At 66.4% G+C, this 55,232-nt stretch carries 47 protein-coding genes, 1 tRNA gene and 6 pseudogenes; 45 read left to right on the top strand and 9 right to left on the bottom strand.

The features are described from left to right. The first annotated feature begins 226 nt into the window (after nucleotides 1–226). Nucleotides 227–1,258, top strand: coding sequence for an aldo/keto reductase (locus AB0J78_RS32505; RefSeq protein ID WP_363795748.1), 1,032 nt, complete (start codon nucleotides 227–229; stop codon nucleotides 1,256–1,258). 192 nt (nucleotides 1,259–1,450) lie between these two features. On the opposite strand, the gene AB0J78_RS32500 is transcribed toward AB0J78_RS32505, so the two are convergent. Further along, complete coding sequence (locus AB0J78_RS32500) at nucleotides 1,451–2,461, bottom strand: lipase (protein WP_363795746.1); 1,011 nt, start codon at nucleotides 2,459–2,461, stop codon at nucleotides 1,451–1,453. A gap of 95 nt (nucleotides 2,462–2,556) precedes the next feature. Continuing rightward, complete coding sequence (locus tag AB0J78_RS32495; RefSeq protein ID WP_363795744.1) at nucleotides 2,557–3,402, bottom strand: SAM-dependent methyltransferase; 846 nt, start codon at nucleotides 3,400–3,402, stop codon at nucleotides 2,557–2,559. A gap of 261 nt (nucleotides 3,403–3,663) precedes the next feature. Between AB0J78_RS32495 and AB0J78_RS32490 the strand changes: the two genes are divergently transcribed. Both AB0J78_RS32490 and AB0J78_RS32485 read left to right on the top strand, forming a co-directional pair. Next, nucleotides 3,664–4,623, top strand: coding sequence for a hypothetical protein (locus AB0J78_RS32490; RefSeq protein WP_363795742.1), 960 nt, complete (start codon nucleotides 3,664–3,666; stop codon nucleotides 4,621–4,623). A 103-nt stretch (nucleotides 4,624–4,726) separates the two neighbouring features. Beyond that, nucleotides 4,727–4,800: transfer RNA gene (locus AB0J78_RS32485), tRNA-Pro, on the top strand. Nucleotides 4,801–4,839: 39 nt separating this feature from the next. Here the strand turns inward: AB0J78_RS32485 and AB0J78_RS32480 are convergent. After that, a complete protein-coding gene (locus tag AB0J78_RS32480) occupies nucleotides 4,840–6,093 on the bottom strand; it encodes a site-specific integrase (protein WP_363795740.1) in 1,254 nt (417 codons plus the stop codon). Continuing rightward, nucleotides 6,090–6,308, bottom strand: a complete 219-nt coding sequence (locus tag AB0J78_RS32475; protein WP_363795738.1) for a helix-turn-helix domain-containing protein — start codon at nucleotides 6,306–6,308, stop codon at nucleotides 6,090–6,092. Before AB0J78_RS32475 ends, AB0J78_RS32480 begins: the two co-directional genes overlap by 4 nt. Before the next feature lie 877 nt (nucleotides 6,309–7,185). On the opposite strand from AB0J78_RS32475, the pseudogene AB0J78_RS32470 reads away from it, so the two are divergent. The 3 genes and pseudogenes from AB0J78_RS32470 to AB0J78_RS32460 all read left to right on the top strand — a co-directional run. Beyond that, nucleotides 7,186–7,569: pseudogene (locus AB0J78_RS32470) on the top strand (recombinase family protein); the annotation flags it as partial. Between the two features lie 296 nt (nucleotides 7,570–7,865). Further along, nucleotides 7,866–8,012, top strand: a pseudogene (locus tag AB0J78_RS32465) (recombinase); the annotation flags it as partial. Nucleotides 8,013–8,047: 35 nt separating this feature from the next. After that, nucleotides 8,048–8,350, top strand: a complete 303-nt coding sequence (locus AB0J78_RS32460; RefSeq protein ID WP_363795736.1) for a zinc ribbon domain-containing protein — start codon at nucleotides 8,048–8,050, stop codon at nucleotides 8,348–8,350. A gap of 274 nt (nucleotides 8,351–8,624) precedes the next feature. Here AB0J78_RS32460 and AB0J78_RS32455 read toward each other — a convergent pair. Continuing rightward, nucleotides 8,625–9,125: pseudogene (locus tag AB0J78_RS32455) on the bottom strand (integrase core domain-containing protein); the annotation flags it as partial. Nucleotides 9,126–9,345: 220 nt separating this feature from the next. On the opposite strand from AB0J78_RS32455, the gene AB0J78_RS32450 reads away from it, so the two are divergent. The 14 genes and pseudogenes from AB0J78_RS32450 to AB0J78_RS32385 form a co-directional block, all read left to right on the top strand. Continuing rightward, a complete protein-coding gene (locus AB0J78_RS32450; RefSeq protein WP_363795734.1) occupies nucleotides 9,346–10,086 on the top strand; it encodes a FadR/GntR family transcriptional regulator in 741 nt (246 codons plus the stop codon). Between the two features lie 571 nt (nucleotides 10,087–10,657). Then, nucleotides 10,658–11,998, top strand: a complete 1,341-nt coding sequence (locus AB0J78_RS32445) for an MFS transporter (protein WP_363795732.1) — start codon at nucleotides 10,658–10,660, stop codon at nucleotides 11,996–11,998. A 70-nt stretch (nucleotides 11,999–12,068) separates the two neighbouring features. Continuing rightward, complete coding sequence (locus AB0J78_RS32440; protein WP_363795730.1) at nucleotides 12,069–13,289, top strand: CoA transferase; 1,221 nt, start codon at nucleotides 12,069–12,071, stop codon at nucleotides 13,287–13,289. Further along, a complete protein-coding gene (locus tag AB0J78_RS32435) occupies nucleotides 13,282–14,076 on the top strand; it encodes an enoyl-CoA hydratase-related protein (protein ID WP_363795728.1) in 795 nt (264 codons plus the stop codon). The genes AB0J78_RS32440 and AB0J78_RS32435 overlap by 8 nt, the downstream gene beginning before the upstream one ends. Further along, on the top strand, nucleotides 14,073–15,290 hold the full coding sequence (locus AB0J78_RS32430; protein WP_363795726.1) for an acyl-CoA dehydrogenase family protein: 1,218 nt from the start codon (nucleotides 14,073–14,075) through the stop codon (nucleotides 15,288–15,290). Before AB0J78_RS32435 ends, AB0J78_RS32430 begins: the two co-directional genes overlap by 4 nt. Beyond that, nucleotides 15,290–16,042, top strand: a complete 753-nt coding sequence (locus tag AB0J78_RS32425; RefSeq protein WP_363795724.1) for a 3-oxoacyl-ACP reductase family protein — start codon at nucleotides 15,290–15,292, stop codon at nucleotides 16,040–16,042. The genes AB0J78_RS32430 and AB0J78_RS32425 overlap by 1 nt, the downstream gene beginning before the upstream one ends. Before the next feature lie 31 nt (nucleotides 16,043–16,073). Next, the gene (locus AB0J78_RS32420) at nucleotides 16,074–16,952 is read left to right on the top strand and encodes a 3-hydroxyacyl-CoA dehydrogenase family protein (RefSeq protein WP_363795722.1); all 879 of its coding nucleotides are present in this window, start codon (nucleotides 16,074–16,076) and stop codon (nucleotides 16,950–16,952) included. 10 nt (nucleotides 16,953–16,962) lie between these two features. After that, nucleotides 16,963–17,829 carry a 3-hydroxyacyl-CoA dehydrogenase family protein gene (locus tag AB0J78_RS32415; protein ID WP_363795720.1) on the top strand — a complete coding sequence of 289 codons (867 nt, stop codon included), beginning with the start codon at nucleotides 16,963–16,965 and terminating at the stop codon, nucleotides 17,827–17,829. Next, nucleotides 17,826–18,605, top strand: a complete 780-nt coding sequence (locus AB0J78_RS32410; RefSeq protein WP_363795718.1) for an enoyl-CoA hydratase-related protein — start codon at nucleotides 17,826–17,828, stop codon at nucleotides 18,603–18,605. The genes AB0J78_RS32415 and AB0J78_RS32410 overlap by 4 nt, the downstream gene beginning before the upstream one ends. Further along, a complete protein-coding gene (locus AB0J78_RS32405; protein ID WP_363795716.1) occupies nucleotides 18,602–19,567 on the top strand; it encodes an acyl-CoA dehydrogenase in 966 nt (321 codons plus the stop codon). The genes AB0J78_RS32410 and AB0J78_RS32405 overlap by 4 nt, the downstream gene beginning before the upstream one ends. After that, entirely contained in the window at nucleotides 19,564–21,231 is a 1,668-nt protein-coding gene (locus tag AB0J78_RS32400; RefSeq protein WP_363795714.1) for an AMP-binding protein, read from the top strand. Before AB0J78_RS32405 ends, AB0J78_RS32400 begins: the two co-directional genes overlap by 4 nt. 10 nt (nucleotides 21,232–21,241) lie before the next feature. Next, nucleotides 21,242–22,384: a CaiB/BaiF CoA-transferase family protein gene (locus tag AB0J78_RS32395; RefSeq protein ID WP_363795712.1), complete on the top strand. Its 1,143-nt coding sequence runs from the start codon at nucleotides 21,242–21,244 to the stop codon at nucleotides 22,382–22,384. A 62-nt stretch (nucleotides 22,385–22,446) separates the two neighbouring features. Beyond that, nucleotides 22,447–23,430 (top strand): NADPH:quinone oxidoreductase family protein, encoded by a 984-nt coding sequence (locus AB0J78_RS32390; RefSeq protein WP_363795710.1) that lies wholly within the window; start codon nucleotides 22,447–22,449, stop codon nucleotides 23,428–23,430. A 212-nt stretch (nucleotides 23,431–23,642) separates the two neighbouring features. Then, nucleotides 23,643–23,786: pseudogene (locus AB0J78_RS32385) on the top strand (IS110 family transposase); the annotation flags it as partial. Here AB0J78_RS32385 and AB0J78_RS32380 read toward each other — a convergent pair. Beyond that, nucleotides 23,765–24,189 (bottom strand): annotated as a pseudogene (locus AB0J78_RS32380) (IS30 family transposase); the annotation flags it as partial. The pseudogenes AB0J78_RS32385 and AB0J78_RS32380 overlap by 22 nt on opposite strands. A 158-nt stretch (nucleotides 24,190–24,347) precedes the next feature. On the opposite strand from AB0J78_RS32380, the gene AB0J78_RS32375 reads away from it, so the two are divergent. The 12 genes from AB0J78_RS32375 (at nucleotide 24,348) to AB0J78_RS32320 (ending at nucleotide 35,740) form a co-directional block, all read left to right on the top strand. Further along, nucleotides 24,348–25,010 carry an EthD domain-containing protein gene (locus AB0J78_RS32375; RefSeq protein WP_363795708.1) on the top strand — a complete coding sequence of 221 codons (663 nt, stop codon included), beginning with the start codon at nucleotides 24,348–24,350 and terminating at the stop codon, nucleotides 25,008–25,010. Nucleotides 25,011–25,449: 439 nt separating this feature from the next. Next, nucleotides 25,450–25,875 carry a cupin domain-containing protein gene (locus AB0J78_RS32370; protein ID WP_363795706.1) on the top strand — a complete coding sequence of 142 codons (426 nt, stop codon included), beginning with the start codon at nucleotides 25,450–25,452 and terminating at the stop codon, nucleotides 25,873–25,875. A gap of 66 nt (nucleotides 25,876–25,941) precedes the next feature. Continuing rightward, nucleotides 25,942–27,156 carry an acyl-CoA dehydrogenase family protein gene (locus tag AB0J78_RS32365; protein ID WP_363795704.1) on the top strand — a complete coding sequence of 405 codons (1,215 nt, stop codon included), beginning with the start codon at nucleotides 25,942–25,944 and terminating at the stop codon, nucleotides 27,154–27,156. Between the two features lie 18 nt (nucleotides 27,157–27,174). Beyond that, nucleotides 27,175–28,029 carry a fumarylacetoacetate hydrolase family protein gene (locus tag AB0J78_RS32360; protein ID WP_363795702.1) on the top strand — a complete coding sequence of 285 codons (855 nt, stop codon included), beginning with the start codon at nucleotides 27,175–27,177 and terminating at the stop codon, nucleotides 28,027–28,029. A gap of 375 nt (nucleotides 28,030–28,404) precedes the next feature. After that, a complete protein-coding gene (locus AB0J78_RS32355) occupies nucleotides 28,405–29,712 on the top strand; it encodes an MFS transporter (protein ID WP_363795700.1) in 1,308 nt (435 codons plus the stop codon). A 177-nt stretch (nucleotides 29,713–29,889) separates the two neighbouring features. After that, nucleotides 29,890–31,704, top strand: coding sequence for an acetyl-CoA carboxylase biotin carboxylase subunit (locus AB0J78_RS32350; RefSeq protein ID WP_363795698.1), 1,815 nt, complete (start codon nucleotides 29,890–29,892; stop codon nucleotides 31,702–31,704). After that, complete coding sequence (locus tag AB0J78_RS32345; protein WP_363795696.1) at nucleotides 31,701–32,450, top strand: SDR family NAD(P)-dependent oxidoreductase; 750 nt, start codon at nucleotides 31,701–31,703, stop codon at nucleotides 32,448–32,450. The genes AB0J78_RS32350 and AB0J78_RS32345 overlap by 4 nt, the downstream gene beginning before the upstream one ends. Beyond that, nucleotides 32,450–33,331, top strand: coding sequence for a CoA ester lyase (locus AB0J78_RS32340; protein ID WP_363795694.1), 882 nt, complete (start codon nucleotides 32,450–32,452; stop codon nucleotides 33,329–33,331). Before AB0J78_RS32345 ends, AB0J78_RS32340 begins: the two co-directional genes overlap by 1 nt. 2 nt (nucleotides 33,332–33,333) lie before the next feature. Beyond that, nucleotides 33,334–33,798, top strand: coding sequence for a MaoC family dehydratase (locus tag AB0J78_RS32335; RefSeq protein WP_363795692.1), 465 nt, complete (start codon nucleotides 33,334–33,336; stop codon nucleotides 33,796–33,798). Then, complete coding sequence (locus tag AB0J78_RS32330) at nucleotides 33,795–34,277, top strand: MaoC/PaaZ C-terminal domain-containing protein (RefSeq protein WP_363795690.1); 483 nt, start codon at nucleotides 33,795–33,797, stop codon at nucleotides 34,275–34,277. The genes AB0J78_RS32335 and AB0J78_RS32330 overlap by 4 nt, the downstream gene beginning before the upstream one ends. Next, nucleotides 34,267–35,001, top strand: a complete 735-nt coding sequence (locus AB0J78_RS32325; protein ID WP_363795688.1) for an SDR family oxidoreductase — start codon at nucleotides 34,267–34,269, stop codon at nucleotides 34,999–35,001. The genes AB0J78_RS32330 and AB0J78_RS32325 overlap by 11 nt, the downstream gene beginning before the upstream one ends. Before the next feature lie 109 nt (nucleotides 35,002–35,110). Further along, on the top strand, nucleotides 35,111–35,740 hold the full coding sequence (locus AB0J78_RS32320) for a TetR/AcrR family transcriptional regulator (RefSeq protein WP_363795686.1): 630 nt from the start codon (nucleotides 35,111–35,113) through the stop codon (nucleotides 35,738–35,740). Nucleotides 35,741–35,814: 74 nt separating this feature from the next. On the opposite strand, the gene AB0J78_RS32315 is transcribed toward AB0J78_RS32320, so the two are convergent. Continuing rightward, nucleotides 35,815–36,933, bottom strand: coding sequence for an alkene reductase (locus AB0J78_RS32315; protein ID WP_363795684.1), 1,119 nt, complete (start codon nucleotides 36,931–36,933; stop codon nucleotides 35,815–35,817). A gap of 34 nt (nucleotides 36,934–36,967) precedes the next feature. Then, nucleotides 36,968–38,530, bottom strand: coding sequence for an acyl-CoA carboxylase subunit beta (locus tag AB0J78_RS32310; RefSeq protein WP_363795682.1), 1,563 nt, complete (start codon nucleotides 38,528–38,530; stop codon nucleotides 36,968–36,970). A 145-nt stretch (nucleotides 38,531–38,675) separates the two neighbouring features. Here AB0J78_RS32310 and AB0J78_RS32305 point away from each other — a divergent pair, with 145 nt between their 5' ends. The 6 genes from AB0J78_RS32305 to AB0J78_RS32280 all read left to right on the top strand — a co-directional run bounded on the left by AB0J78_RS32305 (nucleotide 38,676) and on the right by AB0J78_RS32280 (nucleotide 47,136). Next, nucleotides 38,676–40,205 (top strand): class I adenylate-forming enzyme family protein, encoded by a 1,530-nt coding sequence (locus AB0J78_RS32305; RefSeq protein ID WP_363795680.1) that lies wholly within the window; start codon nucleotides 38,676–38,678, stop codon nucleotides 40,203–40,205. A gap of 17 nt (nucleotides 40,206–40,222) precedes the next feature. Beyond that, nucleotides 40,223–40,555, top strand: a complete 333-nt coding sequence (locus AB0J78_RS32300) for an EthD family reductase (RefSeq protein WP_363795678.1) — start codon at nucleotides 40,223–40,225, stop codon at nucleotides 40,553–40,555. 365 nt (nucleotides 40,556–40,920) lie between these two features. Then, nucleotides 40,921–42,582, top strand: coding sequence for a CocE/NonD family hydrolase (locus AB0J78_RS32295; RefSeq protein WP_363795676.1), 1,662 nt, complete (start codon nucleotides 40,921–40,923; stop codon nucleotides 42,580–42,582). 595 nt (nucleotides 42,583–43,177) lie between these two features. Then, nucleotides 43,178–44,533, top strand: a complete 1,356-nt coding sequence (locus AB0J78_RS32290; protein ID WP_363795674.1) for an MFS transporter — start codon at nucleotides 43,178–43,180, stop codon at nucleotides 44,531–44,533. Nucleotides 44,534–44,621: 88 nt separating this feature from the next. After that, nucleotides 44,622–45,164 carry a nuclear transport factor 2 family protein gene (locus AB0J78_RS32285; protein ID WP_363795672.1) on the top strand — a complete coding sequence of 181 codons (543 nt, stop codon included), beginning with the start codon at nucleotides 44,622–44,624 and terminating at the stop codon, nucleotides 45,162–45,164. 247 nt (nucleotides 45,165–45,411) lie between these two features. Then, nucleotides 45,412–47,136: a helix-turn-helix domain-containing protein gene (locus AB0J78_RS32280; protein ID WP_363795670.1), complete on the top strand. Its 1,725-nt coding sequence runs from the start codon at nucleotides 45,412–45,414 to the stop codon at nucleotides 47,134–47,136. 6 nt (nucleotides 47,137–47,142) lie between these two features. Here the strand turns inward: AB0J78_RS32280 and AB0J78_RS32275 are convergent, their stop codons facing one another. Beyond that, nucleotides 47,143–47,865, bottom strand: a complete 723-nt coding sequence (locus AB0J78_RS32275; protein WP_363795668.1) for a glucose 1-dehydrogenase — start codon at nucleotides 47,863–47,865, stop codon at nucleotides 47,143–47,145. Between the two features lie 164 nt (nucleotides 47,866–48,029). Here AB0J78_RS32275 and AB0J78_RS32270 point away from each other — a divergent pair, with 164 nt between their 5' ends. The 7 genes and pseudogenes from AB0J78_RS32270 to AB0J78_RS32240 all read left to right on the top strand — a co-directional run. Then, complete coding sequence (locus tag AB0J78_RS32270; RefSeq protein WP_363795666.1) at nucleotides 48,030–48,935, top strand: alpha/beta hydrolase; 906 nt, start codon at nucleotides 48,030–48,032, stop codon at nucleotides 48,933–48,935. Between the two features lie 21 nt (nucleotides 48,936–48,956). After that, nucleotides 48,957–50,570, top strand: a complete 1,614-nt coding sequence (locus tag AB0J78_RS32265; RefSeq protein WP_363795664.1) for an NAD(P)/FAD-dependent oxidoreductase — start codon at nucleotides 48,957–48,959, stop codon at nucleotides 50,568–50,570. Continuing rightward, the gene (locus AB0J78_RS32260; protein ID WP_363795662.1) at nucleotides 50,570–51,340 is read left to right on the top strand and encodes an SDR family oxidoreductase; all 771 of its coding nucleotides are present in this window, start codon (nucleotides 50,570–50,572) and stop codon (nucleotides 51,338–51,340) included. Before AB0J78_RS32265 ends, AB0J78_RS32260 begins: the two co-directional genes overlap by 1 nt. 17 nt (nucleotides 51,341–51,357) lie before the next feature. Next, the gene (locus tag AB0J78_RS32255; protein WP_363795660.1) at nucleotides 51,358–52,839 is read left to right on the top strand and encodes an NAD-dependent succinate-semialdehyde dehydrogenase; all 1,482 of its coding nucleotides are present in this window, start codon (nucleotides 51,358–51,360) and stop codon (nucleotides 52,837–52,839) included. Further along, nucleotides 52,836–54,080, top strand: a complete 1,245-nt coding sequence (locus AB0J78_RS32250) for an iron-containing alcohol dehydrogenase (protein WP_363795658.1) — start codon at nucleotides 52,836–52,838, stop codon at nucleotides 54,078–54,080. The genes AB0J78_RS32255 and AB0J78_RS32250 overlap by 4 nt, the downstream gene beginning before the upstream one ends. 29 nt (nucleotides 54,081–54,109) lie before the next feature. Continuing rightward, nucleotides 54,110–54,859: an SDR family NAD(P)-dependent oxidoreductase gene (locus tag AB0J78_RS32245; protein ID WP_363795656.1), complete on the top strand. Its 750-nt coding sequence runs from the start codon at nucleotides 54,110–54,112 to the stop codon at nucleotides 54,857–54,859. 230 nt (nucleotides 54,860–55,089) lie between these two features. After that, nucleotides 55,090–55,232: pseudogene (locus tag AB0J78_RS32240) on the top strand (NAD-dependent malic enzyme); the annotation flags it as partial.

The raw sequence follows: 55,232 nt of genomic DNA, 5'->3' as shown, positions 1-55,232 counted from the left end.
AGCCGCGCAGCAGCACCGCGTTGCCCGACTTCAACGTCAGACCGGCGGCGTCGACCGTCACGTTCGGGCGACCCTCGTAGACGATGCCGACCGCGTCCTGCCCTGTGAGACCCGAGACGATCGAGCTGCTCTCCGGCGTCCGAAGTGGTTGCATGACGGGTCGTGACCTGGACCGCGCACGTGCGGTCCAGGCAGTTGAACCCGACAGACCGGAGGAAGACGACCGATGGGCCACGGGGCTTTCGAGAAGACCTACGCGGCGAGCGAGGACCGCTACGAGAAGATGGAGTACCGGCGAGCCGGGGCGTCCGGCCTGGACCTGCCCGCGTTCTCCTTCGGCCTGTGGCAGAAGTTCGGCACCGACTACCCCTACGAGACGCAGCGCGAGATCGTGCTGCACGCCTTCGACCTGGGCATCACGCACTTCGACAACGCCGACCGGTACGGCCCGCCGCACCGCGCGGCGCAGAAGTTCTTCGGGAAGGTGCTGGCCAAGGACCTGGCGCCGCACCGCGACGAGCTGATCCTGTCGACCAAGGCGGGCAACCCCATCGGGCCCGGTCCTTACCAGAAGGGCGGCTCCCGGAAGTCGCTGCTGTCCTCGCTGGAGCACAGCCTGCGCGATCTGGGCACCGATCACGTCGACATCTTCTACAGCCACAGCCCGGACGAGAGCACCCCGCTGGAGGAGACGGTGGGTGCGCTGGTCAGCGCGGTGCAGCAGGGTAAGGCGCTCTACGTCGCCCTCTCCAACTACCAGCCCGACCGCGCGCACCGCGCCGCCGAGCTGCTGCGGGAGGCGGGCGTGCCGCTGCTGGTCCACCAGCCGCGCTACTCGATCTTCGACCGCACGCCGGAGAACAACGGCCTGCTCGACCTCGCCGCCGACGACGGGTTCGGACTGGTCGTGTACTCGCCGCTGGCGCAGGGCCTGCTCACCGACAAGTACCTCAAGGGCGTCCCCTCCGGGGCGCGCGCGGAGAACAGCGCGTTCCTGTCGCCCGACGTCATCGACGAGACCTACCGCGAGCGCGCGGCCGCCCTCAACGAGCTCGCCGACCAGCGCGGCCAGTCCCTGGCCCAGCTCGCGCTGCAGTGGGTCCTGCGCCGGCCGGAGGTCACCTCCGCGCTCATCGGCGCGAGCTCCGTCTGGCAGCTCGACCACAACGTCCAAGCCCTGGAGTTCCCGCCGCTCACGGATGAGGAGCTCGCCGTCGTCGAGAAGCACGGAATCCACGGCACCGGGTTCAAGAAGTAGCCTCACTCGGCACGAGCCGTTGCCAGGGGGCGGTTTTGGTCCGAACCGTCCATGATTCGACGTCCGAAATGCCCGGACAACTCAGACCAAAACCGCCCCCGGCCATAGGGCTGAACTGAACCCGTTCTCGCTCAACCGGTTTCAGGGCCTCCGACGCGCGCCCGAAATCGGCGGTTTCACCTGCGCATCGGCTCAGCAGCCCGCCGCGTAGACGTAGCAGCGGAGCTGCGGCTCCCGGTCGACCGAGGGCGCGCCCACCAGGTTCACGCCCGGCAGCGCGGTGCTGAGCAGACCCGGGACCGCGGACAGCGGTCGCAGGTAGGTGTCCACCGACGCCGGATCGATGTGCGGCATCAGCGGCTGGCCGCAAACCGAGGCGTCGACCCGAGCCGGGTCGGCCGGTCCCGGGTGGTCCAGCGCGTCGATCACCAGCGCGTAGGTCACCGGGTCGGTCGTGCCGACCAGCAGGTGGGTGGAGGTGTTCGCCGCGCACAGGTCCTGCGTGGCGACGTTGGTGATCATGCCCTCGCCGGTGTTGAGCTCGGAGGACTCCGGCGGGGTCACGACCTCGTCGTGGCGCGTGTAGACGACGGTGTAGCTGATGCCCTCGAAGGTCTCGGCGCGGCTGTTGAGCGCCCGCATGAACTCCGAACCGGCCAGCTGCTGCCACACCGCAGGTTCGCACGAGGTCGGACCAGGTCCGCAGCCCTTGAGCGTCTCGGTTCCGTGGTTGGACGGCGCCATGCCGATGATGTCGTCGACCGCGGGACGCACATCGGGCCAGAACCGCAGTGCCCAGCGCATGCTCATGCCGCCCTGGGAGTGGCCGAGGACCGCGATGCGCTTGCCGGTCAGCCGGTGCATCTCCCGGATCGAGTGCACCAGGTGTTCCCCGGCGACCTGGATGTCGCCCATCGTGTGGTCGGGCATCGTCACCGAACACCAGAAGCGGTTCTGCTCGGTGAAGGCCTTGGCGTAGGTCCAGGAGTAGTTCTCCTCCGGAGTGACGCTCGTGGCGGGGCTGAGCAGGACCGGCTGCTGCTCGCTGCCCGGATCGCCATGACACGACAAGGCCGCCTGCAATTGCTCGCGCGGAACGCTCAGCGCAGGTCCCGGCCGGTCGACGGGAGCGAATCCCGAGTCGGCCTGCGCGGGAACCGGAGCGATGACGAGCACCAGGACGGCGAGCACGACACTGTGCATCCAACGAGTGATCATGTCGCTTACAACGACGAACGACCCCGAACGATGCGTCGGTCAGCGGATCAGGTGCTCCACACCGATGACGAGGAACGCGGTCAGGCCTTCTCGCTGATGCCGAACCACGAGTAGGGGCGCATCGCTTCCGCTTCAGCGGCGGCCTTCGGGTCGGTGATCAGGTCGGGGCGCCAGTCCGGCAGGTGGGCCACGCCAGGGGACAGCAGGCTCCACCGATCTCCGAGCCCTTCGAACCAGTCGGTGATGGTGGCCCGGTCACGCAGCCACAGCGGGCTGGGCGTGACGTCGCACTCGGTCCGGAACCGCTCCATCGAGGCGCGCGCATCGTGATCGGGGACGTCGGAGGCGAAGTGCGTGATGGCCACCCGGGAACCGGTGGAGAGCTTCCCGGCGTAGCGCCGCAGCACCTCCGGGATGTCACCGTCCGGGCCGATGAACTGCAGGACCGACACCGCCAGCAGGCACACCGGCTGGTCCAGGTCGAGCAGGCGCTTGGTGACGTCGTCGGCGAAGATCTCGCGCCAGTTCAGCAGGTCGGCCTGCACGATCCCGGCCCAGTCCGTCTCCTGCAGGTTGACCCGGGTGTGAGCCGTGGCGACCGGCTCGCAGTCGACGTAGACCACGCGAACCGGCTCGTCGGTGTGCTCCCGCAGGATCTCGTGCACGTTGCCCATGGTCGGGATGCCCGAGCCGAGGTCGAGGAACTGGCGGATTCCGGCGTCGAAGGCGTCCACGACGGCGCGCTGCATGAACGAGCGGTTCTGCCGCGCCACGCCCGCGATCTGCGGCCACATGCCGAGCAGCCGCTCTCCGAAGACGCGATCGATCGCCCAGTTGGCGTTCCCACCCAGGAACCAGTCGTAGATCCGTCCCGGGTTGGGGCGCGAGACGTCCAGGTCCGCAGCTTCGCGGGACTGCTCGACCACAGGGGTCCCCCTCAGTTCGAAAGCGTTGGGCTCATGATCGCATCTCGACCGCAGAAGTCAGAGGTGGGACAGGCCATGAAATTGGAATTGGCCACAAATGGACGGACGTCCGGATCGACGCGATCCCGTTCAGGCACATTAGTGCCCCAGGTCACACCCGACCGGGTGATTGGTCTGTTCGCGCGAATCGATTCCGCTTCCAGCCTGTCGGCGTTCGCGTCTCGCTAATCTTCACCGCGGGTGGATCCGGAGGTGGCATCGGTGGCGAGACGTCGCGTGGTTGCGGGCAGGCGCAGTGCGGGACGATCCGCCACGCCCGAGGGGGTGCGCGGCCGGAAGGGGCCGCTGCCGAAGCTGTGGCTGGGCCTCGGTGGGACCGCAGGGCTGCTGGCGATCATCGCCGTTGTCGTCGCCGTCTTCGCCCGCCCCATCGAAAGCTCCTGGGACGACGCGAAACTGCGCGGGCCGGCGCTGTTGGTCGAGGACGTCAGGCGCGTCGCGAACAACGGGCCCGACGGCTGGGTCTGGTACTTCCCGCACCGGCTGTCCGACGACCAGGTGAAAGTCCTGGCCGCCGAGGTCCACGAGCGCGGCAGCGTGCTGAACTCCAACGGGCTCATGGCGAGCGCCGGTGGGATCCGGCTGGGATTCGAGTACGGCACGACGAGCGCCGGCCGCTACCACCTCAGCCTCGTCGGCAACCGAACCGATCCCGTCCGGATCAACGACATGCGGGTGAAGGTGGTCGAGCGCAAACCGCCACCGACCGACGGCACCCTGATCTCGATCCTGAGCCAGGGCGGAGGGCCCACCGACAAGGTCGTCGCCGACCTCGACGGCCAGGACAACCGCGTGTACACCAGCAAGCCCGCCGCGTTCGGCGAACCTGAGAGGGCCTCTCCGTTCCTCGACGAGCACAGCCGCTACGCCGTCACCGGAGAACCCCTGCCGTTCGAGGTCGCGGCCACCACGACCAGCTGCTGGTGCACCTGGGAGATCGAAGTCGACGTCACCTCCGGCGATGAGAAGGAGACGGTGAGGGTCAGCGCGGACGCCGCCGGAGCCCCGCTGCAGACGATCTACTCGGGACCGGACCTGCACTACGAGTCGGAGTACCAGATCAGCCTGACCAACGGCGAGTTCATCAACTGCGCGCTGGTGGCGGCCGGCGACCCCGCCGAGATCGCCCGCGCGGCCGGCGGCGTGTACTGCCCGTCCTGACCGGGCCCGAACCGGCGGTGACCTGCGATAACGCCCTAGCGGAGGGGGTCATGATCGCCACCGGAACCGTGGGGTAAGCTATGTGCACACCCCACGGGGTGGCCGGGACGTAGCGCAGCTTGGTAGCGCACTTGACTGGGGGTCAAGGGGTCGTGGGTTCGAATCCCGCCGTCCCGACCGGTGAGAAGGTCCGTTGATTTGCCTAATAATGGCAGGTCAGCGGGCCTTTTTTAGTTGGATCACAGAGCCGAGTTCATCGGCCGTTGAATTGCTGCCGGGGACCAATTGGGGACCAGTGGTTTCGTCGCGGGTCAAGTACGCCGACAGCGCGTTGCCGGCTTCGATGATCGACTGATGGTCCGGATGCAGGTAGCGCTGCGTGGTGGCGATGTTGCCGTGCCCAGCCACCTTGCGCAGGACATGGAGTGGAACGCCAGCGTCGGCCATCCAGGTCAGTCCTGTGTGCCGGAGATCGTGTCGCCGCAGATGTTCGAAGCCGAGAACGCGGACGACGTCATCCCAGTGCGTCGCGTCTCGTAAGACAGCCGTGCTGATCCGGCCGCCCTTGGGGCCGGTGAACAGACGAGCGTCTGGTTTGCCGTCCAGGGTGGTGAGGCGATTGAGCACCAGGTCGCGGATCTCCGGGATGAGGGGTACGAACCGCGCCCGCTTGCCCTTCGTGCCCTTGTCCACCAGTCCACCTGGTCCGGTCGTCGTCTGGCGTCGCACCTTCCAGGTCCATGTGCGCGTGTCGATGTCGGCTACACGGCATCCTGACACTTCCCCAATGCGCGCAGCGGTGCACGCGGCGAACCTGACCACGTCGCCCCAACCCCTGTACTGATCGTGCGAACGCTCGACCAGCGCATCCGCGAGCCTGGTCAACGTCTCCCAATCAGGTAGTGCCAGGGCGCGGGGATCTTCTAGTTCGTCCTCCGCCTTGCGGAATTCGGACTGCCACCCCACCACTCGAGCGGGATTTCGGTCGACGATGCCGTCACGGAGTGCTTGCTCCATCACGCGCACGAGCACGGCAACGGTGTTCTTGATCGTCGACATGCTGCAGCCATCGGCGATCCAGTCGTGGACGGCGCGGTCGACGACACCGCTCGTGATCATGCGGATCGGGATGTGGCCGATGGTCGGCACAACGCGCTTGGTCCAACCCGCCTTGTACGGTTCTGTCGTCTTCGGCTCGAGGCCCCTCAGCGCAAGGCTCATCACGGCCGTGCCGTACTCCGTGAGCGACTTCGTGCTCTCGCTTGGGTCGAGGCCGCCACGCGCCGCGCGTTCCATGGCGTCGATCCATGCTTTGGCGGCTTCGACTGATCCGACTACCTGCGAGGCCGATCGACGCTTCTTCGTGGCTGGGTCCGTCCATCGGACCCGGGCCTTGTAGGAGAGCTCACGCCCCTCGAGAACCTGGATGTCTGGGTTCAACCTCACCCCGAGGGGAGGCGTGTTCGTCATTCGGCCACCTCGTTGGGATCAGTCCGACGCGACGTCAACCAGGTCTCGATGTCACCCGAGTGGTAGACGGTGACGCGTTCGGAGATCTTGACGAATGGTGGCCCCTGCGGCGGTGTCATGGTCCGCCAATGCCGAAGCGTTGAACTATCGATCCGGAGAATTTCTGCCAAGTCGTCCGTCGAGAGCCATTGGCCACTGAGCAGGAGCATGTCCATCTCTTCCTCTACTAATGGTGTTCGGCGCACTCACCTTGACGAGTGAGTGAGGAGGCTTGCGCCGTCGGAGACGTGGGCGCACAGGGCTACCGATGCAGGAATCCAGGAAGGCCGCGCTTGCCTTCTTCGCGCGGCGGTCTCATGCGGCTGGGGACGGGCGAAATAGCCTGTGCCGCATGAAACCCCGGCATCGATCGAGCTCGACGCCGAAGACGAGTTTAACGCCTGATGCGCTGCTCCCCGTCGCAGCCTCGTGCGCACGTCGACACGAGCCATCCACGGACACGCGCAGCGAGCACGGGAACTCACGGTGCGCAGGGAATTCTTCTCGAGGAAGTGCCCGGCAGCGCAGCCAGCTGCGTGAGCGGTACCCGCCGGGCCGTACCGCGCGGCGGCGATGAACTCAGCGCGTTCATCCACCGACAACGAATGCAATTCGATCGGGACGACAGTCTCTCGGCCGCGGCCCTCACACGAACCCGAGTTCAGGGTCAGAAGAGACGACGAGACGGCGAGTGCAATGCGCCTCGCCGTCTCGCGCCTGAAACGATCTGTTGTGAGTGGGACGGATCCCACTCACTGGTGTCCGAAGGGGGACTTGAACCCCCACGCGCGTGTAATTTCCCGTGTTTGGGGAAATCACACCAAAACTATAGCAGGCGGCGCTGTGCCCTCGTGCGAGTTTGGGCGACCGTGTGGGTGGCGTCGACCGGTGGGGTTTGTCCGCGTGTCGTGGGCGGTGGTGCGGTGTGCCGTCTGGCTGGTGGTGGTGTGGTGTGCGGCTATTCGGGTGGTGCGGCTGATGGTGACGTCATGGGTGGTGTGTGGCGGCGTTCCAGGTCTGGTTGATCGGTGATCTGGGAGGCGAGGTGCGCACATGGATGGGGCAGGTGACCGGCTGGCGCGAGGTGGGCGTCGGCGGCGGGGTTCGGTGGGCGCGTGTGGTGGGTTGCGGTTTGCTTTTTATGGGCGGATGTCGACCAAGGAGTTTCAGGATCAGGAGACGTCGCTGGGGTGGCAGCGGGAGGTGGCGGAGGAGACGATCGCCGACCGCGGGGTGATCGTGGCGGAGTTCTTCGACGAGGGTTGTTCGCGCCGCTGGTCCTCGTCCAAGCGCCCCCAGGCTGCCGCTCTGCTGGACGCGGCGCGGAGCCCGGATCGGGGTTTTGATGCGGTGGTGGTGGGGGAGTATGAGCGCGCTTTCTATGGGAACCAGGTCGAGGCGGTGGTGGCGTTCCTGGTCGAGCATGGGGTGGGGTTGTGGTTGCCGGAGGCGGGTGGGCCGGTGGATCTGGCCGATCCCGCGCATCGGGCGTTGATGTGGATGCGGGTCCGCATCCGGTTGAGGCGCATGCGCGGTGGGGGCGTCGGTTGCATCAGTTGGAGCCGGATTCGTGGACGGGTCCGTGGGTGCGGTGGATTCTCACCCAGCGTGCGATGGGGCGGAGCATTGCTGGGATCGCGCGGGAGCTCAAATGATCGTGGGGTGCGTGTCTGTCGGGCGCGGATCCGGGGCGGAATCGGCACCGTTCGGGGCAGGGGTGGAGAACGCCGACGGTGGCCGGAATTCTCGAGAACCCGCGCTACACGGGAAGACAGGTGTGGAACCGCACCAGCACGACCCAGAGTCCTGGGTCGGCGCGTCGTGCCGGCGGTACGGGCCGTGGCACGGACTCGGGGGAGTGGGCGGTGTCGAACACGTCCGCACATCCCGCGCTCGTTGATGAGGAGACGTTTCGGTGTGTGCAGGGCATCCGGGCGGCGAGGAAATCCCAGGACGGCGAGACCCGGACCTTCTACTGGCGGGGTTGGTGGTGTGTGGGGCGTGTGATCGGCGGTTTGATTCGCACTGGGCGCATAACCGCCCGGGTTACCGCTGCCGGCACGGACGCACGAGCGCCCGCGGGAAAACACCTCCTGGACGGCCTGCGGTCCCGGCTGCCCGAGGCCAGCGGCGGCGACGAGGATGTGGTCGACCATCTTCGCGCGAACGGGTTGGTGATCGCCTATCTTGGCCCGGACTGGATCCTCGAACCGCTTGAGCCGGAAGCGGCGGTCACGCCACTGCCACACAGCGGGACGCAGCTGTCTTTACCGGGGTGCTAATTGACGCTGCGGACAGGTACCGCGGACCTTGGCATTGGCGAACTGTTGCGTGAGCGCCGGGCAGGGAATTGCGAAAACAGCCCTGGACGTAGCGGGCGCGAAGCCCTGAGGCGGGTCACTAGGAGCTCGCGCAGGTGGCTCGATGACATCAACGACCAAGGGCGAGGTCCTCGGCGGGGTTGTGGGCTGTCGATGGGTGTTGGGGCCGTTCGGGCGGAACAGGCTGGCCGGGGTTCCCATGTCCAGCGACCGGTGCGGGCGTCGCTGGTTGTAGCTCTCGATCCAGCCGTCGACCGCGGCCTACTGTTTCCTGTTGTCCGACAACCTTTCCGAGGAACACCGTAACGGCGCATCGCTGCGGTGAAGGCCTCACATGCCGCTCGGCCGTTGGCGACTACGACGACCGCGGCGATCACGACGAAACGGGAGTGGTCATCGCTTCCGGTCACCAGCTTGCATTCCCGACCATCCGCCAGTTGGAGGCCGCCGACGATGTCGAGCTGCCACAATGCATCGGAGTCTGGCGATGCCAACGCTTATACTTCCGCTTGTGTTGTTGGGCCTGTGGGTCGATCAGCCCGTTGCGAGTCAGGATCCGATGGACCGTGGCCCGAGACGGAGCGGAGTCGAGGCGACGTAACCCGAGCTCGAAACTGATCCGCCGGGCACCCCAGCGGGGATATTCCGTAACTCGCAGATCAACGCCTCAACATCGGCCGGCCCCCTATTCGGGCTCATGCAGGTCGCAGCGTCCGACTTCGTCTCGCCCGACGCGCCTCGCATCGGCGGTACCACTCCGTTCCTCCGGGCCGCCTCACTAGTCGGGCCCCAGAGAGCTGAGCATGGTGGAGCGGGAGGGACCAATGTATTGTTGGACAATAGCTCGGTATACTCTGTGGGTCCAGTAGTGAGTCGGCAGGCAGGTGGCGCAGTGGCAGAGCTACGCGATGGTCAACAGGCCAAGGTGGTTGGCCAAAAGGTGCTTCGCCCTCGTGAGCAGGTTGAGGAGCGGATCCGCGTCATGATTCTCTCCGGCGAGCTTGAGACCGGTGACCTGCTTCCGCCGGAAGCCGAACTCGCTCGGCAGTTCAACGTCAGCCGGACGACCGTGCGCGAGGCGTTGAGGTCCTTGACCACTCAGCGCATGATCTACAAGGTGCCCGGTTCACGTGGCGGCAACTTCGTGCAGCGCATCGATTACAACTCGCTCGGCTCCGCGGTGATCGACAGCGTGCACAACCTGCTGACGATCGGCAGCATCGAGTTCACCGAGGTGGCCGAGGTCAGGCAGTACCTCGAAGTGCCGGCGGTGCGACTCGCCGCAGCGAATCGCAGCGACGAGGACCTGGAGCGACTGCGTGACATCGTGCGCAGGCAGAAAACTGCTTCAGTCGACGATCCCGAGGTGCCCAAACTGGATGAGCAGTTCCACGCTCTGATCGCCCAGGCGTCCGGAAACCGCGTGCTGTCCTCATTCGTCTCCGCCCTCCATCATGAGACCGAGCCGGTGCACTACCTCGACCTTTCCCCCGAGGTCGGTCGGGCGACGGTCCGCCAGCACAAGGCGATCGTGGACGCCATCGATAAACAAGACGCCGACGCTGCCGAAGGCGCGATCATCAAGCACCTGACGTACCTCCGCAAGCATCTCGCGGCACACTCCAAACGCTGAAGGTCGATCTTTTCAAGTAGGGCGACACGGCTGTTCCCCTGTTCCGCACCATCCTGGTAGTGGTGCCTGCGGCGGGCTGGAACCCGTGCACCCGCTGTTGAGGTTGCTGGAATTCGTGGGTGAAGGGCGACATGCCCTGAATTCAACGGGAGTCGGTTGGTGGCCGTGCAGGCGACGACTGATGAGGACACCTTCTGGTTTGCTTCAAGCGTCCCGCTGAGCACTTTGCGGCCCGGTCCGGTGCCATGTCGGCGACCGACTCGACGGTCGCGTGCAGCAAGTAGCGATCTTGCGCGGCTGCGAGTCACCCGTCCCGATGCGTCAGCTCGCCTCGCCACGACAGCCAGTGCTCTGCCGGTCGGCTTGCGCCGGAATCGCACACTGTGCCGCTTGTTCGTGTCCGGCACGCACGATGCTCCGCCTGTCTGGCCTGCGAAGATGTTGCAGCGGCTGTCCGGCAGGACCTTTAAATGTCCAACCTTGAACAAGCAGACTCTTTGGTTTACGGTTGCTCGCATCGCAACGACGCGTCGTTCCGGGCGCATGGGCGACCCAACTCAGGAGATGCACCATGGCTACTCAAATCCCGGCATCACCGGTGTCGGTCGGGAGGATCGCATTCGCGAGCTTCATCGGCACCGTGATCGAGTTCTTCGACTTCTTCCTCTTCGGCACGGCTTCCGCGCTGATCTTCAACAAGATCTTCTTCCCTTCGCTCGATCCGCTCGCGGGAACACTGGCGTCGTTCGCGACATTCGCGGTCGCTTTCGGCGCGCGACCGCTCGGCGGCGTGGTGTTCGGTCACTTCGGTGACCGGCTCGGGCGGAAAACGATGCTCGTGTTGAGCCTGGTGCTCATGGGAGTGGGCACCGCCATGGTCGGCGTGCTTCCCACCTACGAGCAGATCGGCATCTGGGCGCCGGTTCTCCTGGTGTTTTCGCGGCTGCTCCAGGGGATCGCGATCGGAGGGGAGTGGAGCGGCGCGGTGCTCATGGCCGTTGAGCACGCCCCGCCCGGAAGACGCGCATTTTTCGGGAGCTGGCCGCAGTGCGGAGTTCCTGCTGGTCTGGTGCTGGCTACCGCGAGTTTCTTCGCGGTGCAATTGCTGCCGCAGGAGGCCATGATGGCTTGGGGGTGGCGGATCCCGTTCATCGTCAGCGTCGTGCTGGTTCTGCTCGGTCTGTACATCCGCCTGAAGATCGCCGAGTCGCCGGCGTTCGCCGCGGTGAAGGACAAGGGGGAACAGTCGAAGTTCCCTGTGGCCGAGGTTGTCCGGAAGTCGTGGAGAGGCATCGTCATCGCCATCTTCTCGATGGCCGCGGCGAACATCCCCTTCTACATGGCTACGGTTTTCGCCTTGAGCTACGGTTCCCAGAACGCCGGGGTCACGCGGGGCACGGTTCTGCTCGCCGTATGCATCGCGTCGCTCGTGCAGGTCTTCACGATCCCGGTCGCCGCCGTCCTCGCCGACCGATACGGGCGCAAGCCCGTGCTGCTGGCCGGCTGCGCGCTGACCGCCCTGGCTGGGTTCCCGTTCTTCTGGCTCATCGATACAGGTAGCACGGTCGCGATCATCGGCGCCATGATGATCGCCTTGCCGATCTGCCACTCGCTGACGTACGCGCCGTTGGCGAGTTTCGTGCCGGAGTTGTTCGAAACGCGACTTCGCTATACCGGGTCCGCCATTGGATACCAGGTCGGCGGCATGATCATGAGTGGTCCGGTGCCGTTCATCTCTGCGGCTCTCTTCTCGTGGGCCGGCAGCGCGTGGGTGCTTTCCCTCTACATCGTTGTCGGTGGCGTGCTCACGTTCGTCGCCGTGCTCACCGCACGCGAAACGTACCGGGACGACATCGCTGACGGCAGTCGAGCTGCGGGCAGCGTGCAGCGGCAATCGGCTGCCACCAGTTGAACAATCCCTTGACGCCAAGTCTAATGTCCAACAATATGAAGGCGTGATAATGAGCGACCAAGATCAGCGGGTGCTCGCCAGCGGGCCGCTCGCGGGGTTGAAGGTCATCGATATGACCACCTCGTACGCAGGTCCTACCGCCTCTATGTACCTCGCCGACCTGGGGGCGGACGTCATCAAGGTCGAGCGACCGGGCGCGGGTGATGACGCCCGGTCGTGGGGCCCTCCGTTCGTGCAGGACACCTCCGCGTGGTTCGCCTCGGCGAACCGCAACAAGCGATCAGCGGTCATCAACTTGCGCGATCCGCGTGGCCTCGCGGCGCTGCGCAAACTCATCGGTTCGGCCGATGTGTTCATGGAGAACCTCAACCCGGGAAAGCTGAAGTCCCTCGGCATCGACTACGACTCGGTCCGTGCCGAGTTCCCGAGGTTGATCTACTGCGCGATGTCCGGGTTCGGGCTCGATGGTCCGGACCACGCGTTGGCCGGCTACGACCTCGCCGCGCAGGCGCGTTCCGGGATCATGTCCGTTACGGGGCCTAAGGGCGGCTCGCCGCAGCGCGTGTCGACCGCGCTCTCCGACGTGGTCACCGGGATGTGCGCGGCGCTGGCGGTCAGCGCAGCGGTGGTGCGCCAGCGCGAGCACGATGTCGGGGAGCTCATCGACGTCTCGCTCCTGGACTCCGATCTCGCCGTGATGGCCCCGAGGATCGCGTCCTTTATGGCGGGCGAGCCTGAACCAGCCCCGAGCGGTGGAAGCGACTCCGTGCTCGCGGTGTACCAGTCATTCCCTACCGCAGACCGGGATCTCGCGATCGCCATCGGCAATGATCCCATGTGGCGGCGCTTCTGCTTGGTCGTCGGCCTCCAGGAGCTCGGAGCCGAGGAGGAGCTCGCGGACAATGCCGGGCGGCGTGCGCACCGGGATCGGATCGTTGATCAGGTGACCGAGAAGCTCCGTTTGCGCACAGCTGCGGAGTGGCAGAAGGTTCTCGGTGAAGCTGGCATTCCCTGCTCGTTGGTGCAGCGGTTGTCCGAAGTGGTCGAAGATCCGCAGGTCGCGGCCAGGCGCTGCTTGCTTCCGGTGCCCGAAACGAACGGGACCATGCACACCGTGCACAGCCCCTTTCGCCTTGCTTCCATCCGGCAGCCCCGCAATGCGCGGTTTCCGGAGCTGGGCGCGCATACCCGGGAAGTACTTGCCGAACACGGATTCACCGACGCCGACGTCGACGCGCTGGCGGCCGGGGGAGCCGTTCAAGAAGGAACAGGGGTGAGGGTTGGTGGCTGAGGAGTCCGTCGCAGTAGACAAGACCGGCAATGGGACCGTGGCAACAGTTCGGATCAACCGCCCCCAGGTGCTCAACGCGCTCAACGCTGACCTGCTCCGTCGCCTCGGCGACGAGTTGGATGCCCTCAACGTTGACCGGAGAACGCGGGCGATCGTGCTGACCGGCACGGGGGAGAAGGCGTTCAGCGCGGGCGCAGACCTGGACGAACTCGCCACCCTGGACGCCACCTCCGCGCACGACGCGATGCGTTCCGGGCAAGCGGTGATCCGCGGCATCGAGAAGAGTCGGGTTCCGGTTATCGCGGCGGTGAACGGCCTGGCCCTCGGCGGGGGGTTCGAATTGGTTCTGGCGTGTTCGTTCGCCGTTGTGTCGCGCAGGGCCGCGTTCGGGCTGCCCGAATCAGGCCTCGGTTTGATCCCGGGCTACGGCGGCACGCAGCGATTGGCGCGGATCGTCGGCCCGGCGGTGGCCAGGCACGTGACGCTGACCGGTAGCCGGATCGATGCTGAGCGCGCTTACCAGCTGGGACTGGCCGTTGGGACCCCATCGGAACCGGAACAACTTCTCCCCACTGCACTGCAGATCGCCGAGGCGATCGCAGGTAAGGGGCCACGGGCCTGCCGCGCGATCCTCGAAGCCGTTGACCGCGGCCTGGACATGCCGCTGGACGCTGGGCTCGCGTTGGAGACCGGGTTGGCAGCGCTGGCCATCGGAGGCGATGAATCGAGCGAAGGCGTCGCCGCATTCAAGGAGAAGCGAGCACCGAAGTTCGAGGACCCGTCATGAACGCAGCTCAACTCGACATCGACTCCGATCCGAAGGCATATCTGGCGCACCACGAAAGCCTCGATGAGTCGGCGGCAGACGCGTTGCTCGACGAACGTGAGCTGCACGTGAGGGGCCTCGTCCGCGACGTGGTTGCGCATGAGGTCGCGCCGCGAGCCGCTGAGATGGATCGTACGCACGAATTCGTCCACGAGAGCTACCAAGCGCTCGCCTGCGCAGGCCTGGCGGGGTTGATCTTTCCGAGGCACTTGGGGGGTACCGCTGACACCAATGTCGCCTACGCGGCGGCGATGGAGGAGATCACGGCCGGCTGCGCGGCTACGAGCTTGGTCTACATGACGCAGATGCACGCCGCGTACCCGATCATGATCGCGGGATCGGAAGAGCTCGCCGAACGCTACGTTCCCGGACTGCTCAAGGGCACGGCGTACGGCGCCTTGGGGATCACCGAACCCGGGGCGGGAAGCGACGTCGCGAGCTTGCGTTCGGTCGCCGCGCCATCCGACGGCGGCTATTCGCTGAGCGGAGCGAAGACGTTCATCACGACCGGCGACAAAGCAGATGTGATCATCTGCTTCGCGAGCATCGACCGTTCGCTCGGCCGCAAGGGCATCACCGCCTTCGTGCTCAACGGTGCGTGGGACGGGCTGGATCGAGGAACGCCGTTCCTCAAGATGGGCATGCACGGCTCGAGCACTTCTGAGCTGTTCTTCGATGAGGTGCAGGTTCCCGCCGACCACCGGCTCGGTGAGGAGGGCGGTGGCTGGCAGATCGTGATGAATTCCGTGATCAAGTCGCGGATCAGCGCGGCTGCACAGGGCGTGGGCTTGGCACGCGCGGCCTACGGGCGCGCATTGCGGGCGTTGAGGCGAATCCACGGCTCCAGGCTCCCGGACGAAGCGGCGTTCGCGCTGGCGACGCTGCGCGGCAAGCTTCTGCAAGGGCGGTTGCTGCTGTTCAGCGTGGCTCGGGACATCGATCGCTCCGCCACGCCGAATGCCGGTCAGATCGGCATCATGAAGCAGACCTGCACTGATCTCGGTTTTGACACCGCACGCGAGGCGATGCGCGTTCTCGGGCCCTACGGCGATCTGACCGACCTGGGTGTGGAGCGCTGCCTGCGGGACGCGAAGGTCACGCAGATCTACGACGGCACGAACGAGGTGCAGCGGTTGCTCATCGCACGTGACACCGTGCGGAAGGCGGGCGAGTGATGACTTCTTTGCAGGGCAAGGTTGCCATCGTCACGGGCGCGGGGCGTGGCCTCGGTCGAGCGATGGCAGAGGCGTTGGCGGAGTCTGGTGCGCGGGTGACGGTGGCCGCTCGCACCGCGACCGAGCTCGACGCCTTCGTCGTCGACCAGGAGAAGGCCGGACGGGAGGCGCTGGCGTGCCCGACCGACATCACCGACGCAGCAGCTGTCGATCACATGGTCGAGGCGACCGTGCACCAGTTCGGTCAGGTCGACATCCTGGTGAACAATTCCGGAATCGTGGCCACGACGCCGCTGCTGGACCAAGAACCAGATGAGTGGGATCGCGTGATCGCCACCAACCTGCGCGGTGTTTACCTGGCAACGCGGGCGGTGGGAAGGCACCTCGTCGCGCAGAAGTCGGGCAAGGTGATCAACATCGCGTCCAACTTCGCGCTGCAGGGCGTGGCGAACCATGCCGCGTACTCGTCCTCGAAAGCCGGAGTCATCGCGTTCACCAAGTCGATGGCGATCGAATGGGCACACCACGGAATCCAGGTCAACGCCATCGCCCCGGGGTACTTCGCCACCGACCTCAATTCGGGACTCCGAGCCGACGACGAAGCCCTGGAGCGGGTGGTGCGCGCGGTTCCGGCACGACGCATGGGCGAAGCCGAGGAGATCAAGCCGTGGCTGCTGCTGCTCGCGGGCAAGGAATCCGACTTCATGACCGGTGAGCACATCGTGCTCGACGGCGGTCAATCCGTCCGATGAGGACGATGGGACAACGAACGGAGACAACGACGTGACCACGAAGGAACGCACCGTCGCGGTCCTCGGTGCCGGGACCATGGGGTCCGGCATCGCCACCGTGACCGGACGCGCCGGCCATCGGACTCTCATCCACGACCTCGACGGCGAACGGGTCGCCCGAGGGGTGGACACCGTCCGCGGCTTCCTCGCCAAGAGCGTCAAGCTCGGCAAGCTCACCGCTGAAGAAGGCGAGGCCGCCGCGGCCCGCATTGAGGGCACCACGGATCTGAAGGACCTCGCCAACGCCGATGTCGTGATCGAAGCGATCATCGAGGACCTGGACGCAAAACGGACGCTCTTCGGAGAACTCGACGGCATCGTCGGCAAGAACACCCTCTTCCACACCAACACCTCGACTCTGTCGGTGACCGGCATCGCGGCCGGCTCGTCGCTGCCCGAGCGCGTTGTCGGCACGCACTACTGCAACCCGGCACCGCTGATGAAGCTCGTCGAGGTGGCCGACGGCAGGCACACCGCTGACTGGGCGCATCAGGCGACCATCGATTTCCTCGCCTCGGTCGGCAAGACCACCGTGGTCACGAAGGATCGGCCCGGGTTCATCGTCAACCGCTTCCTCATCCCGTGGGAGAACAGCTGCATCGACGCGCTGGAACGCGGACTCGGGACCAAGGAGTCGATCGACTCCGCCGTCACCGGAGCGCTGGGGCACCCCATGGGCGCGTTCAAGCTGCTCGATGTCGTCGGTCTTGACATCCACCAGCAGGTGGCCACGCGGCTCTACGAACAGCTTCGCGACCCGAAGTTCTTCCCGCCACCCATGGTCGACCGCATGGTCGCAGCGGGCGACCTCGGACGAAAGACCGGGCGCGGCTTCTACACCTACGACGACACCCGCCTGTTCGGTTCCTGAGGAGACCAAGATGTCCGAGATCCACAACGTGGCAGTGCTGGGCTTCGGCACGATGGGTGCCGGGATCGCGCAGGTCGTGGCCCAGTCAGGCCGTCCCGTGACTGTTCTGGAGACAGACCAAGACCGCGTCCGAGCAGGCGTGGCGCACCTGAGGTCCTTCCTCGATGGAGGTGCGCAACGCGGCAGGCTGACCGAAGCACACCGCGACGAGGTACTGGCGCGGGTGCGCCCGGTGACCGACGTGGCCGAGCTGGGCGGCAGCGATCTGGTGATCGAGGCGGTCACGGAACGAGCCGATGTCAAGCGCCAGCTGCTGGGGCAGGTGACCGGGGTCGTGACCGACGATGCCTTGATCGTCACCAACACCTCCGCGCTGTCGGTGACCGACCTCGCGAATGCGGTCACCAACCCGGAGCGGCTCGCCGGTCTGCACTTCTTCAACCCCGCTCCGCTGATGAAGGTCGTCGAGGTGGTCCGCGCCCTGCAGAGCGGACCCGAGGTCGTCGGCCAGCTGGCCTCGTTCGTCGAATCCCTCGGCAAGGACCCCGTGGTGGTCAAGGACCGCCCTGGATTCCTGGTCAACCACCTGCTCATGCCGTACCTCAACGATGTGATCGACGAGTACGACGCCGAACTGGCGACTGCGGAAGACATCGACACCGCGATCAAGCTCGGCCTCGGCTACAAGCTGGGCCCCCTGGAGCTGCTCGACCTCATCGGGCTCGACGTGCACGAACACGCCACCCAGAGCGCCTACGACGCCACGCTCGACCCGCGCTTCGCACCACCGCCTCTGCTGCGCCAGATGGTGGCCGCCGGACACCTCGGCAACAAGAACGGCAACGGATTCCGCACAGGCAACGGGAGCATTCAGTGACGAACTACTCAGACATCACCGTCGAACGCGACGGTCCAGTGCTCACCATCGCGATCAACCGACCGGATGCGGGAAACAAGTTCCGCCACGAAACGTGCCTCGAGCTTCACGACGCGCTGCAGCGCTTCCGGCTGGACTCCGGACTGCGCGCCGCAGTGCTCACCGGCACTGGTGAGAAGTTCTTCTGCATCGGCGGCGAGCACGACGAGGCCACCTCCCTGGACCAGTCGCAGGTGCTGCCGATCATCGACGTGTATCAAGCCATTGACACCATCCCGAAGCCGATCATCGCGGCCGTCAACGGCTTCGCAGTCGGCGGCGGAAATGTCCTGCACACGGTGTGCGATCTGTCGATCGCAGGGGACAACGCAGTGTTCCGGCAGGTGGGGCCCATGGTCGGCAGCTTCGACGCGGGCTACGGCAGCTGGTACCTCGAGGACACGATCGGCCGCAAGCGCGCCAAGGAGATGTGGTACCTCAATCGCAAGTACACCGCGACTCAAGCGCTGGAGATGGGGCTGGTCAACGAGGTCGTCCCCGCTGCGCAGCTGCGCGAGCGGGCAGCCGAGGTCGCCCGGGAACTGACCAGCCGCAGCCCGATGGCCATCGGCGGTCTCAAGACCGCGTTCTCCGGTAAGCACAACGGTGTCTCCGGCCAGGCGCGGATGGCTCACGACCAGCTTCTGAGCGTCTACCTCACTACGCAGGAAGCCCACGAGCTGAGCACTTCGTTCGCCGAGCGCCGCCAGCCCGACCCGGACAGGTTCTGGAAATGAGCCGAAACATGCCCGTGCCCACCGCCGAGCAGTCCGACCTGGCCGCCATGCTCGACGCGGTGATGTCCGATGTGCACGCGCTTCCCTCCGACGAGCAACCAACCGAGGTCGCCGGACTGCGCCGCAGACTTGCCGAGCTCGGTGTGTGGACGCTGGGAGTCGACGAGAAGCTCGGTGGTGGCGGAGCGGACGATGCGCTTGCTGCGACTGCGTTCGCGCGATTGAGTCGCAAGTGGGCGGCCCTCGGCTGGGCGGCCGTGCAGGCCCACGCCGCTGCCGAGGTTCTGGGCGGGAACCCGGATTTGCGCAGCCGCGTGCACACCGGAGAGATCGCGGTTGCGGTGACTCAAGGTGAACGCATCGACGCAGCCGCAGAAGCACCGCACGTCATCGTGCTCGCCGAGGACTGCGCGACGTTGTTCACGCCTGAGTCGCTCAGGTACAGGCCGCTGCGACGCACCGGGCTCGACGGTGCGCTGACTCGGACCGTCGAGGTGGTGGGGGACGGCGTTCCGCTCGTCGCCGACGTGCCGGCCGCGTTGGTCAGGCTTCGGCTCGGAGCGGCGGCGGTCGCCGCCGGGATCGCCGATGCCGCAGCCGAGGCCGCGTTCAACTACAGCGCGACGCGCAAGCAGTTCGGAAATGTGCTCACCGCGCTGCCCACGGTTCGCGAGTCGCTGTTGAGCTCGTCCGGAGCGGCTGCCTCGTTGCTGCGGCAGGTGCAGCACAGCGCGAGTGCGACGCCGTGGCAGGCCGCAGCCGTCCTCGATGCGGCCTGCGAGTCGGCCATCGACGCCGCCGCCGGCGCGGTGCAGTCCCACGGTGGTTACGGCTACCTCACCGAGTATCCCGTCGAGCGCTTGCTGCGAGATGCCGTGTCGTTGCGCGCGGCATGCGATTCCACGTCGGTGCGCCGGTCCGGCGCTCTCGATCTGGCACGTTCCGCGAAAGGATCAGCATGAGCTCCTCTCTCGCCGAGCTGCTGCAAGGACAGCACACCCCGCTCACCGACGCCGATGCTGATGCGTTCCGGACGTCCGGTGCGTGGCAGGACCGAACCCTTCGCTCTGTTCTGTCCGAGACTGCCGACAAGTACCCGGACCGAACGGCGCTCGTCGGCTATCGCAGCGACGGCCCTGTCGTTCAGCAGAACTACCGCGAATTCGATACCGCCGCCCGTCGCGCCGCTTCGGCGCTGGCGAGCATCGGTGTCGGCAAGGGCGACGCGGTCGCGTTGATGCTGCCGAACTGGATCGAATACGCTGCACTGCTCTTCGGCATCAACGAGATCGGCGCGATCTACACCGGGATTCCGGTCGCCTACGGTGAGCGCCAAGCGGCCGCGATCTTGCGCCGCAGCAAGGCCAAGGTGCTGGTGATTCCGCGAGTGTGGCGCAGCACCGATCATCTCCGCCTGTCACGGGCACTGCGGACTGAGCTACCGGACCTGGAGAAGGTCGTCGTGATCGACGACGACCCGACCGGGTTGCAGAGCAGTGAAATGCTGTGGTCGTCGTTCGCCGACGTGTCGCAGTACGAGTTCGAACCGCCGGGACCTGGCGAGATCTGCTACCTCGGTTTCACCTCGGGTACCACGGGTGAGCCGAAGGGGGCCATGCACACTCACAACACTCTGCTGTACGGCGCGCAGGCGCTCGGAGAACATCTGGGCGCGGAGGCATTCGGCGATCCGATGGTGCAGCTAGTCGCATCGCCGGTCGGACACCACACGGGCTTTCACTGGGGAGTCCTGTTCACCGTCCTGCTCGCCGGTACTGGGGTCTACGTCGACAAGTGGGACCCGAAGTGGGGCGTCGAGGTCATCCGCAAGGAGCGCGTGACCACTTTCTTCGGAGCGCCGACCTTCCTCCAGGATATGATGCGGACCGATCTCGCGAACGATCCGGACTGTCCGCTGAAGTGTCTTGTGATAGCCGGTTCCTCCGTACCAAGGACTCTACCGGCAAAGGCGAGCAAGGCGTTCGGAGCCTACATCGCCCCAGCATGGGGGATGACCGAGTGCGGCATCATCGTTTCCTGCACGCCCAAGGAATCCGACGCCATCCAGCTCACCGACGGGTCGGTCTTCGCCGGCTCCGCGGCACGTGTGGTCGACGAGAACGGCAGCGACGTGCCCCCCGGGGTCACGGGTCAACTGCTGATCAAGGGCGCTGCTGTGGCGCTTGGTTACTACGACCGGTCTGACGCCACGGATGAGGCGTTCCTACCTGGCCTGTGGTTCAAGACCGGCGACACTGCGAGTCTTGATGAGCATGGTTGGCTCTCACTGCACGGACGCAGCAAGGACATCATCATCCGGGGCGGCGAGAACATCCCGGCCACCGATGTCGAGACGCTGCTCTTCGATCACCCCGACGTTCTCAACGCGGCAGTAGTCGCCTATCCCGACGAACGGCTCGGTGAGCGAGCCTGCGCGGTATTGGTGCTGCGGAAGGATGCAACGCTGGATTTGCCGGGCTTGTGCGATTACCTGCTGGCGCAGGGGCTTTCCAAGCACTACCTGCCGGAACGGCTCGTCCTCCGAGACCAGCTCCCGACCACCCAGAGCGGCAAGATCCAGAAGTTCAAGCTCCGAGAGTTCGTCGCGTCGACGGCGACAGACTGAAAGGGCCACATTGACATCGAACGGGCTCACGAGACCGCTCGCCGGCGTCCGCGTGCTGGACCTGTCGACGCTGCTCCCCGGACCGCTGGGAACACTGATGTTGGCGGATGCTGGAGCCGACGTGATCAAGATCGAGCGGCCAGGACGTGGCGATGAGATGCGCTCGTATCAGCCGCGGCTGGGTGAGGCAAGCGCGAACTACGGCGTGCTCAACCGCGGTAAGAGGGCCTTCGCCGCGGATTTCAAGGACCCGGCCGAGCGGGATCGGGTGCTCGCGCTCGCCGCGCAGGCCGACGTCGTGATGGAGCAGTTCCGACCAGGCGTGGCCGGCCGACTCGGGCTTGGCTATGAACAGATCCGAACTGTCAATCCGCGCATCATCTACTGCTCGATCACCGGATACGGCCAACATGGACCGCATGCCGCCCGGGCCGGACACGACCTGAACTACCTGGCCGAGTCCGGCCTACTCGGTGTCGTCACCGACGGCACCGGCGCACCGCAGCTGCCTGTGACGGTCCTGGCCGACATAGCGGGTGGAAGCTACCCAGCTGTGGCGAACATCCTGCTCGCCCTGCGGCAGCGAGACATCACAGGGGAGGGCTGTCACCTCGACATTTCGATGGCCCACAACCTGCAAGTCCTCGCATACGGCTATTTCGCGGCTCACCAGGGAGGTGGTCGCTGGCCTCAGCCAAGTGCGGAACAGCTCACTGGTGGCAGCCCTCGCTACCACATCTATCCCACTTCAGATGGGCGGCACGTCGCGGTCGCCGCGCTCGAGCAGAAGTTCTGGGAACGGCTGGCGCAACTGATCGACCTTCCGAAGAAGTACGTGGCCGACAGTGGGCAGGAAGAAACCGTGGTCAAGGTGGTGGCCGAACTCATCGGGGCCCACTCCGCCGACCACTGGCAGAAGGTCCTAGACGGCGAGGACGTCTGCACCGCTGTCGTGGCAACTTTCGAAGAGGCGGTCGAAGCCGGGTTGGTCGAACCGGACCGGCCGGAACGCCTTGTCGGCGAAGGATTCGACGTTGGCGCACTGCGAAGCCCTGTCGATGCCGCGTTGCGTGGCGAGCCGCGCAGCCTTGGTTACCCGGGCTTGGACCCGCTGCCTGCCGACGTTGAACAGGTCTGGTCCGTCGAGCATTGAGACTTACTTTCAAAATGCGGTTGCCACCGCATTTTGAAAGGACGCCTGGGAAAGGAACGCACGTGCGCGCAGTACAGGTCAACGAGTTCGGTTCGCCAGACAGTCTCATCGTCGCCGAGCTGCCCGATTTGCATCCGGGCCCTGGCGAGGTGGTGATCAAGGTCGCGGCCGCGGGTGTCAATTTCCCGGACATCCTGGTGGTGGAGGGTACCTATCAGAACCTCCCGGAACGCCCGTTCAGCCCTGGCAAGGAAGCGGCAGGCACGATCGTGGCCGTCGGTGAAGGCGTGCAGCGGCTCGCCGTTGGGCAGCGAGTGCTCACGTTGGTCGAGTTCGGTGCGTTCACGGAACAGCTGTTGGTTCCTGAGGACCTGGTGGTAGCGATCCCGGACGAGCTGCCATTCGAGGAGGCAGCCGCGTTCGGCCTCGTGTACAGCACCGCGTACTTCGGATTGGTGCGAAGGGCACGGCTCGAAGCGGGTGAGTGGGCACTCATCACCGGTGCAGGTGGCGGGGTTGGCTCGGCCGGCGTCCAACTCGCGAAAGCATTGGGCGCCAAGGTGGTCGCGCTAGCCCACGACGAACAACGCGCCGAGCTGGCGAGGACGCAAGGCGCTGACGTGGCTCTGGTCGCCGACGTTTCGACCCTGCGCGACGACCTGCTGCGCGTGACCGATGGCCACGGGGTCGACGTGGTCCTCGATATGGTTGGGGGAGACGTGTTCAGCCAGATCGTGCGGGCCACCGCGTGGGAAGGCCGCCTCGTGATCGTGGGATTCGCATCCGGTGGGCAGAACCCGATCAAACCCGGACACCTACTGGTCAAGAACATCGCCGTGATGGGAGTGCAGAGCAGCGACTACAGGGACCGCATGCCCGAGCTGATGCGCTCGACGATGGAAGAGATGCTCCAACTCTACGTCCAGGGCAAGATCTCCGTCCCTGTCGACAGCGTGTTCCCGCTCAGCAAGGCTGGTGACGCGCTGCAGGCGATCAAGGACGGAAATGTCCGGGGCAAGATCGTGATCGCCCCAGAACGCAGTTAGGAGCACACCTGACGGGACTCTTCGTCCGCCGCGCGGCACGCCCGGTCACCGATCCTGACCTTGGAGTTCTTTGTGGGAGTCGATCGATTCGTGTCCGTTGCAACCGTTCGCGGTTTCTCTCGGTTGTGATCGCGATGGTGTAGGGCTGAGGGGTCGAGATTGATCGTGGGCAGGGCCTGGGACCGGAACGGGTCCGGCCCACGATGGTGAATGAGCGCAAACGCGCCGAAGGTCAGGCCCACAAGCAAGCCGTCATCGCGCTCGCCAGACGACGCCCCAGCACGATCTGGGCCATGCTCCGCGACCGCACTTTCTACCAGGACCACATATCGCCGACGCTCGCCACCGCGGCTTGACACAGTAATTGATATTCCCAGTGGGCGGGCACGGCCCGGTCGGCGACCTCGGGCCGCAACCCGCCACGGGCCTGGACGTAGATCGCTTGGTAGATCGTCTCCGACTCGCCCGTATGCCCTCGTGGTCGGGAACTCGATGACCAGAGCGTGGCAGATCTGCTCGGGTGATCATCGCTACTGCAGCCGGCCGGCGACGTGCTCGCGCAACCGGCCGTCCTGGGCGAGCTTGGATCCCTTGGGGCGTGGCCGGCTCTTCGCCCACGCCCGCTGCCCCCGGTGTGGCCGGTAGATGCCCTCGACGCTGCGAGTATCGATCTCGTGCTTGATCGTGGAGGTTGCCCGGCCCCAACGCACATCCGATCGCCCGCAGCGATTCGGGTAGGTCCATCTCGTGACGACGGAGTGCTGGGTCGTGGCAGTTGACACATCGTCGTACGGTGTCGAAACTTAACGAAAACAAACGCTCGTTCGCAAGTGCTGCTGCTTGCTGGTCGGCTGTGGGTGTTCGCTCTGGCGGCCGGCTGTCGAGCCGCTCGATGAATCGCATGAAGGAGAACAGGCATGCTTAAGCGAATCACTTACCTCTGGCGTAGAGGCGACCTGGCAGTCGACGAGTTTCGTGCCCACTGGCGTGCACCCCACGGCCCTATCGCGGCCAAGTACCGGGGGCTCGTGGCCTACAACCAGAACGACGTTATGGCGCGGCCCTGGGCAGTGGAAGGTGCCTGTTCGGCGCCCGACGGAGTTGTAGAACTTTGGTTCGCTGACGAGGTGCCGGAGCCAGGCGTTGACCACGTTGTCGGACCGCAGCTCATGCAAGACGAGCCGAACTTCATGAGCGGATTTACCGGGTACGAGCTACAGAGCGACAGCATCTCGGATCCGACGACCTGGAAGATTTGGGTGCGCGGCCGGTGGCGCAACGGGGTGTGCGACGACGCCGCGCTCGAGCGCCTCGCTAGCCGACTTGGCAGCGCGGCAGGACCACGCGCAATTGCGCAGACGAACGTTGTTGATCCCGAGACTGAGTTGTTCACTAGGGACTACCTCGACGTGCAGTCTGACCCGCCTCGCGTGCTCGTTATCGTCGACGTTGGCGATAACGAGCCGAGCCCGGTTGTGCTCGACGAGATCGAACGCATTGCCCGAGGGGTTGACGCCCCGATCGTGGGGACTGACGGCCTTGTGACCCGCGAGGCCCGGGTTGTTAGCCCCGAGCTTTGAAGTGTGCCGAGCGGGTGGGCGGGGACGGCTGAAAGACGGCGGTAAACGCCGCCTTATTGCTGGTTCCGGCGGTGTCGCGTCGTAGCCGAGTGCTCGACGATCACTGGTGCCGCCGGAGTCGCTTGCTTCCATGGCGCGGTGCGGGAAGTCCCACCGAACTGGTCGCGCGGCTCTGGCGGCGAGGGGCGGGCTGCCCGATCTCGGTCGAACCGTTCTCCGATGACCGCGACCGACTTCTTGTGGGTGGAGCCGCCGAAAGGCGCTCGCCCATGCCGGGAGGCTAATGAGAGTCCAAGTCTCCGACCAGTCGCACGGTGATATACGAACGGTCGCTCGTCTGCTTTAGCTCTGAACTGGTAAGCAGCACGAAAATGATGGTAGACGAGCGATCGCACGTTCGTTACGCTTCTCATCATCCCGTCGATGAGGAGGAGTGAGGATGGCCAAGGACGACTCCCCGGTTGTGACCCGGAAAGGCCAGGAGGACGCCGGCACCGGGCAGTCCGGGGGCGCCGTGCGTGTCTCCGGCGTCGGGCCGCAGCACACGCCTGCCACGAGGATCTGGTACGGAAGGGTCAGCAACGAGCCGGGTTATCGATCGTTGCCGCACCACCACGGTGAGGCCGAGACTGGCGGTTATGTGCTCAAGGGCAAAGGCCGCATCTGGTACGGCCCGAGCTACTCCAAGTACGAGGACTTGGAAGAAGGCGACTTCGTGTTCGTGCCGCCGTTCATGCCGCACGTCGAGGGCAACATGAGCACCACCGAGGAGCTGGTCTGGCTGACCTGCCGGACGCCGGACAACATCGTGGTCAACCTCGACGATGTCGACGACAGCACCCTCGACGGCTATCGGCGCGCCTGACCCGGCCCCCGCGGAACACATCGGCGCTGAACGCGGCACGGCAGCAGGCGGCAGAAAGGTTCGAGCATGCAGAGCGGCATGGCAGGCGGGCAGGACCGCCCCGCCGGATGGAAGGTCGACGTGGTCGGGACGGACTCGCCTGATCAGGCTGAGGTCCGGGAGCTGATCCGGTCGATCCTCGCCGACCACGCTCCGGACGATCGCGTCGCCCGGCTCGACGAGTCGGAGACCTTCGACGAGGAGTTCTACGGCCGCCTCGGTGCCGCCGGGCTCATCGGCCTCGGGGCCGATCCCGCGACCGGCGAGGATGCCGACGCCCGGCACGAGATCGTCGTGCTGGAGGAGCTCGGTGCCGGGCACACGTCGATGGCGGTCTGCTTGGTCGTGCAGTACATGGCTCTGCGCCTGCTCAGCCACTACGGCGACGACGAGCAGCGCAAGCGCGTGCTCGTACCGCTCGCGGAGGGGCGGGAGCGGCTCGCGTTCGCGCTCTCGGAGGAGGACGGCGGGACCGACATCGCCCGCGCCATGCGCACGAAGGCCGTCCAGGACGGTTCGGGGTGGGTGCTTTCCGGTCGGAAGACGTGGATCTCGGGCGCGGCGACCTCGGGGCACGGGATCGTGCTGGCCCGCACGGCGCAGGAGACGGGCTCGGCGATCGACGGCATCACCATGTTCCTGGTGCCGCTGGACGCCGACGGGATCTCGGTGCGCGTGCTCGACACCGCGGGGATCCACGGCCTCGACACCTGCGAGGTCACCTTCGACGACGTCCGGCTCGACGATTCGACCGTGCTGGGCGAGGTCGGAGCGGGGTTCCGGCAGGTCATCGGAACTCTCAACGGCGAGCGGCTCAACGCCGCCGCTGTGGCGCTGGGCATCGCGCGCGGAGCGCTGCGCAGCGCGGTCGAGTACGCCTCCCAGCGGCAGGCGTTCGGCCGGAGCATCGGGGCCTTCCAGGTCCTGCAGCACAGCCTGGTCGACGGTGCCGTGCGGGTGGAGTCAGCCCGCGGTCTGCTGACCAGGGCGGCTGATGCCGCCAGCGCGGGTGATGGGCAGTCGGACACCTTCTCCGCGATGGCCAAGATCGCCGCCGCTGATGCCGCCACCGACATCACCGATGCGGGGATGCGGGTCATGGGCGGCGCGGGCTACAGCCGCGAATATCCCATGCAGCGCTACTTCCGCGACGCCCGCCTCTACACCTTCGCGCCGCTGACCAACGAGATGCTGCGCAACTTCGTCGGCGAGCGCTGGCTCGGCCTGCCCCGCTCCTACTGAACCGGAGTCGTTGAGACCATGAAGCTGCTGTCCTACCGAAGTGCTGACCGGCGGTCGTGGGGTGCGCTCGTCGATGGCGAGCTCGTCGACCTGGTCGCCGCGAACCCGGGCTGGCCGACCTTGGCCTCCGCGCTCGGCGAGGCGGGAACCGACGGCATCAGGCGCGCGGTCGCGGCGTCGGACACCGCGAACCGGATCGCGCTCGACTCCGCGGAGCTCCTGCCGGTGGTTCCCGATCCGGGGAAGATCTTGTGCGTCGGGTTGAACTTCGAGAAGCACCGCATCGAAACCGGGCGCGAGCGAACGCAACATCCGGTGATCTTCACCCGGTTCCCGGACACCTTCGTCGGGCACGGCGCGCCGCTCGTCCGCCCGGCCGAGAGCGAGCGCTTCGACTTCGAGGGTGAGCTCGCGCTGGTCATCGGACGTGGGGGGCGCCGCATCGCCCAGGAGAACGCGCTGGAGCACATCGCCGGGGTCACCTGCCTCAACGACGGTTCGATCCGGGACTTCCAGTCGCACACCCACCAGTTCACCCCGGGCAAGAACTTCCCGGCCACCGGCTCGATGGGGCCCTGGCTGGTCACGCTGGACGAGATCGCGGACCTGGCGGAGCTGGAGCTGACCACCCGCCTCAACGGCGCTGAGGTGCAGCGCGCGCCGTTGTCGGACCTGACCTACTCGATCCCGGAGATCGTCGCCTACTGCTCGTCCTGGACGGAGCTGCGACCGGGAGACGTGATCGCCACCGGAACACCCGGCGGGATCGGCGCTCGCCGAGAACCTCCGCTGTGGATGAAGCCCGGGGACGTCTGCGAGGTGGAGATACCCGGAATCGGCGTACTGCGGAACGCGATCGTCGACGAGAACTGACGACACCGACCTCGCAGAGGCCGACGTGTCACCATGAGAAAAACGTACGCACGTTTGGAGGTGCAATGAACAGCCCGCTCGTCAGCGTTGCCGAGCCGGGAGTAGCGCGACCGCTCCTGGAGATCGATTTTTTGCTCGGACGGCGCCTTCCTCCGTCAACCTGACGGTGTGCGCGGTTGGGTCCTCCGGCCTCCTCGCACATACCCGCGCCGAGCGAACCGTTGCGAATCGACGAGACGTCCCTTCGCAAGCAGCGAACGATTAATTGTTCGTTTCCACGTGAACCTGGCCGGCCATGGTTGGCCACTCGAGTCCGAGCAGAAAAGACCTCCCATGTCTGACTTTACCGAACCAGCAGGACAGGTGACGCACCCTGTGACCACAGCACCTGGCGACGAGCGGGCCGCGCGAAGAGCCGTGGCCAGCGGAACGTTTGGCACCGCCATGGAGTGGTTCGACTTCGCCGTCTACGGCACCTTGTCGGCCACCCTCTTCCCGAGCCTGTTCTTCCCGGGCTTCGACGACAACACCGCCGTGCTGGCCTCCTTCGCCACCTTCGGCGCCGGCATGCTGGCCCGCCCGCTGGGCGGCATCGTCTTCGGCGTCCTCGGAGACAGGATCGGCCGACGCAACGTCCTCATGTTCACGCTCATGCTCATGGGCCTGGCCTCGGTCCTCATCGGACTGCTGCCCACCTACGCCGTCGCCGGGATCCTGGCGCCGACCCTGCTCGTGGTGTTGCGATTCTTGCAGGGCTTCGCCCTCGGAGGCGAGGCCAGCGGTGCGCAGGTCCTTGTGGTCGAGCACGCGCCCGACGGTCGCCGGGGCATGATGGGCGGGATCCTCGCCATCGGTTCGCCTCTCGCGCAGACGATGGCCTCGGTCGTGCTGGCGGGGCTTGCCGCGGGGCTGTCCGAGGAGGCTTTCACCTCGTGGGGTTGGCGAGTGCCCTTCCTGATGGGCGTTTTGCTCCTCGGTGTGGGCATGTTCATCCGCCGGCGCATCGAAGAGACGACCGCGTTCAAGGAGAGTCAGCAGCGGGCCGAAGTCTCGGAGGTTCCGCAGGAGCGCGCGCTCGCCGTGCTTCGGCGACGTCCGGGCACGGTCGTCAAACTGGTCATGTCCTGGGCCGCATCGACGGGCCTGTTCTGGATCTGCGTGACCTATGCCGTGAACTACATGACCAAGGAGCTGGGTTACGCCAACTCCGTGACCTTCGCGTTGCTGGTGATGGCGAACCTCATCTCGGTGCCCGCCGCGATCTACGGTGGCAGGCTCAGCGACCGTGTGGGGCGCAAGAAGACCTTCCTCCTCGGTCTGACGATGCAGGGCATCGCTGCTGCAACCATGTTCCCGATCTTGCACAGCATGAACTTCCCGGCGAGCGTCGCCGTCGTCGCGCTGGCGCTGTGCGGTATCCAGGCCACGGCGGGCACTCAGGCGGCGTTCTTCTCGGAGTCGTTGCCGACGAGCATGCGCTACACCGGGTCGGCGCTGGGCATGACCTTCGCCGGGCTCATCTTCGGTGCACCGATTCCGTTCGTGGCGGCGTGGATCTTCCAGAACACGGAGAACGGGGTCGCTGCGCTGACGGGGATCGGGGTCGGGCTGGTGCTGGTGTCGGTGGTCGCGACGCTGCTGCTTCCGGAGCGCTACAAGAGGGCGTTGCACGACGACCTCTGATCACCGGTGCGACCGGGAGTGGCGGCTGGCTCGAACGGCCGCCACTCCCGGTCGTCCGCAGAATTGCGAACGACCGTTCGTCTTCGAAAAGCACTGTGACCTGCATTTCTTGACCAGGGCTTGTGAACAAGTTTAGATTGGCAAACGAGCGCACGTTCGTTAATGAGGGAGAGATCGATGGCCCAGGTGCCGCGAGAGCAGGCAGAACGAGGAGCCGCTGGGGCTCTGTCGAAGGTGCTGGTCGCCAATCGCGGAGAGATCGCGGTGCGGATCATCCGGACGTTGGCCGAGCACGGCATCGGCAGCGTCGCCGTGCACTCCGACGCCGACGAGAAGGCGTTGCACGTGCGTCTCGCCGACGAGTCGGTCGCGCTCCCGGGCATCGCGGCGAACGAGAACTACCTCGACATCGCCCGGATCGTCCAGGCGGCGCAGGAGACCGGGGCGGACGCGGTGCACCCGGGCTACGGTTTCCTCGCCGAGAACGCCGAGTTCGCCCGCGCGGTCACCGACGCGGGGCTGGTGTTCATCGGCCCGAGCGGCGATGCCATCGAGGTGATGGGGGAGAAGGTCGCCGCGCGCCGGGTCGCCGCGCAGGCGGGTGTCCCGCAGGTGCCTGGCACGACCGACCCCGTCACCAGCGCGGACGAGGTTCGCGCCTTCGGTGCCGAGCACGGCTACCCGGTGGCGGTCAAGGCTTCCTTCGGTGGTGGCGGACGGGGCATGCGCACGGTGGCCGGGCCGGACGAGGCCGACGACGCCCTGGCGGCGGCCCAGCGCGAGGCCGGAGCCGCCTTCGGCAACTCCGAGGTCTACCTGGAGCGCTACCTGTCGGCCGCGCGCCACGTCGAGGTGCAGATCTTCGCCGACACCCACGGCAACGCGGTCTGGCTGGGCGACCGCGACTGCTCCGTGCAACGACGCCACCAGAAGCTCGTCGAGGAATCGCCGGCACCAGGGCTGCCGGAGGAGTTGCGGGCGGAGATGGGTGAGGCCGCCGTCCGGCTGGCGAAAGCGGTTGGCTACGCCGGTGCGGGCACGGTCGAGTACCTCGTCGAGGACGGCCGCTTCTACTTCCTGGAGATGAACACCCGCATCCAGGTCGAGCACCCGGTCACCGAGGCCGTGCTGGGAATGGACCTGATCGCCGAGCAGCTGCGGGTCGCAGCCGGTGGCACGCTGAGCGTGCCCACATCCGGGCCGACCCCGCGCGGACATGCGATCGAATGCCGCATCAACGCCGAAGACCCCGCCGGCGGCCTGTTCGTGCCCAGCCCGGGACCGATCCACGCACTGCAGGTCCCGATGCGCCCCGGAGTGCGGTTCGACTCCGGGTACGAGGGCGGCGACGAGGTCGCGCCGCACTACGACAGCATGATCGGCAAGCTCGTCGTGTGGGGTCCGGACCGCGACACCGCGATCCGGCGCACGCTGGCCGCGCTGGACGAGCTGGTCGTCGACGGGGTCCCGACCACGATCTCGGCGGCGAAAGCCGTTCTGGCACACCCCGACTTCGGCGACGTCTCGTTCACCACCCGCTGGCTGGAGAGCGCCGTCGAGTTCCCCGGAGTGGTGGGCGGCGTGTCCGAGGACGTGGCCGAGGAGCACGGCGACGAAGGTGACCGGGACGAGGTCTGGGTCGGCGGTCGTCGCTACGTCATCCCCTTCTTCGGGGGTGCTGGTGCGGCCGCGGCGCCCGCGGAACCGTCCGCGCGCCGTTCGCGGGGAAGCGGGACCAAGCGCAAGGCCGCAGGAGCGTCCGGTGCTGGTGGTTCAGGTGCGGTGAGCAGCCCGATGCAAGGAACGGTCATCGCGGTCAAGGTCGCCGACGGTGAGGCGGTGACCGCGGGGCAGGTCCTGTTCGTGGTGGAGGCGATGAAGATGGAGAACCCGGTGCGGTCCACCGTGGACGGAACGGTCGGCGAGGTCGGCGTTTCGGTCGGGGACGTCGTCACCGCAGGTGCGCCGCTGGCCGTGGTGGTGCCCGCATGAGCCCCGGAACAGCTCTGATCACCGGAGCCGCAGGCGGTTTGGGCTCGGCCATCGCCCGCCGACTCGCATCGCAGGGGCTACCCGTGGTGTGCCTGGATCTCGAGCAGGACGCAGCGCAGAAGACCGCGGACGTCATCGCCGAGAGCGGTGGGAATGCCGTCGGGTTCGGCGTCGACATCACCGACGAAGACTCCGTGCACGCGCTGCACGAGACCCTGACTGCCCGGGAGGTGAAGCCGCAGCACGTGATCAACGCTGCGGGCATCATGTTCCGGGGCCAGCTCGACACCACCGACACCGCGACCTTCCGCAAGGTGCTCGAGGTCAACGTGACCGGCGCCTACACCGTCACGCGCGAGTTCGCCGGCGACCTCGCCGCCACCGGTGCGGGCCGGGTGGTCAACATCGGCTCGATCGCCGGGATGAACGGATACGAGTTCACCGCCTACGCCACCTCCAAGGGCGCGGTGGTCAACCTCACCCGGGCGCTGGTGCTCGACTTCTGGGGCAAGGGCGTCACCGTGAACGCGGTCTGCCCCGGGCCGATGCGCACACCGATGCTCAACACGGCCGCCATGGAAGCGTTCTTGCGCAAGACGCCGACCCGGCACATCCCGAGCGCCGACGAGGTCGCCGGTGTGTGCGCGTTCCTGCTGTCCGAGGACGCCGCGAACATCAACGGCCAGACCCTCGTCGTCGACGGCGGCGCGACCGCGGTGTTCCGCTTCACCGACGAGGAGGCGTGATGAAGCCCTACCGCTCCCTGCTGTTCGTGCCCGGCCACAAACCCGACTGGGCGGACAAGGGCGTCCGAGCCGGCGCGCACGCGCTGATCCTGGACCTCGAGGATGCCGTTCCCGCCGAGGCGAAGGACGACGCGCGCACGGCGACCGCCGCCACGATCGACCGCCTCGCCGGGGGCCGGACCGGTCTGGTTGTCCGAATCAACCCGCTGGAGACGGACCTGTTCGGCAAGGACGTCGCGGCCGTCGTCCGCCCCGGTCTGACCGCCTTGCTGCTGCCCAAGGTCTACGGGCGCGACGACGTCCTGGCCTACGACGCGCTGGTCACCGCGGCCGAGATCGAACGCGGGCTGCCGCGAGGGACGGTGGGTCTGATCCCGTCGCTGGAGACGGCGCGCTCTTTGACCAACGTGGACGAGATCGCCTCGGCTCCCCGGGTGGTCAGCCTGATGGCCGCCGCCGCGAAGGACGCCGACATCTCCCGCGAGGTCGGGTTCACCTGGAGCCCCGGCGGCCTGGAAACGCTGTACCTGCGCAGCAAGGTCGTGCTGGCGACGAGGTCGGCCGGTCTGGCGCACGTCGTGCTCGGGCTGTGGCAGGAGCTGCGCGACCTCGACGGCCTGCGCGCGTTCGCCCGCGCCAACCACGAACTCGGCTTCGGCGGCCAGGTCGTCATCCATCCCTCGCACGTCGGACCGGTCAACGAGATCTACACCCCCGACCCGGCGGAGCTCGATCGGTTGCGCCGGCTCGTCGAGGCCTACGAAGCGGGTGCCCGCGAAGGCCAGGGGGCGGTGATGTTCGAAGGCGAGCACATCGACCTCGCCCACGCCCAGAACGCCCGATCCGTCCTGGCCGTGGCCGGGCACAACGAGGAGGAATGATCATGGCAGGCCTGTACTTCGAAGAGTTCGTGGTCGGCGAGGTCCACCGGCACGCCGTGACCCGCACGGTCACCGAGACCGACAACCTGCTGTTCACGACGCTGACGATGAACCCGCAACCGCTGCACCTCGACGAGGAGTTCGCCAAGGGGTCGATGTTCGGCACGCGCATCGTGAACTCGGTGTTCACCCTCGGACTGGTCGCGGGCATCCACGTCAACGACCTGACGCTCGGTACCACGGTGGGCAACCTGGGCTTCGAGGACGTGCAATTCCCGAAACCGGTGCTGATCGGAGACACCCTCCGCGTCGAGAGCGAGGTGCTCGAAGTGCGCGAGTCCCAGAGCCGTCCGGACACCGGCATCGTGAAGCTGGAGCACCGCGCGCTCAACCAGCGCGACGAGCTGGTCTGCCGCCTGCGCCGCGCCGCCCTGATGAAGCGACGCCCCGCCGAGGTGACCGCATGAGCGCGGTGACCGGGCAGGGCCGGGTGTTCTGGGAGGACCTGACCGTCGGCGATGCGCTGCGGGGACCGGGGGTGACGATCACCGACTCGCACCTGGTCCAGTGGGCGGGCCTGACCGGGGACTGGGTCTCGCTGCACCTGGACGAGAACCACGCCCAGGAAGCGGGTTTCGCGGGACGGATCGCCCACGGCCCGCTGTCGCTGTCGCTGTCCCTCGGACTCCTCACGCAAACCGGCATCTTCGGCAACGTGCAGGCCTGGCTCGGCCTCGACGAGGTCCGCGCGTCGGCACCGGTGCTCATCGGCGACACGGTCCACCCGGAAGCCGAGATCGCCGCGGCGCGCGCGACGAGCAAGCCCGATCGCGGGATCTGGACGCTGGCCTACCGGACGGTCAACCAGCGCGGGGAGACGGTGATGACCTTCTCCAGCAGTTTCATGGTCCGCCGGCGGCCGGAGGCGGTGCGTGATGAGGTCTGATCTGGTCGCGGTCGTCACCGGAGCTGGGTCCGGCCTGGGACGGGCCACCGCCGAGCTGCTCCTGGAACAAGGAGCCCGGGTCACCGGGTGGGACGTCAGCGGCGAAGGCCTGCGGTGGCTGTCCGAGCGGGAGAACGCGCTCACCGCGGCCGTGGACATCACGGAACCGGGTCAGGTCGCCGACGCTGCGGCGGAGGTCCGCAGCGCATGGGGCAGGGTCGACTTCCTCGTGAATTCGGCCGGCGTGCTCCTCGTCGGCGCGCTCGCCGACGTCGAGCCCGCCGCGGTACGTCGACTGTTCGACATCAACGTCACCGGCACGACCCTGGTGACGCAGGCGTTGCTGCCGGATCTGATCGCCTCCCGCGGCGCCGTGGTCAACCTCTCCAGCACGGTGGCGCTGAAACCCTCGGTCTCCAACGCCCACTACGCGGCCTCGAAAGCGGCGGTCGCCCAGCTCACCCGCTGCTGGGCCCTCGAACTCGCACCGCACGGGGTCCGGGTGAACGCCATCGCCCCGGGCCCGACCAACACGACCCTGTTCGAAGCTGCGGGGATGGACGTGACTGTGAAGGAGACGTTCCTGGCAGACCGCGCGTCCACCATCCCACTGGGCCGTACCGGCCAACCGGCAGAGGTTGCTCGATGGATCAACCGGCTGGTCGACGACGAGTGGGTCACCGGTCACGTCATCCCGGTCGACGGCGGCATGTCGATATCGTGAGCGTGTTCCTTCCGGGACGCGAACGGCTGCTTGTTTGCTATCGGGTAGACTTAGCTGGTCAGGCATCCGCATCGAGGCCGCAGGCCCCCGACCCGTATCGGAGCACCGCATGCCGCGCCCTACAAACGGCGTTCGCACGCCCGACGCGATCCGCGAGGCCGCGATCGAGCTCTTCTACGAACACGGCTACGAAGCCACGTCACTGCGCGAGGTCGCGGCCAAGGTCGGGATCCGGGTCGGCAGCCTGTACAACCACATCAGCGGCAAGGACGAGCTGCTCAGCTCGATCATGATCGGCATCATGGACGACCTGCTGGCGGCGCTGCGCGGCGTGCTGCGCGAGCACGAAGACGACCCGGTCGCGGCCCTGCGCGCCTGCGTGGACACCCACATCCGGTTCCACGCCCAGCGCGCCCGTGAAGTGTTCATCGGCAACTCCGAGCTGCGCGCGCTGCCCGCCAAGGAACACCGCCGGGTGGTCAGCAAGCGCGACCAGTACGAGAAGCTCATCCGCGGTGTCATCGAGGCGATCGCAGACCACGGGGCCGCCGAGATCGTGGATGCGCGGCTGCAGACCTACGCGATCGTTGCGATGGGAACCCACGTGGCGTCCTGGTACAAGCCGCGCGGCGGGATGTCCCTCGAAGCGATCGTCCAGACCTACACGGAAATGATTCTGCGGCAAGTCGGAGTCAGCACTGCGGCGAGTGCAGAGCCGGTGGCAGCGACAGGGGCCTGACTCATCGCGAACAACAAGGGGGTGACCGGGTTTTCTCGGTCACCCCCTTCTTGTGCTCTGCTCGATGACCCTCGCTATGCGTTCGCGATGTCCTCGAGTGTGGGGTAGTCGATGTAGCCCGTGTCGTCGCCGCCGTAGTACGTGGCCCGGTCGGACTCGGCCAAGGGAGCGTTGGCCGCGATTCGGGTCGGGAGGTCAGGGTTCGAGATGTAGGGGCGGCCGAACGCCACCGCATCGGCATGACCCCTGGCGACCACCGACTTGGCCGAGTCCGCCTCGTAACCGCCGGCGGCGATGATCTTGCCGCTGTAGTTCTCACGAGCCCAGGACGAACCGAGGGACTGCCGCGCCCTGTCGTGGTCGTTCGTCACGTCCTGGGAGCCGCCGATGCCTGGCTCGACGAGGTGCAGGTACGCCACCCCGGCGTCGTCGAGCACGTCGAGGACGTGACCGAACACTGCCGCGGGGTCGGAGTCGGCCATGTCCTGGAAGGTGCTGGCCGGGGAGATCCGAACTCCCACGCGGTCGGGGCCGATGGCCGTGCTGACCTCGGCGACGACCTCGGAGAGGAACCGGGCGCGGTTCTCGACGCTGCCGCCGTAGGCGTCGGTGCGGGTGTTGGCGTTGTCCTGGAGGAACTGGTCGATGAGGTAGCCGTTAGCGGCGTGGATCTCGACGCCGTCCAGGCCCGCTGCGATCGCGTTGCGCGCGGCGCGTCCGTACTGCGCTGCGATGACGGGGATCTCCAGAGTCTCCAAGGCCCGCGGCATCACGTGCGGAGTGCGTCCGCCCTGCGCGAAGGTGAGTCCGTCGATCTCGATCGCCGAGGGTGCCACCTGCGGCAGACCACCGGGCTGCAGCGACGGGTGCGAGGCGCGTCCGGTGTGCCAGAGCTGCGCGACGATCGTGCCGCCGGCCTCGTGCACGGCGTCGGCGACCCTCGCCCAGGAGGCCGTCTGGTCGGCGGTCCAGATGCCGGGAACCTTCGGGTTGCCGAGGGCCACGGGGGAGATGCAGACGCCTTCGGACACGATCAGTCCGGCTGTGGCGCGCTGGGCGTAGTAGGTGGGTGCGGATTCCGGCAGGATTCCGTCCCGGTTGGCGCGGCTGCGGGTCATCGGGGCCATGACGAAACGGTTGCGCAGCTTCAAGGTTCCGAGATCAACCGGCTCGAAAAGCGAGTGGGGGGCCATGTGCGTACCTCCTGGGACTTGGGGACTTGGGGGCTCAGACGGGGGTGACGGCCTGGCGGCGGGCGGCGGGCGGGGTGGCGCGGCGCCGGTAGACCGACAGGCGGCGGTGCAGCTCGCCGCGCAGTTCGTTGGCCGGGACGACGGCTTCGACGGCGTTCTCGTTGGCGATCTTGAACACGTCGATTCCCTCGGCGTACTCGGCCTGCTTCTCGGCGACGAAGCGCTTGCGCTCCTCGGGGTCGGCGATGGCCTGGATCCGGTTGTAGTGCACGCCGTTGACGGCGGCGTCCGGGCCCATCAGCGCCGGCTTGGCGGTGGGCAGTGCGATGACGGCGTCCGGCTGCATCGGCGCGCCGGACATGGCGAGGTAGCCGCCGCCGTAGGCCTTGCGCACGAGCACGGCGATGCGCGGCACCCGGCTCTCGGCGACGGCGAAGAGCATCTTGGCGCCGTGGCGGATGATGCCCTGCTTCTCGACCTCCGAGCCGATCATGTAACCGGCGATGTCAACCAAGAAGATGATCGGGATGTTGTAGGCGTTGCAAGTCCAGATGAACCGGGCGGCCTTGTCGGAGGAGTCCGGGAACAGCACGCCGCCGCGCTGGATCGGTTGGTTGGCGATCAGGCCGACGCTGTGGCCTTCGATCCGGGCGTAGCCGGTGACCAGCTCGGGTGCGAAGAGGTCCTTGTAGGGCAGGAACGAGTCCTCGTCGACGAGAGCGTCGATGAGCTCGTGCACGTCGTAGACCTCGGACTCGCGTTCCGGCACGACCTCTTGGACGGTGCGCGCCGACGCGGGCTCCGCGGCTGGGACCACCGGCGGCTTCTCCTCCCAGTTCGACGGCAGGAACGACAGCCAGACGCGGATCGCCGCGATGGCCTCGGCGTCGTCCTCCACGAGGCAGTCGCCGAGCCCAGAGGTTCGGCAGTGCATCTCGGCGCCGCCCATCTCCTCCAGCGTCACCTTCTCCCCGGTGACCATCTCGGCCAGGCGGGGTGAGCCGAGGTAGGCCGTGGCGTGGCCGCGGACCATGATCGTGAAGTCGCACAGGGCCGGGACGTAGGCCGATCCGGCGGGGGAGGGGCCGAACAGGGCGCACACCTGCGGGACGCGCCCGGAGATCTGCACCTGGTTGTAGAAGATGTTGCCCCAGGCGCGACGACCGGCGTAGCTCTCGAACTGCTCGTCGATCCGGGCGCCGGCGGAGTCGAACAGGTACACCAGCGGGATGCCGGTCTCGTCGGCGATCTCCTGCGTGCGGGTGATCTTCTCGAACGTCCGCTTGCCCCAGGTGCCGGCCTTGACGGTGAAGTCGTTGGCGATGACGGCCACCTCGCGCCCGTCGACCTTGCCGATGCAGGTGACCACGGCGTCGCCGGGCAGGCCTTCGTCGTAGCGGGCGAGCAGGCCGTCCTCGAACGACCACCCGTCGTCGAACAGCAGCTCCAACCGCTGGCGGACGAGCATCTTGCCGGAGTCGAGGACCTTCGCGCGGTTCTTCTCCGAACCTCCGAGCCGGGCCTGCTCGAGCCGGTGTCCGAGTTCGCCGTGCACGTCCTCGGCGCTGGTCGCTGGGCTGTCCTGGATGTCGGTCATCAGCACTCCTGGGTACGCAACAAAAAACGAACGAGCGACCGTATGTTACCGCGTCTGGCTGGTAAGACAAGAAGTCGAGATGGACAAACGTGCATTCGTTTCCTAAACTCTCCACACACGTTCGGAGTGTGCGGAGGAAACAACGATGTGGACCCTTGCCGACTGTGTGCGGCTCAACGCCCGCAGATACCCTGACCGCGACGCGTTGGTCGACGACACCGGCCGGCTGACCCACCGCGAGCTCAGCGCCCGGGCCGAGGGCATCGCCCGCAACCTGCGGGCGTCCGGGGTCGGCCGCGGTGATCACGTCGGGATCCTGGCCGGGAACTCGATCTTCTGCGTCGAGGCGTTCCTCGGTGTGATCGCCGCTGGAGCCGTGGCGGTGATGTACAACTGGCGCTGGGCCACCACCGAGCTGGCGCATGGCATCGCCTCCACCGACGCCCGCGTCGTGCTGGTCGAGTCGCAGTTCGAGGAGGCCCTCGATGCGGCTCAGGCGACCGGAGATCTCGATCCCTCGCTGAAGGTGATCCGGCAGGGTGGTGAGTTCGAAGCTCTCGCGGCCACGCCGGGGCCGGCCGTCGACCCGGGAGTCGGTCCTGAAGACCCGATGTGCGTGCTGTTCACCGGAGGTACCACCGGGTTCTCGAAGGGCGTGGTGCTGGCTCACCGGTCGGGCATCGTGAACTCGATCAACGAGCGGCTCGATGTGGGAATCGCCAGCGCAGCGGAGAACGTCGCGCTCAACGTGACGCCCATGTTCCACTCGGCCGCGCTGCTGTGCGTGTTCGCCCCGCACTACATGAGCGGTGGCACCAACGTGATGCTGCACCGCTTCGACGAGCAGCAGATCGGCGAACTCGTCGAGCGCGAGCGGATCACCACCTCGTTCATGATCCCGAACATGGTGCGTCGCCTGCTGCAGGCGGGCATCTTCGAAACCTCTGGCTTCCAGAAGCATCTCCGGCAACTCCACAGCGGGGGCGGGCTGCTGCGGATGCCGGACAAGCGTGCCGTGCGCGAATTGACTCCGCAGGTGCGCATGTACTTCCGGTACGGGCTCACCGAAGCCGGTCCGATGGTGACCCGGTTACTCGACCGCGACATCATGCGACCCGAACTCGACGGCTCCATCGGCCAGGAGTACTCGATGGTCGAGGCCCGCGTGGTCGACCCGGTAACGGGCGAGCCGCTCGGACCCGGCGAGCTCGGGGAGATCGCCGTGCGCGGCCCCGCGGTCATGCTCGGCTACCACAACAACCCCGAGGCCACGGCCGCTGCGCTGCGCGAGGGATGGCTGCACACCGGGGACTTGGTGACCCAGGACGAGGAAGGCTACTTCTTCTTCCGCGACCGGGCGAAGGACCTGATCAAGTCGGGCGGCGAGAACGTCTACGCCTCGGAGATCGAGCAGGTCCTCTACACCCACCCCGCCGTCATGGAGTGCGGAGTGCTGGGCGTGTCCAGCACCGAATGGGACGAGGAAGTCCGGGCGGTGGTGGCGCTGCGGCCCGGGCAGAGCGTCACCGAGAGCGAACTCCGCGAGCACCTGCGCCGCTCCCTCGCCGGCTACAAGGTCCCGAAGCGCTTCGTGTTCCTCGAACCGGGCTCCATGCCCGTCAACCCCAGCGGAAAGATCGTCAAGAGCAACCTGCGCCAGCTCGTCGGCTGGTAGCGGAAAGGACCCAGCGAGTGACCGTCAAGATCGTCGCCATGCTGAAAGCCTTGCCGGGATTGTCGCGAGAGGACTTCCTCAGGTACTGGCAGGAGGAACACCCGCCGCTGGTCTGGCAGCTACCCGGTCTGCGCGCTTACCGGCAGAACCCGGCCATCGAGCACCGCAAGTCCTGGCCCTACGACGGAATGGCCGAGCTGTACTTCGACACCGTCGACGACGTGCGCACCGCGTTCGCCTCCCCGCAGGTCGAACCGCTGCACGAGCACGAGAAGCACTTCCTCGACACCATCGACTGGTTCATCGCCACCGAGACCACCGTCGAACCCGCCGGTGACGCACGGAAGTAGTTTCCGTGCGGCTGGTTACACCGGCGCCCGTCGGCTTTCCTTTACCTGATCGCCGCGGGTGAGTACGTGCGCTGCCCGCGGCGTCGCTTGGTTCCATCGCGGTCGTGCGCCATTCAGGGCGGCTTCCGTTTCGTCCCATCGAACCCTTGCTTCTGACAATGCCGTCACAGGGAAGGAACAAGATGAAAAGCAGGTTCAGACATGCCGGGCTGTCAAAAGCCAGACATGTTATCGCGATGCTGGGAGTGCTTCTCACTCTCGCCTCGTGCAGTGTCGCTACCGCTGAGGACGGGGGTCAAGTACCCGCGTCGTCTCCGTGGCCTGGCGGAACTTGGAATCCTGGAGAGCCGACTTATGGCAGCAAAGTGGAAAGCCAGCTGCCAGTGAAGATGAGCGACGGTGCAATCCTGAAGGCCGACGTGGCTTACCCCACAGACCCGGTCACAGGGCGCCGTGCGCCCGGCAACTTCCCCGTCCTGCTTACGCAGACGCCCTATCTCAGCACCAAGCCCACTGCGGGCGACTACTTCGTACAGCACGGCTATATCTTCGTCACCGCCTACGTTCGCGGAACGACGACATCCGGAGGGAACTTCGGGTTCTTCAGCAAACGGGATGCTCAAGACGGTGTCGAGCTGGTGAAATGGGCGTCGACCCAGCTGCAGGGAAGCAACGGCCAGATTGGACTGACCGGAGGCTCTTACGCGGGCATCAACCAAGCCGCTACCGTCGCCGAGGCGGGCCGAAGCTCTCCTATCAAGGCCTTAGCTCCGTACTGCATGGGCGCAGAATTCTATCGTGAAACCTACTTTGCCGGAGGCATTCCCACCCAGACGCTGAATTTCCAGCGCGTGATCGGCGACTCCATGGGAGGGAACACCGCCCCGACCGGAGCCGCTCTGGTGAATGAGATCAACGCTGGAGGGCCGAGAGCGTATGAGGGGCAGTTCTGGCAGGACCGGACTCCTGGCAATCTCGCTGAGAAGATCGTGGATGCCGGTGTGCCAGCGCTGCTCTGGAGTACCAATGGGGACATCTACGCGCAGAGCTCGCTGGAACTGTATTCCTACCTCCAAAACGCGAGCAGGAAGTTACCGACGTTCGGGCCGATGCGACAAGATCAGAACGCCACAGGTCGCTACCAGATCGTCATGGGACAAGGAGGACACTGCGAGAACATCGACCAGCGAATCACCATGGAGTGGTTCGACACCTGGCTCAAAGGGAAGAAAACCGGGATCGAGGACACGTCCACGCCTCTGCACGCGCACGAGATGATCTCGAACCGGTGGCTGAACACCGCAGCCTATCCCGTCGTACCAGCCTACACGCGTTATTACCTAGGCCCGAACAAGACCTTGTCGCCGGTTGTGCCTGCAGAGTCCGGAAGGGACAGTGCTGCATGGGCACAGCCTGACGCGACAAGCACTCTGCAGTACGAGAGTCCCGCTTTGGAGAACGGGGGTACCCTCGCCGGGCCGATCAGCGCGAGCGTCTACGCGTCGTCCTCGACGAGGAACCTCGAGCTGATCGCGACTCTGCAGTTGGTAGGAGTGGACGGATCCACGACACCGATCTCCTCCGGCACCGTGCTCGGGAGCCTCGCTGCGAACGATCCCCAACGCTCCTGGTTTGATGTGAGCGGCGTGCCAGTTCGTCCCTATGGGAAGTTCATCTCGGATGAACCCGTGCCCGAGGGCTCGGTCAAGAAATACGACTTCGCCCTCTCGCCCCGGTTCGTCCACATACCGGAGGGAAGCAAACTGCGGCTCACGGTCACCACGCAGACGCCTACCCCCCGTTGCTCGCCGAATCTCGGTGTCGACCCGTGCTTCCCCACGTCGCCGCAAGCAGGGTCCCTTCAAGGAAGCGTCGTGTCGCTGCACTTCGGTCCGCCCACCAGGACCTCGCTGAACCTGCCCCTGCTCAAGGGCGACTGCTGGCGGTCATCCGACAATCCCAACCCCAACGTGCCGTACTGGAAGGGAAACCTGCTGTCAGGCGTGCCGGGGCCGTGCCAAAAGTAGCCTGCCGTCGTCATCGGAGCTGAAAGCGCGGTGGGACGTCACGTTTTTGACGCACCACCGCTCGACTTGTACGACAGCCGGCTGTGTCAACGCCCGGGTGCTGGCCATCGAAACTTGTTCGGTGGACGGGCCGATTGAAGACGTGACCGTTGCAGCCGCGGCTATCTCATGCACCCACCGCACGTGGGAAACTTGTCTGAACCTCGACGCTGATCCAGATGTGCAGAGAAACGAACTTCCCCCTGTAAAAGCGTATTTTGAGCGATGGCACCGCCGATCGGTACCAGCAGGGTTGACTCAGGATCGACGCGGCGCCTATTGCAAAAACAGACGACGCTCGTAACTCAGTTGATCGCGGCATCGCCATTGGATCTTGGCGAACCGGCTTCGTGGTCGGAAGAGAGGAGTCCCGCGCAGTCTCGAAGAAAGCGCACCGGATTCGCGTCCAACCTGATGCGCCGTTCCATGAGGACCGGACGCCCGGGCATATTGTCGTTCCTGATGTCTCGGCCCCAGTGGGATAACGAGACATGCAAGTGGCAAGTCGTCTTTATCAACGCCTGCAACGTCTATGCGCATCGCAAAGGAGCGATCCATGGGAAAGTCGTTCGCATCGGTCACATCGCGTTCAAGCAGTGAGGACGCACTTACGCCCGAGAAGGCTGAACAGGCCAGGAGGGCGGCGATGTCGAGCTTCTTCGGCGGAGCCCTCGAATATTACGACTTCTACATCTACACCTCGGCCGCGGCGTTGGTCTTCCCTTCGATCTTCTTCCACCCGGACATGGGCGGAACCAAAAGCATTCTCGCGTCACTCGCCACCCTGGGCGTGGGGTACGTCGCCAGACCGATCGGCGCCCTGGTATTCGGCCACGTTGGAGATCGCTGGAGCCGACGGCGGGTGCTCGTCATCACGTTGATGTTGATGGGGATTGCGACGACGTTGGTCGGGGTCTTGCCCACATACTCCCAAATCGGGGTCCTAGCGCCCGTTCTCTTGATATGCATGCGTCTCGTGCAAGGATTCTCGGCAGGTGCTGAGACGACGGGAGCAAGCACCATCTCGTTGGAGGCCGCTCCTCCGGGAAAGCGCGCGACCTACACGGCATGGACCCAGAACGGCAACTACGCTGGGTTCGTCCTCGCAAGTCTTGCATTTCTCCCGGTCACAGCTTTGCCGCGTGAGTCGATGTTGTCCTGGGGATGGCGCGTGCCGTTCCTGGCCAGCATTCTCGTTGCCCTGGTCGCCTTCCTCATCCGTCGGAAGCTGGCCGAACCTGAGGTGTTCCAGGAACAGGCGCGTAGCGCGAATCCAGGCCAGGCGCCCCTGCTGCTCGTCTTCAAATCGCATCCCTGGCAGGTCATGCGGACGGCTCTTGTCCTCCTGCAGGGTGTAGTGCTCACGCTCGTGTTCAGCTTTGGTCTCGCCTATGCCACTCAGCCGCAGTTTGGCATCGAGATCCCATATTCGACGATGCTCTGGGTCGCTATCGTTTCTAACGCGTCGGCACTCGTCACGCATCCCCTCTTTGGATGGCTGTCCGACCGGATCGGCCGGCGCCCCGTCATGATCACCGGCCTACTGGGGTCAGCGGCCATGGGGTTCGCCTATTTTGCTGCGGTTACTGATCGGAACCTTCCGGCTGTCTTCGTGTGCGGGGTTCTACTTACAGGTGGCATGCTCGCAGCGACGACCGGTGTCTTTCAGACGTTCATCGGTGAGCAGTTCAACGCCCGGGTCCGGATGACGGGCACCTCGGTCGGGTTCCAGGTCGGCATGATCGTAGGTGGGTTCGCTCCGACCATGGCCGCTGGGCTGGTCGAGGGCCCGAACTGGGTTCCTGTGGCAACACTCCTCGCGATTGCAGTCACCATCGCCGCAATCACAGTGTATTTCTCTCCGGAAACGCACCGGGTGCCGCTGCGTCAGCTCGGTCGTCGAGTGGACTGACGTATGAATGACGCTTTCGGAGCGGGCGAGTAGCGGGCCCCTATGGATGTTTTGCATTGAAGTTCTTCACCCAAGAGAGGAAGTAGCGATGCGCGCCACGCCGAACCAGATCGAAAATGAGCTAGTGGGCTTTGATGAATACCAGATCGTGTGCAAACTCAAGGCCCGATACTTCTTCCATCTTGACACAAAGCAGTGGACACGGCTCCGAGCGCTGTTCTCCGACTACGCGGTCTTCGAAGGCTTTCCCTTTGCCAGTTCAGGGCCGGATGCCTTCGTGGCTGGGGTTGCGAAGTGGCTTGCTCCTATGCGTACCGTCCATCAGGGGTTCATGCCAGACGTGCAGAAGCGAGACGACGGCGTCATTCGGGCCAGGTGGTCCATGTACGACTACTTGACATGGCCCCAGGACAGCTTCGTGTACAAGGGTGTCGAGATCGATGGGATGTACGGGATTCGTGGCTACGGCTACTATGATGAGGAGTACGTGCGAACTGCTTCTGGATGGCGTATTTCCTTTATGCGCCTGACTAGAGCACGTATCGATCCGCTGGTGGGAGATTACTTGGAGCCTCCCGCGTACGACGTGCCGCCACCAGATCTGAGCTGGCTCGACGGCTCACCGGAGTGACGCTGCCCATCGATCTCGGCTTCACCGTGAGGTAGTGAGTCGCAACGCCGCCTATTGTCCCTATTGATTCAATGACGAGTGAAATCAACTGCCTTGCTACGTGCGCCGGGGCGTCTCACTTTGAGACAGTCGGGTTCGCCACATCTGTGCTGGTCGGGTTGGGGCGCGTATCTTGCGGTCAACGACAGCGCAGTCGCCGGGGGCCGGACGGAGCACGGCGGCGCGTTCGACGTGACGAGGAGCTGCCGTGCCGGACAACGCTGAGTTCGACCGCATCGAGAAGGCGAAGGAGCTGGTGCTCTCGGCGCAGGCGGTGCCGGTGGCCGGGCAGAGCACGCAGCTGGTGGAGTCGTGGCGACGTTCTCGCAGCGCGTTGGGCGGGCCGGAGAACGTCGCCGACGTGCCGCGCGTCAGCGAGGAAGTGCTGGACGCGCACCTGCTGGACCTCTTCCGCGATCCTCTGACGAGGTTCGCCGAAGGGGTGTCCGGCACCGGCTTGGGCGTCCTGCTGGCCGACTCGCGGGGCCGGATCCTGCACCGGTGGTGCGGGGACCGCGCCGCCTCTGCGCACCTGGACCGGATCGGCACGGTGCGCGGCGCGGTGCTGGCGGAGGACACCGTCGGCACCAACGGCGTGGGTACCGTGGTGGCCTCCGGGCGCGGGGTGCAGATCCAGGGCGTCGAGCACTTCGCCGACATCTACCGGAACGCGATCTGCACCGGGGCTCCGGTCCGGCATCCGATGACCGGGAACCTGCTGGCAGTGGTCACGTTGTCCTGCGACGTCACGCCCAGGGCGGACCTGCTGCGACCGCTGCTGAGCACTGTGACCCAGCAGCTCGAGCAGCACGTCATGGAGATGCAGGAACCGGCCGCCCGGCGGGCGTTCAACACGTTCCTGGAGATCACCCGGGCTCGGCCCGAGCCGGTGGTGGCGTTCGGACCTGCCGGCCTGCTGATCCAGAACCCGCAGGCCGGACGTCTGGCCGGGGACGACCTGCGTCAGCTGCACCGGTTGTGCGCGGAAGGCATCGGTACCGGGAAGTACTCGGTGGAGTTGTCATCCGGGCTCGCGCACGTGCACGTCACCGCGGTGGACTCGGGCAACCGCGTCGCGGTCGTGCAGGAGCAGCAGGCAGGTCAGCCGTTGACGCGCTCGACGAAGCGCAGCGATGGCGTGCTGCGTCAGCTGGTCGGCCGGGCGCCCGATTGGCTGGCTGCTCATCGTGCTGTCGAGCGGCACCGGTCGTCGAGCGAACCGCTGATCATCGCGGGGGAGTCGGGGTCGGGGAAGCTCTCATTGGCGCTGGGGCATCCGTCGGAGGCCGGTACTCCGCTCCGGCGGGAGGTCGTGGACGCCGCGCAGCGTCACGTCATGGGCGGTCGCCGGTGGCTCCAGGACCTCGCCGCGCGCCTGGAGAACGCGGGAGACGTGCTCATCCGCGGAGTGCAGACCCTGGAACCGCGGATCCTCGACGGCATGCGGACCGTTCTGAGGGAGTCCCCGCACCGGCGTTCGGTCTTGGTGACGCTGACGGCCGATGCGCGGGAGGACGCGGATGCGTTCGGGTTGAAGTACGACGTTCCGGTGGTGTGGGTGCCTCCGCTGCGGGACCGCGCATCCGACCTGCCTGCGCTGTGGCGGCACTTCGCGCCGTCTTCGGCGGTGGCGCCGGATCGGGAGGCCTTGGAGCTTTTGGCGGGCTACCAGTGGCCAGGCAACGTGAAGGAGTTGCGCACGATCGTCGGGCAGATCATGGACGCGGGGAAGTCCGGCGCGGTGGTTCCGGGTGATCTGCCCGCAGCCGTGCGCAACACCCCGTCGTTGACGATGATCGAGCGCGTGGAGCTGGAGGCGATCCGCAGGGCGTTGCGGGAGGCCGAGGGCAACCGCGCCAAAGCCGCGCAGATTCTCGGGCTCTCCCGCGCCACCGTGTACCGCAAGATGAAGGCCTACCGGCTGATCAGCTAGCCGCCCTCACTGGGCCAGGTAGCCGCCGTCGACGACGAGTTCGGAGCCGGTGACGAAGCTGGACTCGTCGGCGGCCAGGAAGACGGCCGCGTGGGCGATCTCCTCGGGCCGTCCGGGCCTGCCCATGGGCGTGCGGTCGACCACCGCCTCGTTGATCGCCGGATCCTGAGCGTCGGTGAGCGGCGTCGAGACGAGACCCGGGTGCAGCGAGTTGACCCGGATCCCCTCGCGCGCGTAGCTGATCGCAGCGCTCTTGGACATGTTCCGCACCGCACCTTTGGTGGCGTGGTAAGCGTGCGCACCGGCGACCGCCGCGCTTCCCCAGATCGACGAGACGTTGATGATCGATCCGCCTCCGACGGAGCGCATCATCGGGATCACCTCCCGCATGCCCAGCCACACGCCGGTCTGGTTCACCGCGACGACGTGTTCCCAGCTGTCAGTGGACAACTCGTGCGCGGACTCGTAGGTGATGATGCCCGCGTTGTTGACCAGCACATCGATTCGCCCGTGAAGCCGGCGGATCTCGGCGACCAGCGAGCGCCACTGGTCCTCTTCGGCGACATCCTGGCGGCGGTAGGTGATCTCACCGCGGTAGGGATCGGTCGTCGTGCTCCTGCCGGTTGCCACGACGACTGCTCCTTCACGCGCGAACTCCTCCGCGATCGCCCGTCCGATGCCGCGGCCCGCTCCGGTCACCAGTGCGACCTTGCCCGTCAAACGGTTCATCTCGAACGCTCCTTCCGGTTCGTGGTGTCAGCGTCCGGCGGCGATCGAGGTGGCCGGTGAATCACCTTGAGACTGAGGTGTTTCATTCTGCGACGGCTCGCACACATCCCTCCCGATTCGCGTGAGAGTGCTTCGTGGAAAGCGGAACTGCGGAGGAGGGGACGATGACGTCGATTCGGCCGACCGATGTGCTCGGGGAGCTCTACGCCAAGTGGGCCGTGGAGATGACCCGCGATCCGGAGATGTCCATCGAGCTGCTGCGGATGGTCTTCGACGATTGGCACAACGCCACCGCAGAACCCGAGCGCGTGACCTACCGGGAGACCGCGCTCAACGGGGTGCCGGGCCTGGAGGTCGTCCCGGAAGGGTGTGACGCCGAGCAGGTGATGGTGTTCATGCACGGGGGTGGGTTCGCTCTGGGGTCGCCGTCGAGCCACCGAAAGTTGGCCGGTCACCTCGCCAAGGCGTGCGGGACGAGCGCGTTCGTGCCCGAGTTCCGGCTCGCGCCCGAGCACCCGTTCCCCGCGGGGTTGCAGGACGGCGTGGCCGTCGTCGACGGGTTGCTCGAGACGGGGCACCGCATCGAGGACGTCACGCCGGTGGGCGACAGCGCGGGCGGGAACCTCGCGATCGCGATGGTCCTCGATCTGCGGGAGCAGGGCCGGGACCTGCCCTCGCAGGTGATCACCATGTCGCCCTGGCTGAACATGGAGAACACCGGTCGCACGCTGGACTCCAACGACGCCACCGACTTCCTCATCACGCGCGCGGGGCTGCAGGCCAACATCGACCGCTACCTGGGCGGTGTCAGGTCGCCGACGCACCCGTTGGCCAATCCGCTGCAGGCCGACTTCACCGGGTTTCCGCGCCTCTACATCGACGCGGGATCGGTGGAGTCGCTGTTCGACGACGCCGTGCAGCTGCACGAACTGGCGGAGAAGCACGGCGTGGACGTGACTTTCACGGTGGGCGAGGGGATGCAGCACGTCTACCCGTTCATGGCCGGACGCGACCCGAGGGCCGACGAGGAGATCCGCAGGATCGCGGCTTGGTACCGCGTAAGCCGCTGACCTCGACAGGAAGGACCAACGATGAACGACATTGCCGACTACGACGCGATCGTGATCGGGGCCGGCTTTTCCGGCCTGGCGATGCTGCACCACTGCCACAAGATCGGGTTGCGGGCCGTCGTGCTCGATTCCGCCGACGGCGTGGGCGGGACCTGGCACTGGAACACCTACCCGGGCGCGCGCACGGACAGCGAGTTCTACTACTACTCGTTCTCCTTCTCCCAGGAGGTCCGGGACGAGTGGGTGTGGTCGGAGCGCTACCCGGCCCAACCCGAGGTGAAGGCCTACCTGGAATTCCTCGCCGATCGACTCGACCTGCGCAAGGACATCCGGTTGCGCACCCGGGTGGAGCGCGCCGAGCACGACGAGGCGCGCAACGTCTGGGCGGTCACGACCGATGCGGGGCAGACGCTCACCGCCACCTACTTGATCAGTGGCATGGGTGTGCTCGCCGAGCCGAACCTGCCGGACATCCCCGGGGCCGCCTCGTTCGCCGGCGAGAGCTACCACACCGCGCGCTGGCCGCAGGACCGCGAGGTCTACCTGTCGGGCAAGCGCGTGGGCGTGATCGGCCTGGGAGCGTCCGGCGTGCAGATCGTGCCGGTGGTCGCCGAGGTGGCCGGTGAGCTGCTGGTGTTCCAGCGCACCCCCAACTACGTCGTCGCCAGCTCGAACTACGAGGTCGACGACGAGTGGATGGCCCAAGTCCGGGAGAGCTACCCGGAGAACTTCGAACGGGCGCGCGAGCACGTCTTCGCGGTGCCGTTCGAGAACCCGGCCCACGGCGCCAAGGAGGTCAGCGCCCAAGAGCGGGAGCGGATCTTCGAGGAGAAGTGGCGCGAGGGGGGCTTCCACTTCATGTTGGAGACCTTCAACGACCTCGCGCTCGACGAGGAGTCGAACCACTACGCCTCGGAGTTCATCCGCAAGAAGATCCGGGAGACCGTGCAGGACCCGGAGACCGCGGAACTGCTGTGCCCGAAGGACTACCCCTTCAACGGAAAGCGCCCGCCGGGCGGCCATGGCTACTACGAGGCCTACAACCGCGACAACGTGCACCTGGTCGACATCCGCGAGAACGGCATCGAGGAGATCACCGCCGAGGGCGTGCGGGTCAACGGTCGGCTCCACGAGCTGGACGTGCTGATCTTCGCCACCGGTTTCGACGCGATGACCGGCACGCTCACCGCCGTCGACATCGTGGGCCGGGACGGCCTGGTGCTGCGGGAGAAGTGGGCCGACGGTCTGAAGACGAACCTGGGTCTCGGGGTCCACGGGTTCCCGAACTTCTTCATGATCCTCGGGCCGCAGACCCCGTACGCGAACCTGCCGGTGGCGATCGAAGCGGGAGTTGAGTGGATCACCGATGCGCTGAAGTTCGCCGCGGACAACGGGGTCGAGCAGCTGGAGTCCACCAAGGACGCCGAGGAGGATTGGGCCGAGGAGGTCTCGCGCGCGGGTTCGTCCACGATCATGGCCCAGGGCGTGGACGCCAACGCCTGGTTCATCGGGGCGAACATCCCCGGCAAGCCGGTCGAGTTCAACGTCTACATGGGTGGCGCGGACGCTTACTTCAAGCGCTGCGATGAGGTCGCGGCGGGCGGATACCTCGAGTTCCGGGGTGGTGAGCGCTGATGGGGCGCTTGGACGGCAAGGTCGCGGTGGTGACCGGTGCGGCCTCCGGCATGGGACAGGCGACCGCGGAGCTGTTCGCACGTGAAGGAGCGATCGTGGCGGTCACCGACCTCGTCGAGGGCGACGGCACGGCGGTTGCCGAGGGTATCCGCGTCGCCGGTGGCCGTGCGGGGTTCTGGCGGATGGACGTCTCCGACGAGGCCGACGTGAGCCGGGTGATCGAGGCGGTCGGCGCCGAGCACGGCAAGCTCGACGTGCTGGTCAACTGCGCGGGGCTGATCGGGGTCGACAAGCCCACGCACGAGGTGTCCGAACAGGACTGGGACGCCATCTTTGCGGTGGACGTCAAAGGGGTCTTCTTCGCCACCAAGCACGCGGTGCCGTGGATGATCCGCAACGGCGGGGGCAGCATCGTGAACTTCTCGTCGATCTACGGCTTGATCGGCAACGACGAGTTCACTCCCTACCACGTCGCCAAGGGCGCGGTGACCATGCAGACGCGCCAGGACGCGGCCAGCTACGGCCGGCACAACATCAGGGTCAACGCGGTCAACCCCAGCACCGTGCTCACTCCGCTGGTGCGCGGCGTCGCGGAGAACTACGAGGGTGGCCTGCCCGCGTACGAACGAATGATGACGTCCAACCAATCCCTGCGGCGACTGGGCCGCCCCGACGACGTCGCCTACGCCGTGCTCTACCTCGCCTCCGACGAGTCCTCCTGGGTCACCGGTGTCAACCTCCCGGTCGACGGCGGATACACGGCACGCTAGTGAAAGAAGGACCTCCCGTGATCGAACACGACCACGCGATGCTGCGCGGACACCGGGTTCCGCTCGGCGCCTACCTCAACGGCCAGTGGATCACCACCGGCACCACGTTCACCGTGATCAACCCCAGCGACGCCAGTCCGCTCGCCGAGGTGGCCGAATGCGGGCCTGCCGAGGCGCTGCGCGGGCTCGACGCCGCGACGTCGAGCCAGGACACCTGGCGGTCGGTACCGCCACGGCAACGCGCCGAGCTGTTCCACCACGCGCATTCCCTGATGCTCGAACGCGCAGATGCCTTCGTCGACGTGATGGTGCTGGAGTCCGGGAAGCCCCGGGCCGAGGCCGAAGGCGAGTTCGCCCTGTCGGCCGGATTCTTCCGCTGGTACGCGGAGCAGATCGCGCACCTGCACGGCACGTATTCCGAGGCCACCACCGGTGGTTACCGGGTGGTGACGACCCACCAGCCGGTAGGGCCGAGCTTCCTGGTGACACCGTGGAACTTCCCGCTGCTGATGGCCGCGCGCAAGGCCGGTGCCGCCCTGGCCGCGGGCTGCACCGTGCTGATGAAATCGGCGAAGGAAACACCGCTGACCGCAGCGTTGTTCACCCAAGTCTTGCACGACGCGGGATTTCCGGCCGGGGTGGTCAATCTCGTGCACACCACTGGCTCGGCCGCGGTCTCCGAGGCCGTGATGCCGGACCCGCGCCTGCGCAAGATCAGCTTCACCGGTTCCACCGGCGTCGGAAGCACCCTGCTGAGCGCAGCCGCACGCAACATCGTCAACGCCTCGATGGAACTGGGCGGTGACGGCCCATTCATCGTGCTCGACGACGCCGACGTCGAACACGCCGTGGAGCAGGCGGTGGCCTGCAAGTTCCGCAACGCCGGGCAGGCGTGCGTCGCGGCGAACCGCATCATCCTGCACAGCGACATCGCAGAGGAGTTCACCGCGCGGTTCGTCGAACGGGCCAGAGGCCTGCGCGTCGGAGACGGCTTCGACGGAGTCGACGTCGGCCCGATCATCACCCAAGCCCAGCTCGACCGGGTGGGATCACTGGTGGCACGGTTCGTCGAGGCGGGTGCCGAAGTCCTTACCGGCGGCAGCGAGGTGGACGCGAAGGGGTTCTTTTACGAACCCACCGTGCTGCGAGTCGCCGGGCGCGGCGAGGACTTCTGCAACGAGGAGCTGTTCGCACCGGTCGCCGCGCTGTACACGGTGGACAGCGCGGAGGAAGCCGTGGCCTTCGCCAACGACACCCGCTACGGGCTCGCCTCGTACCTGTTCACCCGGGACCTCAACGCCGCCTTCGCGATCTCCGAACACCTGGACTTCGGCATGGTCGGCATCAACCGCGGCATCATGGCCGACCCCGCCGCCGCGTTCGGCGGGATCAAGGAATCCGGACTCGGACGCGAAGGCGGCCACGAGGGCATCTACGAATTCCTCGAACCCAAATACCTGGCGATCACCGTCGACGAGAAGCGGGTGATGAACCGATGAGCACACGTACCACCAACGACATCGGGCTCGGACTGCTGCGCCAACCCAAGCACCTCACCTTCGGTCCGGGACAGCGGGCACAGCTGCCGCACCTGGTGCGCGGCATCGGAACCCGGGCGCTGATCTGCACCGACGAGCGCATGGCGAGCAGCGAGCCGTTCACCGAGATCGTCGCGATGTTGCGCGACAGCGGTGTCGCCGTCGAGGTCTTCGACGGCGTGGAAGCCGAACTGCCCAGGGACAACCTGCACGGCGTCGTCGACAGCTTCTCCGGCAGCGCCCTCGACGTGGTCATCGGGGTCGGCGGAGGCAGCTGCCTGGACTTCGCCAAGGTGGCCGCGATCCTGCTCGCCCGCGGCGGAGACGTGCGAGATCTCTACGGCGAGAACCGGGTCGCCGGCCCCGGCCTGCCGATGATCGCGGTGCCGACCACCGGCGGAACCGGCGCGGAGATCACCTGCATCTCGGTGGTCTACGACGCCGACCTGGGCATGAAGGTCGGTATCGCCAGCCCCTATCTCGAAGCGCATGCCGCCGTGGTCGACCCGGAACTCACGATCAGCTGTCCCCGCGGACTCACCGCCGCCACCGGTGCGGACGCGCTGTCGCACCTCATCGAATCGTTCACCGCCCGCGCCAAGAACCCCGGCACCGACCACATCGAGCAGCACCTCTACGTCGGCAAGAACCTGCTCACCGACATCTACGCCCGCCACGGGCTCAGCCTGCTCAACACGTCGCTGGAACAGCTGGCGACGGACTTGACCGACCTCGACGCCCGCTCGGACACGATGCTGGCCGCGATGAGCGCAGGCATGGCCATCAACACCGCGGGAACCGCCGGAGCGCACGCCATCCAATCACCGATCGGCGCTCTCACCCACACCGCGCACGGCTTCGGCGTGGGTGCGCTGCTGCCGTACGTGATGCGCTACAACCTGCCCACACGCGAACCGGAGTTCGCCGAGATCGCCGATAGCGTCGGCGTCGGCGCGGGCGGAGACCAGTCCGCACGTGCCAAAGCTGCGATCCTCCGCGTCGAGGACATCCTCGCAGCGCTGGACGTGCCGCTGAACCTCCGCGACCTCGGCCTGCGGCCCGAGCACTTCGAGGTCGTCGCCGAACAGGCGATGAAGGCTACCCGGTTGACGGCGAACAACCCGCGCGAACTCACCCACGACGCCATCGTGGAAATCATCAAACGCGGCTACGCCGACGATCGCGGCTGGTGGGACCTATGACGGCGCACGAGCATCAGGAGACGAGCAGCATGAACCCGCTCAACGGCAAGACCGCCGTCGTGACCGGAGCAGCCCAAGGAATCGGCGCCGCCGTTGCGCACAAGCTCGCCGTGCAGGGCGCGAGCGTGATCATCGCCGACGTCCAGGCGGACGCGGCTCGGGAACGCGCATCGAAACTCGCTGCGGCGACCGGAGCGAAGGTCACCGTGGAGCAGCTCGACGTCACCGACTCCCAGGCGGTCAGCAGACTGGCCGAGACGTCCGAACCCGTGGACATCCTGATTAACAACGCCGGGATCGCGACCAACGCCGCGACCTTCGACATGACCGACGAAGCGTGGCAGCGCACGCTGGACATCAACCTCACCGGCACGTTCCTGATGTGCCGCGAGTTCGGCAAGACCATGCGCGGTCGTAGTGGAGCGATCGTCAACGTCTCGTCCATCGCCGGGTTCAAAGCCACCCGGCCCGAGGTGCACGTCGGCTACGACGCGACCAAGGCCGCGATCATCGGCCTGACCAGAACCCTGGCCGCCGAATGGGCCTCCGAGGAAATCCGGGTGAACGCGGTGGCTCCGGGTTACGCGAACACCGACATCCTCAAATCCGTCGGCGCCGAAAGCCCGGAGACCCTCGAGCAGTGGAAGGCCCAAGTACCGCAGGGCAGGCTCATGGAGCCCGCCGAGATCGCCGAGGTGGTCGCCTTCCTGGCGGCACCGTCTTCGAGCGCCGTGACCGGGCACGTGCTGGTCGCCGACGGAGGCTACACGGCCTGGTGACGAGGGCATGCAGGTCGATTCCTGCCACCACCCTCGTACCCCCAGTGCTCTCCTGGCCAGTTAAAGCGCTGCAGCGGGACTGCTGCGGCCAGGTTATGGCGCCTGTAGGGGGCGCGTGATGACGGATGGACACCCGAGAAGAACAACGCTCAAATAACGGTGTTGCTGTTCCAGCGCCTCCGGCGTTCTCCGCGGGTTTGCGGACCCGCGTCGGATCGATCGGTGGTTGACGGCTGCGCCCCTCGTTCGGCGCGGTGAATCTGGAGGACATCTCCGCCCCGCGCTGCTTCGAGCTGGAGCGCCGGGTCACCGAAGCGCTGGACTGCCCGGTCATGCACGACGACCAGCACGGCACCGCCGTCGTGGCGCTGGC

Source organism: Saccharopolyspora sp. NPDC049426, from assembly GCF_040676935.1.
Taxonomy (GTDB): domain Bacteria; phylum Actinomycetota; class Actinomycetes; order Mycobacteriales; family Pseudonocardiaceae; genus Saccharopolyspora.
Note: the sequence above shows the minus strand (reverse complement) of the source record. Positions and strands in the feature narration are given on the sequence as shown.

Coding starts and splice junctions, on each gene's coding strand:
- AB0J78_RS32250 (WP_363795658.1), top strand. CDS start 52,836: ATGAGCACACGTACCACCAACGACATCGGGCTCGGACTGCTGCGCCAA.
- AB0J78_RS32330 (WP_363795690.1), top strand. CDS start 33,795: ATGAGCGCGGTGACCGGGCAGGGCCGGGTGTTCTGGGAGGACCTGACC.
- AB0J78_RS32415 (WP_363795720.1), top strand. CDS start 16,963: ATGTCCGAGATCCACAACGTGGCAGTGCTGGGCTTCGGCACGATGGGT.
- AB0J78_RS32320 (WP_363795686.1), top strand. CDS start 35,111: ATGCCGCGCCCTACAAACGGCGTTCGCACGCCCGACGCGATCCGCGAG.
- AB0J78_RS32325 (WP_363795688.1), top strand. CDS start 34,267: ATGAGGTCTGATCTGGTCGCGGTCGTCACCGGAGCTGGGTCCGGCCTG.
- AB0J78_RS32315 (WP_363795684.1), bottom strand. CDS start 36,933: ATGGCCCCCCACTCGCTTTTCGAGCCGGTTGATCTCGGAACCTTGAAG.
- AB0J78_RS32340 (WP_363795694.1), top strand. CDS start 32,450: ATGAAGCCCTACCGCTCCCTGCTGTTCGTGCCCGGCCACAAACCCGAC.
- AB0J78_RS32430 (WP_363795726.1), top strand. CDS start 14,073: ATGAACGCAGCTCAACTCGACATCGACTCCGATCCGAAGGCATATCTG.
- AB0J78_RS32405 (WP_363795716.1), top strand. CDS start 18,602: ATGAGCCGAAACATGCCCGTGCCCACCGCCGAGCAGTCCGACCTGGCC.
- AB0J78_RS32505 (WP_363795748.1), top strand. CDS start 227: ATGGGCCACGGGGCTTTCGAGAAGACCTACGCGGCGAGCGAGGACCGC.
- AB0J78_RS32360 (WP_363795702.1), top strand. CDS start 27,175: ATGAAGCTGCTGTCCTACCGAAGTGCTGACCGGCGGTCGTGGGGTGCG.
- AB0J78_RS32260 (WP_363795662.1), top strand. CDS start 50,570: ATGGGGCGCTTGGACGGCAAGGTCGCGGTGGTGACCGGTGCGGCCTCC.
- AB0J78_RS32500 (WP_363795746.1), bottom strand. CDS start 2,461: ATGCACAGTGTCGTGCTCGCCGTCCTGGTGCTCGTCATCGCTCCGGTT.
- AB0J78_RS32370 (WP_363795706.1), top strand. CDS start 25,450: ATGGCCAAGGACGACTCCCCGGTTGTGACCCGGAAAGGCCAGGAGGAC.
- AB0J78_RS32350 (WP_363795698.1), top strand. CDS start 29,890: ATGGCCCAGGTGCCGCGAGAGCAGGCAGAACGAGGAGCCGCTGGGGCT.
- AB0J78_RS32310 (WP_363795682.1), bottom strand. CDS start 38,530: ATGACCGACATCCAGGACAGCCCAGCGACCAGCGCCGAGGACGTGCAC.
- AB0J78_RS32290 (WP_363795674.1), top strand. CDS start 43,178: ATGGGAAAGTCGTTCGCATCGGTCACATCGCGTTCAAGCAGTGAGGAC.
- AB0J78_RS32375 (WP_363795708.1), top strand. CDS start 24,348: ATGCTTAAGCGAATCACTTACCTCTGGCGTAGAGGCGACCTGGCAGTC.
- AB0J78_RS32335 (WP_363795692.1), top strand. CDS start 33,334: ATGGCAGGCCTGTACTTCGAAGAGTTCGTGGTCGGCGAGGTCCACCGG.
- AB0J78_RS32305 (WP_363795680.1), top strand. CDS start 38,676: ATGTGGACCCTTGCCGACTGTGTGCGGCTCAACGCCCGCAGATACCCT.
- AB0J78_RS32480 (WP_363795740.1), bottom strand. CDS start 6,093: ATGACGAACACGCCTCCCCTCGGGGTGAGGTTGAACCCAGACATCCAG.
- AB0J78_RS32285 (WP_363795672.1), top strand. CDS start 44,622: ATGCGCGCCACGCCGAACCAGATCGAAAATGAGCTAGTGGGCTTTGAT.
- AB0J78_RS32245 (WP_363795656.1), top strand. CDS start 54,110: ATGAACCCGCTCAACGGCAAGACCGCCGTCGTGACCGGAGCAGCCCAA.
- AB0J78_RS32400 (WP_363795714.1), top strand. CDS start 19,564: ATGAGCTCCTCTCTCGCCGAGCTGCTGCAAGGACAGCACACCCCGCTC.
- AB0J78_RS32270 (WP_363795666.1), top strand. CDS start 48,030: ATGACGTCGATTCGGCCGACCGATGTGCTCGGGGAGCTCTACGCCAAG.
- AB0J78_RS32445 (WP_363795732.1), top strand. CDS start 10,658: ATGGCTACTCAAATCCCGGCATCACCGGTGTCGGTCGGGAGGATCGCA.
- AB0J78_RS32275 (WP_363795668.1), bottom strand. CDS start 47,865: ATGAACCGTTTGACGGGCAAGGTCGCACTGGTGACCGGAGCGGGCCGC.
- AB0J78_RS32365 (WP_363795704.1), top strand. CDS start 25,942: ATGCAGAGCGGCATGGCAGGCGGGCAGGACCGCCCCGCCGGATGGAAG.
- AB0J78_RS32265 (WP_363795664.1), top strand. CDS start 48,957: ATGAACGACATTGCCGACTACGACGCGATCGTGATCGGGGCCGGCTTT.
- AB0J78_RS32475 (WP_363795738.1), bottom strand. CDS start 6,308: ATGGACATGCTCCTGCTCAGTGGCCAATGGCTCTCGACGGACGACTTG.
- AB0J78_RS32425 (WP_363795724.1), top strand. CDS start 15,290: ATGACTTCTTTGCAGGGCAAGGTTGCCATCGTCACGGGCGCGGGGCGT.
- AB0J78_RS32345 (WP_363795696.1), top strand. CDS start 31,701: ATGAGCCCCGGAACAGCTCTGATCACCGGAGCCGCAGGCGGTTTGGGC.